Raw genomic sequence first — 42,669 nt, 5'->3', positions numbered from 1 at the left:
AGGTTATACTGCTTTAACAAGTTCGAGATCTGAAAAAAAAGATCCAAATAGTTTCGTATTCGACAGTGAAAATAACATTATTCCTGATAAAAAAATTTTTGATGGAGTCACACATATTCTTAGTTGCATACCTCCCGACAAAAATGGAAATGATCCAGTATTAAGAAGTCTTAAAAATAAACTAAAAAGTTTATCTCTTGAATGGGTTGGCTATTTATCTACAACAGGAGTTTATGGAAACACAAAGGGTGAGTGGGTTTCTGAAATTGATGAACCAAACCCTTTTCAAAAAAGAAGTCATAAGAGGTTAAATTGTGAAAAAGAATGGATTGAATCTGGTTTACCTGTACAAATTTTTAGGTTACCCGGTATTTATGGACCTGGAAGATCCACTTTTGAAGCAATAAAAAATAAAAAAATTCGCGTTATATCAAAAAAAAATCAGGTATTTTCGAGAATTCATGTTGCTGATATTGCAAATGCAATTATCTATCTATTACAAAACAAAAATTCCTTAAAGTTTTACCAAATTATTAATATTGCAGATGATGAACCCTGTTCTCAAATAGAAGTTATTCAATATTGCTACGATTTACTTGGTTTAACAATGCCAAAGCCAATATTATTTGAGGATGTAAAAGATGAATTATCACCTATCGCTCAATCTTTTTGGATGGAAAATAGAAGAGTTTCTAATAAACTTTTATGCGAAACACTTGGATATAAACTAATTTATAAAAACTATAAAATAGGCTTAAAAAATTGCTATCTGAATAGTTAAAAAATATATTAAAACTTTTTATGAATTTTCAAAATACAAATAAAATATTGAATATAGTATTAAGCGTCGGGGATGAGTCAGGTATTGGACCTGAAATAATCTTAAAAGCACTTTGTTCTAATCAGATACCAAAAAATATTGACTTTATATTAGTTGGATCAAAAAAAAATCTACAAAATACATATAAAAATCTTAGGTCATTAGGATTAGAAAACCTTGCAAATCCTAAAAATTTAAAGATACATGATCTCGAAATTTCTTCATCAGATAATGACCCTAAATCAAGTTACGGTAATTCAAGTTTCCAATATTTAACAAAAGCAATAGAAATTGTAAAACAATATCCCAATTCAGCACTTGTAACTGGACCAATTTGCAAGAAATCATGGTCTCTAGCAGGTCATTACTTCTCTGGTCAAACTGAAGTACTAGCAAAATCATGTGGAGTAAAAAACGTTGGAATGTTATTCACAGCAAAATCACCAATTACAGGTTGGAGATTTAATACTTTACTAGCTACAACCCACATAGCCCTTTCTGAGGTTCCCAAGAAATTAACTACAGAATTAATCCACTCTAAATTGGATCTTTTCAAAGATTTTTGTAATACCTATACTGATAAACCTACTTTAAAAGTAGCAGGATTAAACCCTCATGCCGGCGAAGAAGGTCTTTTAGGTCATGAAGAAAAGGATTGGCTCAATGATGCATTAATTGCGTGGAATGAGAAGAATAAAGATATTAGATTATTTGGCCCTTTATCACCAGATAGTTGCTGGAATTCTTCGGTAAAAGCATGGAATGACAAAAATGCTGAAAAGCATGATGGCATTCTTGCTATGTATCATGATCAAGGTTTAATACCAATGAAAGTGATAGCTCTTAATTACTCAGTCAATACCACAATCGGTTTACCTTTTATAAGAACATCTCCAGATCATGGAACGGGATTTGATATTGCTGGCAAAGGAATTGCTCAATCTCAGAGCATGATTGAGGCTATTAAGGCTGCCGTAGAAATGACTAACAATTCAAGACTGCTTAACACGCATTAAAACTTGACCAAATTCAACTGGTGTTCCATTTTCAACGAGAATCTCTACTATTTCAGCATTAAATTCAGATTCAATTTCATTCATTAACTTCATTGCTTCCAAAATACAAATAGTTTGACCGACCTTAACGTTATTTCCTACTTCGACGAATGGCTCCTCACCAGGCGCTGCAGCCCTATAAAATGTCCCAACCATAGGAGAAGTAATTTCAGTTAGGTCAGAACGTCCTGGGGGTGCCACCTGAGGTGCTTCAGGCTCATTAACAACTGGGATATTATCATTAATAGTTTTTTGATTAGCAATTGTCTGCTTATCAAATGAAGTATTAGAAACTAAATTATTAATAACTTGATTCTGATCAAATACATTCCTTTTTATTTCGAGTTTAAAATCTTCTCCCTCTAGCGAGAACTCTTGTATATCACTTGTAGAGATTTTCTCTATTAAGCGATTTAAGTCATCATGATCTAATTTCATAGCCATTAATTTTCACGTCCAAGATAACTGTCATTACGAGTATCAACTTTAATCATTTCTCCCACAGAAATAAATAAAGGAACCATAACTTGAGCACCTGTTTCTAGAATAGCTGGTTTCGTGCCCCCACTAGCAGTATCACCTTTAACTCCAGGATCAGTCTCTGTAACTTTCAAAGTAATAGATATTGGAAGTTCTACTTCTAAAACTTTACCATTATGAAAAATTACATTAACCTCCATTCCCTCTTTCAAATACTTTGCACCTTTACCGATTTGTTCAGAGGTGAGTCTTGTCTCTTCAAAACTTGTCATATCCATAAAAACATAATCACCAGACTCCACATAAGTATGCTGCAGGTTAGACTTCTCAAGGATAGCCTGCTGTACTGATTCTCCGGCTCGAAAAGTTTTTTCAACCACGTTGCCGCTTTGAACTGATTTTAATTTTGTTCGCACGAAAGCAGAACCCTTGCCAGGCTTGACATGTAGAAATTCTACAACACGCCAAACTTGTCCATCCAATTCGATGGTAGTACCTGTGCGAAAATCGTTACTGGAAATCATTCCTGTATTACATCCCCAAGGATCATAAACCTGCAAGAGTGCTATGCAAAAATTCTTATCAAATCAGAACAAACTTTTCTTAATTCTATCGATTGTAATTTTACAGGTTTTTCTCTTAAAACCTATTCAAGTATTAGCTGATTTACCTACTGGAAATGCAGTAAAAGACCCTAATGCAATCCTCAGAAACGCACTCCCTATCAAGCAAGTTGAGTTACAAGAAATTCAACACAAATTGGAAGAAACTAGTGACCTTGTAAGAGGAGGAAGATGGCCCGCTCTTACGAAAACTGTTACAAAATGTCAATCTTTACTAAAAAAATACCAGAGTAAAATTATTCAAGAATTACCAAACGATAAAAAGAAAATTGCTGAAAAAACATTTTTAGAGCTCAAAGAAAATTTTGATAGTCTTCAAGATTACTCTAAATCAAAGGATAAATACTCATTTATAGCGACCCGAAGAGATGCTTTAGATAAAATAGGTGGATTAGAAGAATATTTTCTACCAAATGAATTTCCATACTCTATTCCCCAGGAATTTGATAATTTACCAAGATTACTGGGCAGAGCAAAAGTCAATATAAAAACCTCCAAAGGAGATATGCAAGCAATTGTGGATGGATTTAACGCCCCACTTACAGCAGGAGCATTTATAGATTTATCTTCAAAAAACTTCTACAAAGATTTACCTATCAACAGAGCAGAAGAATTTTTTGTACTGCAAACAGGTGATCCAATTGGTGAAGATATTGGTTACATAGATCCTGAAACAAACGAAGAACGTCACGTTCCCTTAGAAATTAGAATTCCTGATGAAAAAGATACTTTTTATAATCAAACTTTTGAAGATTTAGGTCTTTACACAGAGACGCCAACATTACCTTTTGCAACACTTGGAACTCTAGGATGGTCCCATTCAAATACCGCAGTTGATGATGGCTCATCGCAATTTTTCTTCTTTTTATATGAAGCAGAATTAAATCCAGCAGGTCGCAATTTAATTGACGGGAGGAATGCTGCCTTTGGTTACGTTGTAGATGGATTTGATGTATTAGAAGAGCTAACTAAAGATGACACAATAATTTCAATTGATGTTTTAGAAGGGATTGAAAACCTCAAATTAAATGCATAAAGAAATATTAGAAGATATAGGGGAAAAAGAATTAATAAATAGGCTAGGAAAATTTATGCCTAAAAACCAAATTTCAGATGATTGCGCTTTAATCAAAACTAAAAATGAAAATTTACTTGTTAATACTGATTCTTTGGTAGAAAATGTTCATTTCAATGACATTACTATTTGTCCTAGGGACCTTGGGTGGAAAGCAGTTGTTAGCAACATCTCTGACTTATTATCCAGTGGAAGCAAGAAAACTATAGGTATTACAATAAGCCTAGTTCTACCTGCTAGAACTGAGTGGATTTGGGTTGAAGAAGTATACAAAGGAATAAATAAAGCATTAAAAGAATATGGCGGATTGATTCTAGGGGGAGATTGCTCAAAGGGGAATGAAAAAATCATTTCAATTACGGCCTTTGGAATTCAAGGTGAACTTGAATTACGAAGAAACGCATGTAAACCAGGAGATATAATCTTAACTACAGGAATTCATGGTCTTAGCAAACTGGGATTTTTGATACAAAATAAAATTAATTTCGATAATGAATTTTCTCTTAATGAAAGATTAATCATTAAGTCCATTGAACATTTTTGTCGCCCTAGAGTTTACCCAAATTTTCTAAATAATCTCCTCAAAACTCGCTCCAATAAAAATATAAGGAGAATAGGATGTACTGATAGCAGTGATGGTCTATTTCAAGCCTTACAAGATTTAGCAATAGCTAGCAACTGCAAAGCGATCATAAATTATGAAAAAATACCTAAAGATAAGGATTGGCCTAAAGGAGATAAATGGGACGAATATTATTTTTTTGGAGGTGAAGATTATGAATTAGTTTTCTCATTGCCAAAAAAATGGGCAAAGAATTTATCTAAACTTGATAAAGATATTAACGAGATTGGTTTTTTTGCTGATGGTGAACCATCAATAGAATTTAAAGATAATAAAAAAAACAAATTATTTAATAACACACCTTTCAAACACTTTTAATTACTCCCAATTTTTAGCAACAATCTCTGCTAAATCTACAACTCTCTGACTATAACCCCACTCATTGTCGTACCATGCAAGCACCTTTACAAGGTTATCTCCGATACACATAGTAAGGTCACTATCTACAATTGATGATTCATTGGTACCTGCATAATCGCTTGACACTAATGGTTCATCTCCATACTTAATAATGCCTTTCATTGAGCTTAGAGATGCTTCCTTGAGAGCATTATTGACTTCTTCAGCTGTGACAGATTTAGAAGATTCAAAAACAAAATCTACTGCTGAAACGTTAGGAGTTGGAACTCTCATTGCAATTCCTGTTAATTTGCCTTTCATTTCTGGGTATACCAGAGCTACTGCTTTTGCAGCTCCTGTAGAAGTAGGAACGATGTTTGTAGCAGCGGCTCTAGCCCTTCTTAGATCTCTATGACTATTATCTAAAATTCTTTGATCCCCTGTATAACTATGAATTGTAGTCATCAAACCTTTGTTAATCCCAAAAGTTTGGTCTAAAACTTTAACTACTGGAGCTAAACAGTTCGTTGTACAACTAGCATTACTCAAAATATCATAATCTTTATGTTTATATGTATCAGCATTGACTCCAACTACATAAGTACCAACGCCATCGCCTTTACCAGGAGCAGTTAAGATGACTTTTTTTGCTCCTACCTCTAAGTGCTTACTTGCACCTACGTCTGTATTAAATACTCCAGTAGATTCAATAACCAAATCTACACCCCAGTCTTTCCAAGGGAGATTCATTGGGTTTCTATCAGAGAAACATTTAATTGTCTTGTTATTAATTACAAAAGTATCATCAGTATATTGAATATCAACACCATCAAGTTGACCAAGGACTGAGTCATATTTTAATAAATGAGCATTAGTCTTAGGATCTGAGGTAACGTTAATTCCAACTACTTCAATATTGGTGTAAGCCCCTCTACTAAGCCAACAACGCATAAAGTTTCGACCAATTCTGCCAAAGCCGTTAATTGCAACACGCAAAGTCATAACTAATAATTTCTAAATGATTAACCTAAGTTGCTGATCATACTGAATTTTGTGCAATAACGTAAGGTTTTTTTGATTTATTAAGCAAATAAGTCTAGTTTTGTATTAATTCAAGAAAAAAAAACATTTTTTTTAAGAAAAAATAGCAAAATTTTACCTAGAAGTTATTTTGATTTAAGTAAAAGATAAACATTGGATAAAAAATTACTGTTGAAAAGTCATTTTCATTTTATTGGGATTGGAGGTATTGGGATGTCAGCATTAGCAATAGGTTTACTTAAAAAAGGTTGTTCAGTTTCAGGATCTGATTTAGTTAAAAACGATGAAACTAATAAATTAGAGAAATTAGGTGCAGTAATCTTTACTTCTCAAGTTCGACAAAATATTGAATTTGTTATTTCAAAATTTACCAACAAATTGATTAATTTTGTTGTAAGCTCCGCGATCAAGCCAGAAAATGAAGAATTTTCGTACTGCAGAGAAAAAAATTTATCAATAAAACATCGTTCAGAGATACTTGCAATGCTAATGCGCACTTATACTGCATTGGCGGTAGCAGGCAGCCACGGAAAAACATCAACTAGTACATTTCTTTCTACGATACTTGAGTTATGTACACGTAATTCTTCTTCAATAACTGGAGGAATAATTCCTATTTACAACTCTAATTGTCATTTAGAAAATACAAAATACTTAGTAGCTGAAGTTGATGAATCTGATGGGACTATTGACAAATATAAATCTGATATTGGAATAATCAATAACATTGATTTTGATCATTGCGATCACTTTTCTAATTTAAGTGAAGTCATATCTTCTTTTAAAAGTTTCGCTAAAAACTCTAAAAAATTACTACTTAATTTTGATTGTGAAACCTCAAGAAATAATTTTTATTCTAATTGTAAGTGGTCAAACACTACGGCTAAAAACGTAGCTTATGCAATAATTCCGACTGAAATTAATTCAAAGTATACAATTGGAAAATATTATGAAAATGGAAATTTTATTAGTAGTTTAAATATTCCAATTCCAGGATTACACAATCTATCTAATATCACCGCAGCAATAGCAGCTTCAAGAATGATAGGAGTAGATTTTATAGAAATTAAGAAAAATATAAAATATCTGAAACTGCCAAAAAAAAGATTTGAATTCAGAGGCCAAATAGATGAAAGAAGTTTATATGATGATTATGCACATCACCCAAACGAAATAAAAGAGACGATTAAATTAGGAAGATTATTGATTCAGCAAAAACATAATAATGAATGTCAAAAAAGTAGATTAATAGCTATATTTCAACCTCATAGATACTCTCGAGTAAAGCAATTTACTAAAGAATTCGCTGAAGAATTATCAAAAGCAGATGTTATTTATGTAACCAGTATTTATGGAGCAGGAGAAGGAAACGAAGATAAAATTACTTCGAAAATTATCACTGATCTGATTTATAAAAAAAATAAAAATGTTAGTTACATAAATAATTATTATGAAGTTACAAAGAATTTTTACGAATTAACTCAAAAAGGGGATTTAATTTTGAATATGGGAGCTGGTGATTGTCATAATTTCTGGTCAATTTTAAATGAAAAAAATAATTAAAATTAATAACTAATTTATGAATAAAAAAATTTTTTCTGAAAACTGTAATTTAAGTAGTTATACAACTATAAAAGTGGGAGGAGTAGCTGAATATTTTGCTGAGCCAAGAAGCATTGAAGAATTTTCATATCTAATAAAATGGGCTAATTTAAATAAACAAAGATGTCAAATAATTGGCGCAGGTTCAAATCTTTTAATAAATAATATTTTCATAAAAGGCTTAGTTGTTTGTACAAAAAAATTGAAATCATTAAAGATAGAGCCATATTCAGGAATTGTTGAAGCGGAAGCAGGTGTAATGCTCCCAACATTATCTAATTCTCTTGCTAAAAATGGATTACAAGGAGGGGAATGGGCTGTCGGAATTCCAGGAACATTAGGAGGAGCAATTTATATGAATGCTGGCACAGGTAATTTATCGCTAGCAAAAAATCTTATTTCCGTAAAAGTTATTAATAATAAAACTCTTGAAAAACTTGAAATTGAAAAAAAAGATATCAATTTTGAGTATAGATTTAGCTCTTTTCAAAGAAATGATTTAACAATTATTAGTGCAAGATTACATTTTGAACCTAATGGAAATCTAGAACAATTAATTCAAACAACCAAAAATAACCTTAAATTAAAAACAGAAACACAACCATATCATCAACCAAGTTTTGGTAGTGTTTTTAAAAATCCTGAAAATAATTATGCAGCAAAATTAATTGATGATATGGGTTTAAAGGGATTTAAAATTGGCGGTGCTGAAATTTCTACAATGCATTCAAATTTTATAATTAACACTTCTTCAGCAAGTTCAAAAGATATTTATGAATTAATAACAGTAATTCAACAAAAAGTACTACAAAACAAAGGGATTTATTTGCAACCGGAAGTAAGAATGATTGGTTTTGACTATCCTAACTAAAGAAACGTTTTTACAAAATGGCGGGTTTTGGACTTCCTAACTTTGGACAACTTACAGAAGCTTTTAAAAAAGCTAAACAAATTCAGCAAGATGCTCAAAAATTACAAGATGAACTTGAAAATATGGAGATTGAAGGCAAAAGTGATGATGAAATGATAAAAGTTTGGATAAGTGGAAACCAACTTCCTTTAAAGGTAGAAGTACAAGAAAATATCTTAAATGCAAATAAAGAACAAATAGAGCAAAACATTCTACAAGCTATTCAAAAAGCTCATGAATTATCAACTACAACTATGAAAGAAAGGATGAATGATTTGACTGGTGGATTAAATCTTAATCTTCCTGGTTTTGATAATAGTGACTCTTAGAAGACTCAATCATTTCTTTATAAAAAGAATATCTTTCGAAGGATTTATTTAAATTACATCCCTCATCGTTTAAATGTAAGCAGTTACGAAATTTACACTTAATTCCTTCTTCGATTACCTGTTTATATATTTCTGAATAAAGATTTGGTAACAACTTAATATCAACCTCTAGAGGTTGCATATTAAAACCAGGAGTATCCACAATGTAACTTTGATTCGATATAGAAAATAACTCAACATTTCGAGTAGTATTTTTTCCTCTCTTAATTTTATTGGAAACTGGAGCAGTACTATTTTGAAGACCTGGAATAATCATATTTAGCAAAGTAGTTTTGCCAACTCCGGATGGACCCATAAAAATTGAACATTCTTTTTGCTTTAACTCAGCTAATAAATTTTTAAAACAATCAGATTTCTGTAAATTTAAAGTTATTACTTGGTAACCCCATTTCTCAAATTTATCAAGTAGATATGATCTTCTTTTATCAGAAATTAAATCACACTTTGTCAAAACTAATGAGACTTCAACTCCCATTGATTCTGCTGATATCAAAAACCTATTAACTTGAGATAAATTTAACTCTGGTTCTTCAACGGAAAAAGTAACGTATATGTTAGAAATATTTGCAACTGAGGGTCTAACTAAAAGATTTTTTCTTTTTTTTAGACTTGTTATTACTGCGCGTTTACTTTTAAAATCAATTTTTTCAATCGCTACTTCGTCTCCAACATAAATTAATTGATCCTTGAAATTTATAGACTTCTTAACCTTACATAAAAATTTCTCGCTATTTCCAGAGTTTTCTTGATTTTTTAAATCAACTAAAAAAAAATCATTAAATTTTTTCGTAACTAAACCTAAATATTTACTATTAGTTTTCATTCAATATTTTTATTTTTATAAATTTTTCATTTTCTTTGATTTGTTTAAACAAACATCCCATCTCTTTTAAATTGTTTAATACCATTTCTTCTGGTTCACCTTTATCTAGTTCAACAATAAGTTGTTCATTTTTAGATAACTTCTCCAAAGCCAATTTAATTTTGACAACATTTAAAGGACATGGAACAGATTTAAGATCCAAATGCTTTAAGGAAGTCATTAAGATTCTTTACCAAATAATTTACTAAAAAGTCCACTACTGGAATTAATATTTTTATCTGAATATTGAGAAGCTAAACCCTCTAAAAGCTCTCGTTCTGCGTCGGTTATACGAGTTGGTAATTTTACTTTTACTAAGACTTCATGATTTCCTCTCGCAACCGGATTACCAAGTCTAGGTACCCCTTTATTCTCAAGTGAAAGAGTTGTATTTGGCTGCGTACCACTTGGAATTTTTAAATTAACATCTCCATCAACTGTAGTGATTTTTACAGTGTCACCTAAAATAGCCTGTAAATAACTCACTGCTATTTCTGAGTAAATAGTTACACCATCTCTTTTAAGTTTTGAATCATTCTTAACCTTTATAAAAACATAAAGATCTCCAGGTGGACCCCCTTTCAAACCAACATTTCCCTCGCCGGAAACTCTTAATTTAGTGCCAGTATCAACTCCTGCAGGAATATTAATTCTTAATTTTTTTCTGACTTGCTTTACTCCATTACCACCGCAACTTGTACATGGATCTGAGATTATTTGACCAGTTCCATTACATGAAGGACATTCAGCTACTTGTGTGAAATTGCCAAATGGTGTTCTCGTAGCTCTTCTAACTTGTCCACTTCCTCCACAAGTTGTGCAAGTTTTTGGTCCGGTTCCTGGTTTGGCACCTGTTCCCCTACAGACTTCACATGTCTCAAGATGAGGAATTGTAATTTCTCTTTGTTGGCCAAATATTGCATCTTTAAAATCAACATTAAGGTCATATCTTAAATCATCTCCTTGTTGAGGACCTCTTCTTTGAGTTCTTCCTCCCTGTGGATTTTGTCCACCGAAGCCACCATTAAAAAAGGTTTCAAATAAATCTGCAAAGCCACCCATATCGCCCATATCAGGCATTCCAGCTGCACCTCCAAGACCAGCCTCTCCAAACTGATCATATCTAGCTCTAGTTTCAGGATCAGCTAATGCTTCATAAGCCTTGCCAATTTCTTTAAATTTATCTTCAGCACCAGGTTCTTTATTAACATCAGGATGATATTGTCTTGCTAATTTTCTATAAGCCCTTTTTAAGGTGTCAGCATCAGCATCTCTTGAAACTCCAAGTATTTGGTAAAAATCAGCCATTAGATAATGCTCAAATAAGAATTTGGAATTTATACATCTTCAGAAGTATTTACCTCTGAATCAATATCCCCTTCAACTGTATCCTTTTCTACTTCCTGTTGTGAATTTTGTTTGCCAGGTCCCATAGAAACCTTAACCAATGCATGTCTCAAAACCTTACCTTCTAGATGATATCCTCGCTGCAATTCTTCAATAATAAAATCCTCTTCAAACTCTTCACTAGGTTCTCTTAATACAGCTTCATGCAAGTTTGGATCAAATTGCTGACCAACAACTCTCATGGGTGAAACTCCCTGTTGTTTTAAAACTTCTACTAGTTGTTTATACAATCCTTGATAACTTCTATGAAGAGCTTGAGCTTCTTCACTTTCTGGTTTAAGTTGTTGTCTTGCTCTCTCAAAATTATCAACAATAGGAAGTATTGCAGTTAAAGTCTTTGAAACAAGTTGGATTTTTAAATCGTCCTGATCCCTAGACTGCCTTTTTCTGAAATTATCAAAATCTGCTGAAATCCTTACATATTGATTTTTTAATGTTTCATGCTCTTTTTCTAATTGTTCTAATCTTGCATCATTATTTGAAATAGTATTTTTTAATTCTTCAGTATTTATTTCTTCTGTTTTTTGAGAAGATAATTCATCATTTTCGGTAGTTGAATTTTGGGTAGATGATATATCCTCAGGAACATTATCCTGATTAGAAACATCATTTTCTTTAATATCAATATTGTCTGATTGATTTTCAATCATTTTTCTAAAAATTTAATAAAACTATTTTCCAATAAAGTGATGCACAAAACAAGTTGCGGAAGGCCGCACAAATATTTAGTCAGGAACAAACCTTAATGCTAATCCATTGTTGCAGTATCTTTTGCCAGTGGGAAGTGGCCCATCATTGAAGACATGTCCTTGATGACCTCCGCATCTAGAGCAATGATATTCGGTTCTAGGGACAATTAACTTGAAATCAACTTTTGTTTCTACTGATCCTTGAATTGAATCCCAAAAACTTGGCCATCCTGTACCACTATCAAACTTTTTATCTGAGGAAAAAAGCGGCAAATCGCATCCTGCACAGTGAAAAATCCCTTTTCTTTTCTCATTATTTAATTGGCTGCTAAAAGCTCTTTCAGTCCCTTCCTCCCTCAAAATATAATAAGATTCTGGACTAAGCCTAGATTTCCATTCATCTTTTGATAAATTCCACTCTTCTTTAGAAGCAAGTGAAGATGCTAATACTTGCATAGGCTTAAAGATTATTTTTAAGATTGACATAGTAGGAATTAGAATAAAAGTTCTTCTTGATAGAAATTGATTCATATATTTAAATCACAAAAAAGTAATGAATTTCATTCAGCCTAATTCTATTAAAAATATTCATAAATTAAGTATTGCTCCAATGATGGATTGTACTGATAAACATTTCAGAATGATAATGAGAAAAATAAGTTCTGAAGCTCTCTTGTATACGGAAATGATTGTGGCCCAGAGTTTAGTTTATACGAATAAAAAAGAAAATTTTCTAGATTTTAATGATGAAGAACACCCGATATCAATTCAGTTTGGAGGGGACGATCCTAAAATCCTTAAAGAGGCAGCCCAAATGGCACAGGATTGGGGTTATGACGAAATAAACTTTAATGTTGGTTGTCCTAGTCCAAGGGTCTGTTCTGGAAATTTTGGCGCTTCACTTATGAAAGAACCTGAAAAAGTAGCAAAATGTATAGAATCCTTAAAAAATAATTGCAACTTACCGGTTACGATCAAACACAGAATCGGTGTAGACAATGATGATAGTTTCGTTAATTTGAATAATTTCGTAAGAATTATCGCAAATGCTGGTGCAGACAGATTTACAGTTCATGCAAGGAAAGCCATATTAAAAGGTCTAAATCCAAAACAAAATAGGACCATACCTCCACTAAATTATGATGTAGTAAAAAAATTGAAAAAATCAAATCCAGAATTATTAATAGAAATCAATGGGGGTTTAACAAATATCGATGAATCATTAAAAGCCTTGAATGATTTTGATGGGGTCATGATTGGACGGTCAATTTATAAACATCCCTTGAGATGGTCTGAAATTGATCAAAAGATTTATGGAATTAATAAAAAACCCAAATCTGCTTCAAATATTATATTCTCCTTAATTCCATACATAGAAGCGCATTTAAGTAATGGAGGAAAATCTTGGGATATTTGTAAACATCTTATAAATTTAGTTGAAGGTATACCAAAAGCTAAAATTTGGAGAAATCAAATTTCAAATAAATCTATAAAAAAAGAATTAAATATTGAATATCTATTTAAATTAACGACAGCGCTTGAAGAAATGGGTTACTAATTTGTCTCGTTTGAAGCATTGCTCTCATTGGACACTCCCCTTTTTCTTCTGCTCCTACCATTTTCATATTCAGAGTTATCAGAAGAATTTCCATAACTTCTGTCTTCCCAACCTTCTGCTCCAGAAGATTTATTAGCGTTAGAGCTATTAGATCCATTTTTCCCCGCACCGTAGCCGCCGTTGTTGCCACCGCCACCATAGCCGCCTCTTCCTCCTCTACGAGATCCACCAGAACCTCTTGGCTCAGCTTTATTAATTCTTAATGGTCTACCCATAAGTTCCGTGCCTTGCAAACCATCAATAGCTGTTGACTCAATCGCTTCATCTGCCATTTCAATAAATGCGAATCCTCTTTTCCTTCCAGTATCTCTCTCCAAGGGAAGAGAACAATTTAAAACTTCACCAAAAGGGGCAAACAACTGTATAACATCTTCACGCTCTGCGCGGAACGGCAAATTGCCAACAAAAATACTCACTTTAAACTCAACAAAAAATTTACCTTAAAAAAAACTACACTAAGTAGTCTCAATAATATTGCTCTACTATTCTACTTCAAAGCATACCCTTGTTGTAGAAAAATAATTGAGATTCAAAGTAACAATCTTTTTTGCCAATTATTTACCTCTTTTTCTACCTGAACAAAACCTGTACCACCTTCGCTATTTCTTGATTTAACGACATTAAGAGGTTTAAGATCCACAAAAACATCCTCATCAAATTCGGGATGAAATTTTTTAAATTCTTCAATTTTGAGATTTTTAAATAACATTTTTCTCTCCAGGCAATATTTAACCATTTGACCAACAACTTGATAGGCGGTCCTAAAAGGAACATCTTTACCAACTAAGTAATCTGCCAAATCAGTAGCATTAGAAAAGTCATTTTCTACAGAATCAGATAAATTTTTAATATTAAATTCAATGCCCTCATTAATTAAAATAGTCATTGCTTTAATACAAGAAGATATTGTTTCTGCAGTATCAAATATTGGCTCTTTATCCTCTTGAAAATCCTTATTGTATGAAAGTGGTACCCCTTTGACCATCGTTAACAATGCCTGAAGATGTCCATACACTCTTCCTGTCTTACCTCTTATCAATTCTGGAACGTCAGGATTTTTTTTCTGCGGCATTAAGCTACTTCCTGTGGCACATTTATCTGTTAATTTTGCAAAAGAAAATTCATCAGTTACCCATAAAATTATTTCCTCTGAAATTTTACTTAAATGAGACATCAACAAAGCAGATGCAGAAACAAACTCTATACAAAAATCTCTATCACTTACTGCATCAATACTATTTTTATAAATCTTTTCAAAACCCAATTCTGCAGCTGTAAAGTGCCTATCTATTTTTATTTTTGTTCCAGCTAATGCTGCAGCTCCTAACGGAGAAATATTAACTCTTGAGCGTACTTCTTTATACCTTTCACGGTCTCTTTGGAGCATTTCTATGTAAGCCAATAAATGATGAGCCAAAGATAATGGTTGAGCTCTTTGCATGTGGGTATATCCAGGAATTAAGGTATAAATATTGGATTTCGCAAGATTTAAGAAGGATTTTTGCAAATCGGTTATTAAAATTTCAATATTGTCAATCTCTTTTCTTAGCCACAATCTTATATCTGTACCAACTTGATCATTTCTACTTCTACCTGTGTGTAATTTTTTTCCAGTTTCACCAATTAAACTTATCAGCTTTTCTTCTATGCAATAGTGAATATCTTCAGAAGGTGGACTAGGAGAAAATTTACCCTCCAAATACTCAACTTTTATTAACTCTAAACCATTAATAATTTGCAAAGCTTCAGAAGAAGATAAAACTTTTGTTTTGCCAAGCATTTTCGCATGAGCAATCGAGCAATCTAAATCTTCTAAAATAAGCTTTCTATCAAAACCAATTGAGGCATTAAACTTTTCAATAAAAGGGTCAAGTGCATTATCAAACCTTTTACTCCAAACTTTTGCCATATCAATTAGTAACTTTAAGTATCTCTAATAAAGCATTTTTTTATATAAGTGACAAAAAATATCTATTTCAATTGAAAAATAACCATCGAGGCATCATCTTCAAGATGTCTATTTTGCCCTGTAAAATCATCTAACTTTTTAAATATTTTATTTAAAATTTCTTGGGATGTATAAGATTGCTTGCATAATTTTGTAAGGGTTTTAATTAATCTTTCCTCATCAAATCTTTGTCCTAAAGAGTTAGAAGTATCAATTACTCCATCTGTGTAATAAAGAACTAAATCATTTTGATTAAGCTTGATTTCACCACAATGATATTCAGCATCTTTTTGTAGTCCAAGTACAAATCCTTCTGCATCTAATTTAATAATTTTCTGATCTGAACTTTTCCAAAGCAGAGGAGGATTATGTGCTGCATTAGCGAATCTCAATTTTCTAGTTCTAGGATCATAATCTGAGTAAAATAATGTCACAAATCTATGCGATTGATCTAAATCATTTATTGCTAGTTGATTCAAATCATGCAAAATTCTATCTGGAGGCAGACCTGTAAGAACCTCTGCACGTAGCATTCCTCTTAACATAGTCATTAAAAGACCGGCTGGAATCCCTTTACCCATGACATCACCTATTACAAAGGCCCATCTTGATTTTTCTTTCCTTTTTTCAGAGATATTCGTCTTTAAGCACATAAAATCATAGTAATCTCCACCGAGCTGAAGAGCTGGTCTACAATGTGCAGCCAGGTCTATACCATGGATAATTGGACAATAATCCGGGAGTAATTGAGATTGAATTTCAGCACCAGTAGAAATTTCTCTATCTACATTTTCATGCTTTTTCTTTGTTTTTATTAAGTAGTGATTTTCTAATCCAACAGCTAGACAATTTTCAATAAAATTAAAATTACTATCTTCAGTAATCGACTGTCTAGAAATATCTTCGCTAAAAATATAAATAAATCCTCTACATTTGCCTCTGGATATTATTTTTTTTGCTTCAATTTTATGCTCTTTAAATTTATTTTTTAAAGCATTTTCAAAAGTTAGAATTTCTTTTATTTTAAAATTTTTTGAAAAATGAAATTGATTCAAAAAACTATTAATTTCTTCTCGTAATGCTAAATTTTCATCATTAGAAGAAATTTTTATATTTTCATTCCATATCTCCCCCTCATAATTTAAAGGAATAATTAAAATTATATTCTCAGAAAAAATATGTTTAAAAATTAAGCATACATAATCCAGTAATTTATTTATATTGGAAAATGATTTTAAATAATATGCTAATGAAGATGCAATTTCAGCAAATTTATATTTATTTTTTAGAGTTACTTTAGAATCATTTTCTAAAAAATTTTGGATAAATTTATTCGAAAATATTTTTTCTTTTTGATTATTTGTCAAAACAAATCTAATAGATAAATATGTTTTAACATTAAATTTAAGTTTTTAAAAAAAATTAATTAAATATTTATTTATCTGCAAGCATAGCCTCTACAAATTCATAACTATTAAATGGTCTCAAATCTTTTATACCTTCTCCAGCTCCAATAAACCTTATAGGCAAATTTACTTCTTCAGATACAGCTAAAGAGACTCCTCCTCTAGAAGTGCCATCTAATTTAGTAATAATTGCTCCACTTAAATCTGCTGATTTAGCGAAACTTTTTGCTTGTTTTAAGCCATTTTGTCCCTGACTTGCATCTAAAACTAATAATGATTCAACAATTGCATCTGGGACCTTTTTATCAATAATTTTTTTTATTTTTGCTAATTCATCCATCAAATTATTTTTTGTTTGCAATCTACCAGCTGTATCAACAAGTAATAAATCAACATTTCTTTTTTTTGCAGAATTAATTGCATCAAAAACTACAGCAGCTGGATCAGCATTTTTTGATTGATTAGATATAACGTCAACATTACTTCTATCTCCCCATACTTTAAGTTGTTCTACTGCAGCCGCTCTAAAAGTATCAGCAGCAGCAATCAAAGTTTTATAATTACTTTTTGATGACAAATATGCTAATTTTCCTAATGTAGTAGTTTTACCAACACCATTAACTCCTACTAATAACCAGACATTTAACTTACCCTTTTGGGGAACTAAAAGATCAGAGCCCGAATTTTTTATTGGTTTATCGATAATTAATTTTAATTCCTTCTTCAAGAATTTTATTCCTGCTTCTCCACCCACGACTTCCTCGTTTAATTTTGTTCTAAGAGAACTTATAACTTTATCGGTTGAATCAATCCCTACATCAGCTCTTATTAATAAAGTCTCTAAATCATCAAGAGATTCAGGAGTAAGAGGATCATCTCCCAATTTATCCAATAATTCAGTAACAAATCCTTTTCGGGTTTCTTCTAATCCTCTCCGTAATTTAGTTAACCAATCAATTTCATCAATCGATATTTGATTTATTTTTTTTCCTTGAGCAGCTAATACCATTGCAGACTTTTGCTCTTCCTGTTTCTCTAATTCTTGCTTTTGCTCTTCCTGTTTCTCTAATTCTTGCTTTTGCTCTTCCTGTTTCTCTAATTCTTGCTTTTGCTCTTCCTGTCGTTTTTTTAAAAGTGCATAAGCTTGTGCAGCCCATTCACGAGAATTATCAGAATCAGTATTAGTCATTATTATCTATAGTTCGTAATTAAAATTTTTCTAAATACTATTTATTTATATCAAATAATTATGACAATTAAATTGTTTGTAATCTCCTTAAAACTCCATTAATAAATTTTCTTCCTTGCAAATCACTATATTTATTAGCTAAATTAACAGCCTCATCACAAGCAACAGCGACAGGTGTATTCAAAAAATTGATATCCACGTAAGCTAGACGCAGAATATCCCTATCAATTCTTGGTAATCTTTTTAATCTCCAGCCATCCATTACTTGATCAATATCAGAATCAATACTTTTAAGATTATTAATTATATTACAAATCCTTTGATTTACATCCTCTCTAATATCTATTTGACCGCTAGAAACAATTAATTTTGGAAAGTCTAGAGTGACAGAGAGTGTATTCATTACGGTTTCAATTTTTGTCAGAGATTTTTTTAACTCATCTCGAACATTTGAATAAGAGGAATCAACACCTTCTTGCAATTCACTATCTAATATTTTTTGTGAAGCATTTTCTAACTCTGACTCGCAATTATCTAATTCCTCTCTGCAATGGTTTATTAGAGAATCCAAAGCAGATTCAAAAATTTCTTCTATCTGAAATTTATTTAATTTAAAATCACCTTTATCTTTTATAAGGCCAAGAGAAATTAAAGATAATTCTCTAGAAAGGGATCTATTATGCATCAATTAAGAAGAAGTATTAGTGGAAGCTCGTAATTGAGAAAACAATTTTGAAAATGTTGGATTTGTGGTGTTATTTTTCTCATCTGGATTAACTATCCCAGCCGAAATTATTGTTCTAAAAGCATCTTCAACAGAAATATCCAAATCCTTAACAGAAGACTCAGGAACGAGTGTATACCAACCAGTAGTTGGGTTTGGTGCTGTAGGGATGAAAACACTAAGTAACTTTTCTTCCAATTCTGGCTGTAGAGAAGGTCCTACGTCTCCAGTTACAAAGCCTACACTATATAGTCCCTCACGAGGATATTCAACTAAAACAACTCTTCTAAATCTATTAGATTTATTACTTAAAAAAGTTTCTAGCAATTGTTTAAGAGTTTTATAAACCGCTCCAGCTACTGGAATTTTTGATAAAGTACCCTCTCCAAATTCTAATAACCATCTTCCTACAAAATTTCTCGCCATCAAGCCTATAAGCAAAATAGCTAATAAAGGAACAGTTAAACCTAAAGTAAGATTAATTAAATCTTGTAATAAAGGATTTAAAGTAATAAAAGGATTTAGTTGCTTTGGAACTGAAGTAACTAATGTTAAAACAAATTTACTAACTAATGATGACAGCCAGATTGTTGTTGCTAAGGGTATTACAACTAACAACCCAGCAATAAGATCATTTTTGAGATCTTGTTGAAGCCTAGATCCTAAATTCGAATCTTGATTTTGATTAGATTCAACCAAAATAACGTTTTAACTATATTAACTTTACTAATAATTTAACTGTTTTTACTAAGTTAGGATATATTTTTCTTAAATATATCTATTTTATTTATAAGTTTATTCTCCAAAAATAACTTTTAAAAGAAATGCTATAAAGAAAAAGAAATGATTGATACGATTCAAGACAAAAAAGAAATAAGTAAAAAATTAAAAGAAAGAGCTATTTTTGAAGGTTTTACAGTTGCCGGAATAGCTTCAATACCAGGTAGTTCGCGCGTAAAATTAAGAACTAATGCATTAGAAAGATGGTTATCAAATAACCACCATGCTGAAATGAAATGGATGGAAGCAGAAAAAAGAAAAAATATAGGCTCACTTTTTGAAGATGCAAAAAGTGTTTTAAGCGTTGGATTTACTTACATTAATTCACAAAACAACAACAACAATTTCCTCAAGGTAGCTAAATTTAGCCAAGGTGAGGATTATCATAAAGTGATTCACAAAAAATTAAAGAATATTGGTAAATGGATCAACCTAGAAATCCCTGATTGCAAATGGAAAATATGTGTTGATACCTCTCCGCTTCTTGAAAAAGCATGGGCAGAGGAGGCAGGGATTGGTTGGATAGGTAAAAATAGTAATTTAATCAGCAAAAAAAATGGTTCTTGGTTTACTTTGGGTTTTATGATTCTCACAAAAGATTTAATGCCAGATAAACCTCATCAATCACTTTGTGGAAAATGTGATATTTGTATTGAACATTGTCCCACAAAGGCAATAGTAGAACCCTTTGTAATACAATCAGATCTATGCATTGCGTATCACACAATAGAGAGCAGAGATAAAACTATTCCAAAGAAAATAGAAAAAAATTTAGGTGGATGGGTTGCAGGATGTGATATTTGTCAAGATGTTTGTCCATGGAATAAATCAGTGCCATACAACAATAATTATGAAACTACACCGAAAGAATGGATTAAAAATCTTAATATTGAGTCCCTCAATTGGGACGATAAAACGTGGCAAGAAAATCTTAAAGGAACTACTTTAAAAAGAATTAAACCATGGATGTGGAAAAGAAACATACAAGCAAATATAAATAATAAAAAAATTAAAATATGAAGAAGTTTTTAAAAAAAACAATCTGGATCTTCTTGATCTCTTTTTACTTTTTTCAAATAGAAATAGTTCGAGCAATAGTTCCCTATTATTATTTCCCAACAATAAAAAATTTACAAAAGCAAAGTTTATATATTGGCAAAAATGCATATCAACTACTTTATTTTGGTCAATATGAAGACAGTCTTAACTTAGCCAAATTAGCTGTAAAAATAAATGCAAAAGATGAAAAACTATGGTTGATTTTGGCTGAAGCACAAATAGCTAACAAAAAATACAAAAACGCATTAAATTCTCTAAATAAAGCAGAACAGATCAATTCAAATATTAGCGAAATATATTTTGCTAAAAGTAATGTTTACTTAAAAATTTCCCAACAAACAAAAGCAAAGAGTGCTTTAGAAAAAGGAATAAAGATTGAGCCTAATAACCACAAAGCTATTTTTCAATTAGGAAATATTTTATTAATGGAAAAAAATTATTTGGGAGCTATCAAATTGTTTGATAAATCTATAAAAATTAAACCTGATTTCTGGCAAGCAATAAATAATCAAGGTTTAGCTTATTTCGAAAAAAACAAAGTGAATCTCGCAATCAAACTTTTTGAAAGTGCAATCTCAATCGAGGAGAATGCTGAACCATTACTAGGCCTAGCCTCATGTATAAATATCCAAGATAATAAATTAGCAATTCAGCTAGCAAAAAAAGCTTTGGCTAAAGATCCCAAATATGTCAATTATGATTATAGAAAAGAACAGTTATGGGGAGAAAAATTACAAGCCTCTACAGAAATTCTTTTACAAAATGAACAACTAAAAAAAGATGTAATACTGGCAAAATCCAAAATAATTGAATCATCTTAATGTTCAATACTGGTAAATATTGTTTTACCTATTAGTCTTAATTTAGTTAATTAATAATTATTCAATTTTGCGCTCTAATGGATAAGAAAAACTTCACTTCCATCTCGCTTCAAGAAGAAATGCAACGTTCTTATTTGGAGTATGCAATGAGCGTCATAGTTGGACGTGCGTTGCCTGATGCAAGAGATGGTCTTAAGCCTGTACAAAGAAGAATCATATTTGCAATGTACGAATTAGGTTTAACTCCTGATAAACCATTCAGGAAGTGTGCAAGAGTTGTTGGAGATGTACTTGGAAAATACCATCCTCATGGAGATCAAGCAGTTTACGATGCATTGGTAAAGCTGGTACAAAATTTCTCAACTAAATATCCTACTCTTGACGGGCATGGGAATTTTGGATCTGTGGATAATGATCCGCCGGCAGCAATGAGATATACTGAGACCAGATTAGCTCCAATAGCTCATAAAGGATTTCTTGAAGAAATTGGATCAGAAACAGTAAACTTTTCAAATAACTTTGACGGTTCTCAAAAAGAACCAGATGTTCTTCCAGCCCAACTTCCATTTTTATTGTTGAACGGCTCATCAGGTATTGCTGTTGGCATGGCAACAAATATTCCGCCTCATAACCTAGGCGAAATTGTAGATGGTTTAGTTGCCTTAGTTAAAAATAAAGATATTAGTGATAAAAAACTTTCTAACATTATCAAAGGACCTGATTTTCCTACAGGCGGAGAATTAATTTATAGTCATGCAATAGAAGAACTTTATCAAACTGGAAAAGGATCTATAACGATAAGAGGAGTTGTAAATACGGAAGAGGTAAATTTAGGCAAAGGGAAACATAAAAAGAATGCAATAATCATTACTGAACTTCCTTACCAAATTAATAAAGCAGGTTGGATTGAAAAACTCGCAGAACTTGTTAATTCAGGCAAGATTATTGGGATTTCTGATATTAGGGATGAGAGCGACAGAGATGGAATGAGAATTGTAATAGAACTAAAAAAAGATTCTAATTCTGAACTTGTTATTTCTAATTTATATAAAAAAACAACTCTCCAAACAAACTTTGGCGCAATATTCTTAGCTTTAATTAAAGGCAAACCTGTACAACTAAATCTGAAAAAATATCTCAACTATTTTCTTGAATTTAGAGAAGAAACAATTAGAAAAAGAACTTTTTATTTTCTAAAAAACACTCTTGATAAACTAGAAATATCAGAAGGTTTATCTAAAGCTACAAAAAACATAAAAAAAGTTATCGCAATTATTGAAGAATCAGAAAATTCTGTGCAAGCTAGATCAAAATTAGTAGAAAATTTTTTCTTAAGTGAAAAACAGGCAAATTCAGTTTTGGATATGCCACTAAAAAAATTAACAAATCTAGAAAAAAATCAAATTGATAACGATATAAAAAATTTAGAAGAAAAAAAGAATTATTTTCAAAAATTGTTGAACGAAAGAGAATTATTACTTGAATTACTTATAGAAGAATTATTAATATTAAAGAAAAAATACAATGTTATACGTAAAACAAAAATAATTAAAAATATAAATCAAAATGAAGAATTAGAAACGCTTAATAATCAGATATTAGAAGACTTTATAAATAAAAAAACAAAATTATACATAGACAATAGACTTTATTTAAAAAGGATGATTTTAGGTAATTACAAGAAATCATTTGAGGTTGTAAATAAAATTATAGATAATAAAAATATTCAAAAATTTATATGTAATATTGAAAAAAATATAAAATTAATTGGAATCACAAATACAGGAAAAGTATTTAACATTGATTGGGAATCAAGTATTAATAAAGACTATAAATTAGATAATAAAATTCTTGGAAATATTCATCCTAGTGAAATAATAAATTTTCATTCAATTAAAAAAGAAATTAAAAATTATTTATGCATATTAAATTCAGATGGAAGATTTAAAAAAGTTTTATTTGATGAAGATATGATTAAAAGTAATAGATCTTTCACTATTACAAAATTAAAAAATAATTTAAAAACAATTGATTCTTTTATTTCTAATGAAAGCAAAGATTTAATAATATTAACCTCGATAGGAAGAATTTTTAAATTTAATTTATCAAATAAATTTTTAACGCCAACTTCTAAACAATCCCAAGGATTAATAATTGCAAAACTTTTACCAACTGAAAAAATCGTTTCTTGTTGTACATTTAATGATGGAGAAAATATTTTTTTAATATCTAAACAAGGAAAAATCTTTTGCATAAATAGTAATGAAATTTACTGCTCAAATGAATACAGTTTGGGATATTTGAATGAAAAAACCCAACTTAAAAACGATTACTTCCTCAAAATAATGGCAAGTAACCATTACCTTGATATTGAAACTAATAAAAATAAATCTGCAAGATTAGACCTAAATAAATTAAATTTCAAATCCAATAAATCAAACTTTTTAATTGATTTTTTAAAATTAGATAATGATGAATACCTTGAAAATTGTTTCCGACTTGAAAACTTTCTCGACTAAGATTTATATTCATTTTCAACCCAATTTAAGTATTCTTGATTTACTGTTCCAGTTACATAATCACCAGTAAAACAACTCATCTCTAAACCTTTAATAGGAGAATCACCAATTATAGATTTACGCAAACTTTCAACACTTTGATAAACAAGGTTATCAATTTCAAGTTTATCGGCGATTTCACTTATTGTCCTATTATGAGCTATTAATTCATCTCTATTAGGCATATTAATTCCATAAACGTGAGGATAACGAACAGGAGGAGCTGCTGATGTAAAAAAAACTTTATTTGCTCCTGCATCTTTAGCCATCTGGACAATTTCTTTTGAAGTAGTACCTCTTACTATCGAGTCATCAACAATTAATACATTTTTATTTTTAAACTCTGCACTCATGGCATTTAATTTTTGCCTTACAGATTTCTTACGTTTCTGCTGACCAGGCATTATGAATGTTCTGCCAACATATCTATTTTTAAAAAAACCTTCCCTATATTCTATCCCTAACTGTCTTGCAACTTGCATTGCCGCGGGTCGAGAAGAATCAGGAATAGGCATAACTACATCAATATCTCCAGAATTGATTGTTTCTTTTATTGTTTCTGCTAAATAATCTCCCATCTTTAAACGAGCTTTATAAACTGAAATTCCATTCATAATTGAATCTGGCCTAGCTAAGTAAACATATTCAAAAGCACAGGGAAATAACATTGGATTTTCAGAACATTGCTTAGAGAAAAACTCCCCATCAAGATTTATAAAAACAGCTTCTCCTGGATCTACATCTCTCACTACTTCATAATCATTATTCTCAAGTACTAAAGATTCGCTTGCAACCATCCATTCTTCTTTTTTTGTGGTTAATGAAAGTCTTTTTCCTATGACTAAAGGCCTAATACCAAAAGGATCTCTAAATGCTAATAAACCATGTCCTGAAATTAACGCAATTGAAGCATATGACCCCTGAATTCTTTTATGTAAAGATTTGACCGCATTAAAAATAATATCAGGTTCTAATTCTTGATTATGAATTTGTTCTTGTAATTCTGTCGCAAATACATTTAACAACATTTCAGTATCACTTGAAGAATTTGTATGCCGCTTGTCGACATTAAATAACTGTTTTTCTAAATCTCTGGTATTAGTCAAATTTCCATTATGTATCAAAACAATTCCATAAGGAGCATTAACATAAAAAGGCTGTGCTTCTTCTACACTTTCTGCTGATCCCTTTGTTGCATACCTAACATGACCCAATCCAATTTTGCCAATTAAATTCCTCATATCTCTAGTTCTATAAGCAGTATTAACCTGACCTTTAACCTTATGTATATGAAAAACAGTATTTTCCATTGTTGCTATACCTGTTGAGTCTTGACCTCTATGCTGCAAAAGCAAAAGACTATCGTAAATTTGTTGATTTACATCATTTGAAGAAACGATTCCAACTATTCCGCACATAACTTAATATCTTAAAATGATTAATAGTTGAGAAATGTTTTTCATATTTAAAAGTAATCTGAAATACTATTATTAAATTTTTCGGTTAATTCCTCAACCCTAATATTGCAAATATTTTTTTCGTTGATTTTTATCTTCAGCGTGTCACTAGATACGTATCCTATTTTTTTTACATAAACACTTGATGGAAAATTTATTTGATTTTGTTTTAAATAATTAAGCCATTCATTTTGTTTCATTTTACTAATTGAAAAAATAATTCTTGACCCCCCTTCGGCAAACAATAAATTATCAACTCTATTTAAATCTTTCTCTAATTCTATAGTTGCACCCCTTGCGGACAAAATACAAGACTCTGCTAAAGCTATAGCTAAACCTCCGTCGCTTATATCGTGAGAAGAAACTACAAGACTTTTTAAAATCGCATTTCTTAAAAAACTCTGGCAAAACTTTTCATCCAACAAATCTATTTTTGGAGGCCGACCTGTAATTTCTCCATGAAAATATTCCAGATAAGAACTAGCTGCAATTTTTATTTCTGATTTGGAAGAACCAATTAACCAGATTTCATCTTCAATATTTTTCCATTCACTACTTATAGCTTTTTCGACATTATCTATCTTTCCAACCATTCCAATAACAGGAGTAGGATTGATAGGAGTAATTAGATTATCTTTATTTTTAGATTCATTATATAAAGATACATTACCTCCTGTAACAGGAGTTTCTAAAGCTTTACAGGCTTCAGCAATTCCATTACATGAAGATGAAAGTTGCCAATATCCTATTTCATTCTCAGGGGAAGAAAAATTTAAATTATTTGTAATTGCTACTGGTTCAGCACCAACACAACTAACATTTCTAGCAGACTCTGCAACGGCAGCGATAGATCCTCTAAAAGGATCAAGCGCAACCCATCTACTATTGCAATCAACTGAAGCAGCGACACCAGAAAATACTTTACTTTTATTTTTTTTATTTTGTTCCCTTAGTCTTACTACGGCTGCATCTGATTTTCCAGGTTTAAAAACTGTATTTGCCTGAACTTGAGAGTCATATTGTTTATAAATCCATCGTTTAGAAGCTATTGATGGATTAGAGAGTAGTTTTAAAATGATTTCTGAAAAAGAAAAATTCTTATTTTCCTTCAATGAAAATATTTTTTGCTCATGAATTTCTGGTAAATCATTTTCTTTCCATTCCCATTTATTTAAAAGATCATCGGGTGGATTATTAATCACATTGTGAAAATTTACAGGAGTATCATCAGATAAGGCAGAAGTAGGTATTTGGGCCACAATTTTACCTTTATGAGAAATAATTACCTCATTAGTTCCTATCACTTCACCAATAACACTGGCATATAATCCCCATTTATTAAATTTTTCAATAAGATCATTAATTTTTTCTTCTTTAACGACAAACAACATTCTTTCTTGCGATTCAGATAATAAATATTGGTATGAGGACATATCATCTTCTCTAGAAGGGACCAAATCTAAATCAATAGATATCCCTAAATTTCCATTTGCGGCCATTTCTGCGCTACTGCATGTTAAACCTGCAGCACCCATATCTTGAGCTGCAATTACATCCCCTGTCTTGAAAGCATCCAAACAAGCTTCAATAAGACTTTTCTCAATAAATGGATCACCTACCTGAACTGCAGGTCTATCATCCAATGAAGTTGTAGTTAATTCTGAACTAGCAAAACTAGCACCACCAACACCATCTCTGCCAGTTGTATTACCAACATATAACACTGGTGATCCTACATTTTTAGCTCCAGAACAAACGATTTCCTCAGTCTCTAAAAGTCCTAAAGCCATAACATTCACTAGAGGATTTCCAGAGTAACTATCATCGAAGTCAATTTCACCTCCAACAGTCGGCACACCTACACAATTTCCATAATGTGCAATACCGGATACAACTCCTCGTAGTAAATCAACATTTGATGATTTATCAAGGTTGCCGAATCTCAATGAATTCAATACTGCGATTGGCCTTGCACCCATTGTAAATATATCTCTTAAAATTCCTCCTACACCTGTTGCTGCGCCTTGAAAAGGTTCAATAGCAGAAGGATGATTATGACTTTCTATTTTAAAAACAAGTTTTTGATTATTTCCAACATCAATAACGCCAGCATTTTCTCCAGGTCCAACTAAAACATTTTTACCTTTAGTGGGAAACTTAGATAGTAAAGGTTTTGAATTTCTATAACAACAATGTTCAGACCACATAACGCCAAACATGCCTAATTCCGTTCTATTAGGTTTTCTCTTTAATCTTTTGCAAATTTCTTCGTAATCATTAAGTGTTAAATTTTCAACTTGTAGTGCTTCATTAAGATCATATAGATCATTATTTTCTTGATTTATCATTATTTATATCCAAGGGTCATCTTCTTTTTTTTCACTAGACGGTATAGATGTTCTGTCATTATTATAAAAACTTTTTTGTTTAAAATCTAAGTTTTGGCTAATATCTTCATCTTCTTCAAGCCATTCCTCTAATCTATTAGAAGCAATATTTTTCATATCATCAAATCTATCAAAAATTTTTTTCCCTTTTTGCATAAATTCATTTTTAATACTTGATTTTATTAAAGATAAATCATCTAAAGAATTACTTTCACAAAATACCAATCCCGGTTGTTGGTCATTGATATTATCAATAGTTAATTTCCATCTACTAGAACCTGGAATCTTAGGATTAGATCTAGAAACTAAGTAATATTTAATTTTTCCCGTTTTCATTTCAAATAAAAAATCTGCAATGACTCCTATTTTTGATCCATTTATATTTATAAGATTAGCTTCTATTAAAGTTGGGAACCTATTTAAAGTTGCTAAATCCGAAATAGCTGGATCGCCTTTGACATAAATTTCATTATCTATTATTTGAGTAATTTGATTTAATCGCCAAACATTTCTTTTTAAATCAAAATTTGAAGGACGAGAGTACCATCCTAGAATCCGGTGAACTGGAGGGTGCATCCAAACATTTTCACCATTTCCATAATTAAGGACCATATTACCCTTAACACTATAATTTAGTAATTCACTTAATAAAATTTCTTTAGGTAATTTCAAATTAAGAACGAACCTGCACAGGCATAACTAAATAAGTAAAAGAATTAAGATTATCTTCTGGTACAAAAACAGCTGGAGTAGTTGCAATATTACACTTTAAAAGTACATTTTCAGAAGCAATAACTTTTAAACCTTCTAACAGATATCTTACGTTAAATGCAATATCAAAATTTTCTCCAGAATAAGAAACAGGTATTGATTCATTTGCATTTCCAATATCTTGAGCATCTGCGCTGATTGAAGCTAAATCTGTATCATCTAATTTAATCTTTACAACACTACTTTGCTGATCAGCTAAAACAGCAATTCTTTCTAATGCATCAATTAATTTTTTTGTATTAAAATTTAGAATTTTAGAAAAAGAATCAGGAATTAATTGTGAATAATTAGGATAAGTACCTTCTAAAGTTCTTGTAGTAATTATTTGATTAGAAGATATAAATACTACTTGACCTTTGTCATAGAAAAGCTTAATTGAATTTTCTGAGCTTCTCAAAGATACTAGTTTTTCAATTTCTCTTAATGATCTAGTTGGGATAGTTACCGATAAATCATCAACATTTGAAGATAAGTTTTCTTTATTTTCAATATGTTCTTCATTACCAATTAAAGCAACAGCCAATCTATGACCATCTGTAGAAGCAGACTCTAAATAATTTGGTTTGAAAGTAAAATTGACACCTGTGAGTAGTTGCTTTGAATCATCATTACTACTGGCAAAAATGGTAGATTTTAAAGCCTTTAAAAAAGAACTAGGATCAATATTCAAAGAAGTACCGCTTTCAACAAATGGTAAATTAGGATATTCATCAGAGGGAATCCCTTTTAGATTAAAAGAACCTCTGTCACTTTTTATTAGGATATTATCTGAATTCTCGTCTACTTCTAGAGAAACAGGAGTTTCATTAGGTAGTTTGTTTACTATTTCGGATAAAAGTTTTGAAGGTATAGTAATAGCTCCACTATTTTTAACAGTTCCATCAAAAGAAGTTTGAATTCCTAAATTTAAGTCAAATCCTGTGACGCTAATTTTATTAGTTCCTTCGTCAGCTGTTAAAAGTATGTTTGCAAGAATTGGATGCGTTGGCCTTGAAGCAACTGCCTTGCTTACTAGTTGTATAGCATTATTTAATTCATTTTGATTACAAATAATTTCCATCAGAATTTGGAACTTTTTACAAATACAATATACTTTTTTCGTAAATTAAATTCAATAAATTTATTTTTACTCTTTTTCTAATATAAAAATAAATAATAAAATAAAAAATTTAGTAGTAGTAGTTCTTGTGGGAACTGTGGAATTCTTAAATAAAACAGCTTGTCTATTTAGTTTACGAAGAAAAGAATATGTGTAAAAAATTTTTTATTTGTTGAATATTTTTTACTTTTTTCGAAAATTTTAAATTTATTCAACAAATAGAATTTCTTATTATGTACTTTTCAACAAATGAGGTTTGTTTTTAATTGATTTCCACAGACACTATTTTTTTTGGATTTTAATATCCTAAGATTTTAGTTATATTTTTTAATGAAGGTTCAATATTTTTCCTAAAAATAGCATCGTTGTTTTTTATAGCGCAATCAGGATCTTTCAATCCATTTCCAGTCAGAACACAAACAATAGTCGATTCTTTCTGAATTCTATTTTTATTTTTAATCAGTCCAGCAACTGATGCTGCACTGGCAGGTTCACAAAATACTCCCTCTTTGGCAAGAATTTTATAAGCATTGATTATTTCTTCATCTGTAACTGACTGAAAGTCTCCTTTACTCTCTTTCCTTACTTTTTTTGCTTTTTCTCTATTTACAGGATTTCCAATTCTTATTGCAGTTGCAATTGTTTCTGGATCTTTAACTATTATATTTTTTACTAATGGAGCAGAGCCTTCGGATTGAAAACCCATCATTATTGGTAATTTTAAATTTCTTTTTATTTTTGAATATTCTTTAAATCCCATCCAATAAGCAGTTATATTTCCTGCATTACCCATTGGAATACAAAGCCAATCAGGAGCATGACCTAAGTCATCAACTATTTCAAAAGCTGCTGTCTTTTGTCCTTGTATTCGATATGGATTAACAGAATTAACAAGTTCTATAGGATGTTCTGAGGATAAATCTCTAACAATTTCAAGAGCCTTATCAAAGTTTCCATTAATAGATATTATCTCAGCGCCATACATTAATGCTTGCGCAAGCTTTCCTTGTGCAACAAATCCTTCTGGGATTAAAACATAAGGTTTTAATCCTCCTCTCGAAGCATATGCAGCAGCAGCAGCAGAGGTGTTTCCAGTACTTGCACAAATTACTGCTTCACGGCCTTCTTCTTTTGCTTTGCTAATTGCCATAGTCATACCACGATCTTTAAAAGATCCTGTTGGATTAAGGCCATCATATTTTAAAAAAACTTTTGTTCCATTTCCAATTAAGTTGCTAATTGACTCGCTTAGAATTAGTGGTGTATTTCCTTCATTGAGGGAAATAATAGGAGTTTTCTTTGTAACTGGGAGATATTGTTTATAAGCTTCTATTAGACCTGGCCATCTTTTTTTTCTGTAATTAATACGCAGTTTATTTTTGATTTTATTTAATAACACCATGGTTGTTTAATTTGTTTTGATTTTTTCTAGAGGAGAATTGGTGAAAAAGGTTAATAATTCTGAAATCGATTCTACTTTATTCATAACTTTGCTCAAAGCGCTGACATCTAAAATTACAGTTTTAGTTGGATATCCTTCAAAAAAATTTATTAGATTTATTTTTCCATTTCCTATGTTAATTCCTTGAATTACGCTTGCTCTAAGGGCCAACATACCTGTTCTTTCATCAGTTGCTCTGGGTGGGTGGATAATAGATGAAAGTCTTGTTAAAAAAACATTTCCTATTTCAGAATATACTAATTTGCTTGCAATGGTAATAGGAACTTCAAAATCTTTATTTAAAACTGTTCTAATTTCTTTATCGGGAGACCCGGTTGCTTTCAAAATTCTTTTTAATTGTCTTGTAGATTTACCTTCTTTAGCAAAAGTTTTTAAAGAATTTACTTTAATTGTTCTAGAAAATATGCTGTATGTGATTTTAATTTCTTCAGCAGTATTAGCTTTTGGAACATTTAAAAATAATGGAGAAATTACTAAAATAAAAAATATTTTAAATATTAAAATTTTACTAAGCTTCATTTAGATATTTGCACCAGCAGCAATCTTAACAAGTCTTACTACTCCTTTTTCAGTTACTTTTTTTGCAATTTTTATACCCATTTCTTTTGTATAGGGCTCATTTATAAGTCTTGGAACCCTTTTTAGAAAAATGTCAATTGAATACCCGGGTACTTTTTGTAAAATTTCTAAAAAGTTTCTCAATGGCTCTACATACATTATAAGGTCATTCAAGTTGTTATTTTCGTTAATAGTATTTAATTTAATTGATTGTGGAAGATAGTTATTCAAACTTTTCAATATTTTTAGACTAAGTAAATCTATCTGATTTGTTAAACCTTCAACTATCTCATTTCTAAGAAATCCTCCATTTGGAGAAAAGAGAAGATTTATAACTTCGTCTAAAAGTTTTTCTAAATCGAGATTTGTTTGCTTTGCAGCGTTAGAAAGCAGATCTTCTAAACGGTCCCATTTAAATTTTTTATTATCAAAAAGCATTTCTTTAAGGCTTTCCCTTAATTGTGGATCAGGGTCTTCCATCAATCTTCTTGCAAAATATGGATAAGCTGCGCCTAATATTTTGAAGTTTGGATCTACGCTTAAAGCTATTCCTTCTAATGTAAGTAATGACCTAATTATAAGTGCATAATATGGAGGTAGTCTGAAAGGGAATTTATACATAACACCAGACATATCGTCTGTAACGCTTTTAAAATCCATTTTTGAAACTCCTTGTTCAACGGCGTTAATGAAAACATCTTGAAATGCTGGAACAATGGGTTCTAGATTAACTTCCTCTGATAAAAATCCTAATTTTACGAAATCTTGAGATAATTTATCGAAGTTTTTATTTACTAAATGTACTACTGCTTGAATTAATCCTGATCTAGATTCTCTGGAAACCTCGCTCATCATTCCAAAATCTAGATAACATAATCTTCCATCTTCTAAGGCTAATAAATTACCTGGATGTGGGTCTGCATGAAAAAAACCATGTTCTAAAAGCTGTTCTAAACTGCATTGCACCCCTATATCAATCATTTCATCAGGATTAATTCCTAATTTTTTTACGTCTTCTAAATTTGTTAATTTTGTACCGTCTATCCATTCCATTGCTAAAACTCTTCTTGAAGTTATTTCTTTATAAATTTTTGGTACGGCAATCATTTTGTTATGTTTATGCATATCTCTAAATTTTTCTGCATTTGCAGCTTCGTTTAGATAATCCATCTCTTCAAAAACTCTCTTGCCTAATTCATCAATCAAAGCAACTAGATCACTTCTTATTAATCCGATATTGTTTTTTAGCCAATAAGCAATATTTCTCACTATGTAAAGATCTAAGGTTATTTGTTCTCTTAAACCTGGCCGTTGTACTTTTATTGCAACGATCTCTTCATTTTTTAATTTAGCTTTATGCACTTGCCCTAAAGAAGCAGCGGAAATTGGCTCTTTATCAATTTCTAAAAAAATCTCATTTATTTTGTATCCTAAATCTTCTTCTATTAACTCCATAGCTTTATTGCCATCAAACCCAGGGAGTTGATCTTGCAATTCAGATAATTCTTCTAGAAGAATCCCTGGGATTATATCTGGTCTTGTTGATAAAGCTTGGCCTGCTTTAACAAATGCAGGTCCAAGTTCTACTAACAAATTTGTTAATTCTCTTGCTCTAAATCTTGCTTGCTGTTCATTTTTCAGTCTTCCAGTTAATTTATCCCATCCAACGGAAAAGATGTAAGCAAAAATAGGTATGAGTGTTTGCCAAAGTCTTTTTAAAAGTCTTTTAGGATTTTTTTTGTAAATTTTAGAAATTGTATCTGGATCATAATTTAAGAGTCCAGATACCTCAATAAAATCAGTAAAATCTTCTTTCATAACTTTATATATTTAAAACCTTTATTTTTTTAAAAAAGAAGTTAATTTTTTTATATGGAAGATTTATCATGTTAATACAACTAAAAATAGAAAATATTGCCTTAATAGAAATTATAGAAATTAATTTCGAAAAAGGTTTGAATATCATAACTGGGGATTCAGGTTCAGGAAAATCATTAATTTTGGATTCCCTAAATGCTTTATTTGGTGGAACTAATATACCTCTAAAACATTTAATACGTCCAGGAAAAGATTTTTGCGTTATTGAGGCGATATTTTCTTCTTCTTTTCAAATTAATAATTGGTTAATTAGTAATGGTTTTGAAATAACTTCTTCAGAACTACAAATTAAAAGAAAATCTTATAAAAAAAATAATAAAATCTTATCCAAATATAGCCTTAATGATTTACCAATTAATAGACAATCATTAGAAAAACTTGGAGGATTTTTAATAGATTTTGCAGGTCAATCTGACACTTTTATCTTTGATTCTTTAGATAAGAGAAGATTAATTATTGATGACTTATGTTCCCAAGAATCAAGAGATACTAGCGAAAGGATTAAAAGTATATGGGGAGAAACTAAAGTTTTAAAAGGATTAATGGATGAAAAAATAGAATTTTCTAGGAATCAAGAAGAAAAAAACTTGGCAATTAAACACATGTTGAAGAGTTTAGAAGAAGCTGATTTAAATTCCAGTGAAGAAATTTTAGAATTAGAGTTATTAGAAAATAAACTTGTAAATAATCTTGAAATTAATAATTCAATTAAATCATCATTAGAAAACTTAAATAATTTCAGTCATGATGAACCGTCAGTAACTTCTTTGATAAATCAATCAATAAAGATTTTAAATAAAACAGCAGATTTCGATTTAAAGATTCAAAAATTTAGAGAGAAGTTATTAAATATTCATGCTGATGTTGAAGATTTAATTTTTGATTTAAAATCATATTTGCAAGAAATAGAAAATTATGAATCTAATCTTCCAGAAATACAAAAAAGATTATTCTTTTTAAAAAACTTAGAGAGAACTTTTTCATTGGATTTAACTCAATTAATTGAAAAGCGCGATCAATTAAAGACGTATTTTCAACAAAATGATCAAGGTAATGAGATTTGCAGGATTAAAGCTCAAATTGAGAATTTACAAAGTAATTTAAATTCTTTATTTGTTATTCAATCTACTGAAAGAAAAAAAATTGCTAAACAGTTACAAAATTCAGTAATGTCGATTTTAAGCAATCTAGGTTTAGAAAATGCAAATTTTTCAATTCAATTTTCTGAATGTAAGCCTTCTGGCGATGGAATTGACGATATAAATTTTTTGTTTTCGGCTAATCCTGATCAGAAGCTTGCTCCATTATCAAATGTTATTTCTGGTGGAGAAATGTCAAGATTCTTGTTAGCTATTAAATCTAGTATTTCTAAAAAACCCAATACTTTCTTTTTAGATGAAATTGATAGTGGTTTAAGTGGTAAATCTCTATTTTCTTTGGTTGAGCTTATAAAAGAAATTTCTAAAAATCAACAAGTCTTATGTATTACACATCAGCCATTCCTAGCTGCTAGGGGATCAGCTCATTTTAAAGTTAATAAAAACGTAATTAATGGAATAACTTATACTTCAATTGCAAAACTAACTACAAAAAATCAAAGAAAAAATGAACTAATAGAACTTATAGGTGGAGGTTCATGCGAAGTAAACGAATATGCTTCTAGACTTCTTGATCGCTCAGCTGCGTAAAATAGAAAAAATTCTACTATAATAATCTTTTTAAATCATAATTTAGATTTAAACATGGTTAATAAAGTTGATAGTAGTTTTGGAGAAGATAACTCAATTAATATTAGGGGAGCTCGTCAGCATAATTTAAAAAATATTGATCTTTCTCTACCTAGGAATAAATTTATAGTTTTTACAGGTGTGAGTGGAAGTGGTAAAAGTTCTCTGGCCTTTGATACTATTTTTGCTGAAGGTCAAAGAAGATATGTTGAGAGTCTTTCTGCATACGCAAGGCAATTTTTGGGTCAAGTAGATAAACCAGATGTTGACAATATTGAAGGTTTATCACCTGCTATTTCAATTGATCAAAAATCTACAAGTCATAATCCTCGATCAACAGTTGGAACAGTAACAGAGATACAAGATTATTTAAGATTATTGTTTGGTCGTGCTGGTGAGCCGCATTGTCACCACTGCGGGATTCCAATTGCGCCTCAAACAATTGATGAAATGGTGGATCAAATTCTTCTTTTACCAGAAGGAACAAGGTACCAATTGTTGGCTCCTGTTGTAAGAGGTAAGAAAGGAACACATACAAAATTAATAAGTGGACTAGCTGCTGAAGGATTTGCTAGGGTAAGAATCAATGGAGAGGTAAGAGAACTTGCTGATAGTATTGAATTAGATAAAAATCAAATTCATAATATTGAGGTAGTAGTTGATAGATTAATTGCAAGAGAAGGAATACAAGAAAGATTAAATGATTCTCTACAAACTTGTCTCAAAAGAGGCGATGGCTTAGCAATAGTAGAAGTTGTTCCAAAAAAAGGAGAAAACTTACCTTCTAACTTAGAGAGAGAAAAACTTTACTCAGAAAATTATGCATGTCCTGTACATGGCTCTATTGTTGAAGAACTTTCTCCTAGATTATTTTCTTTTAATAGCCCATATGGGGCCTGTCCAGATTGTCATGGGATTGGTTATTTAAAAAAATTTACTGCGGATAGAGTTATACCTGATAAAACATTACCTGTTTATGCTGCAATAGCTCCTTGGAGTGAAAAAGATAATACTTATTACTTCTCTTTACTTTATTCTGTAGGACAAGCTTATGGTTTTGAATTAAAAACTCCTTGGAAAGATTTAAGTGATTTGCAAAAAAAAGTTCTACTTTTGGGATCAGATAAACCAATATTAATTCAAGCTGATAGTCGTTTTAAAACTTCTAGTGGTTTTGAAAGACCTTTTGAGGGGATTTTGCCAATATTAGAAAGGCAATTGAATGAAGCCAATGGAGAATCAGTTAAACAAAAATTAGAAAAGTATCTAGAATTAGTTCCCTGTAAGACATGTTCTGGAAAAAGATTAAGACCTGAGGCTTTGGCAGTTAAACTTGGTCCATACAACATTACTGATTTAACTTCTATAAGCGTTTCTGAAACCCTAAATCACGTAGAGCGCATCATGGGTTTAGGTAAGACAAAGAAAGAAAATATATCTTTATCAGAAAAACAAAAGCAGATAGGTGAATTGGTTTTAAAAGAGATTCGTTTACGTTTGAAGTTTTTAATTAATGTAGGTTTAGATTATTTGACTTTAGATAGACCAGCTATGACTTTGTCTGGTGGTGAGGCTCAGCGTATTAGATTGGCTACACAAATAGGTGCAGGTCTTACTGGCGTTTTATATGTATTAGATGAACCAAGTATTGGTTTGCATCAGAGAGACAATGACAGATTATTAGAAACATTAAAAAGCTTAAGAGACTTGGGAAATACTTTGGTTGTCGTTGAACATGATGAAGATACTATGAAATCCGCAGATTATTTAGTAGATATTGGTCCAGGGGCAGGTGTTTATGGTGGGGAAATTATTGCTAAAGGATCTTATCAAGATGTCTTAAATTCAGAAAAGTCATTAACTGGAGCTTATCTCAGTGGTAGGAAGTCGATTCCTACTCCAAAAGAACGTAGATCATCTGTAAAAAAAAGTTTAATTTTAAATAATTGCTCTAAAAATAATTTAAAAAATATTTCTGTGGAATTTCCTTTAGGAAGGTTAGTTTCTGTAACTGGTGTAAGTGGAAGTGGAAAGAGCACTTTGATAAATGAATTACTTCATCCTGCATTGTGTCATTCTCTAGGATTAAAAGTTCCTTTTCCTCAAGGTGTAAAAGAGTTAAAGGGTATAAAGGCAATTGATAAAGTTATCGTTATTGATCAATCTCCAATAGGAAGAACTCCAAGATCAAATCCTGCTACATATACTGGTGCTTTTGATCCTATAAGGCAGATATTTACTGCCACAGTAGAAGCAAAAGCAAGAGGTTATCAGGCTGGTCAATTTAGCTTTAATGTGAAAGGAGGAAGATGCGAAGCTTGTAAAGGTCAGGGAGTCAATGTAATTGAAATGAATTTTTTACCTGATGTGTATGTTCAATGTGAAGTATGTAAAGGAGCTCGTTTTAATAGGGAAACTCTTCAGGTGAAATATAAAGGTTTCAATATATCTGATGTTTTAGAGATGACTGTTGAACAAGCTGCAGAAACTTTTTCTGCTATACCTCAAGCTGCTGATAGATTATCTACATTGGTTGATGTTGGCTTAGGATATGTCAAATTAGGCCAGCCAGCTCCTACATTATCTGGTGGAGAGGCTCAAAGAGTTAAGTTAGCCACGGAATTGTCAAAAAGGGCTACTGGAAAAACTTTATATTTGATTGATGAACCAACTACAGGGTTAAGTTTTTATGATGTTCATAAATTAATGGATGTGATACAACGTTTGGTAGATAAAGGTAATTCAGTAATTGTTATTGAACATAATTTAGATGTTATTAGATGTTCAGATTGGATTATCGATTTAGGACCTGATGGAGGGGATAAAGGAGGAGAAATCATTGCAGAAGGTATTCCTGAGGATGTAGCTAAAAATCCTACAAGTCATACAGCAAAATATCTTAAAAAGGTTCTGAAATAAGAAAATCCTTGTTGTATTTCTTTTTATTTTAATTATTTCAGCAATACGAAATTCTTTTTTAAAGGGGCATAAAGCTATTCTGTAACTGCTTTTTGAAAACTTTCATCTTAAAAAAATTTCAAATCATAATGCTTTCTTAATATTTCCTTAGAAAATTCAGCTTATTTGTATTAAAGGCCGTTGATCGGAGGATTTGCTGAATGAGGTTGAAATTTTTACATTTACATTTACATGGTCTTATACGTTCTAAAAATCTTGAGTTAGGCAGGGATGCAGATACAGGAGGGCAAACACAATACGTTTTAGAGTTAATTAAAAGTTTGGCTAATACTTCAGAAGTTGATCAAGTGGATTTAGTTACTCGTTTAATAAAAGACCCTAAAGTAGATGATGAATATTCTCAAGAAGAAGAATTTGTAGAACCTGGAGTTAGAATTTTAAGATTCAAATTTGGACCTAATAAATATTTAAGAAAGGAATTGCTTTGGCCTTATTTAGATCATTTAACTGAAAGACTAATTTCTTACTATAAAAAAAACAAAAAGCCTAATTTCATTCATGCACATTATGCAGATGCTGGATATGTAGGAGTTAAACTAAGTAAATCCTTAAACGTTCCTCTTATTTTTACTGGTCATTCTTTAGGAAGAGAGAAAAAAAGGAAATTGCTTGATACTGGTTTAAAAACTAATCAAATAGAAAAGCTTTATTCTATAAGTAAAAGAATTGAGGCAGAAGAAAAAGCATTGAAGTCTGCAGATATTGTTGTTACAAGCACTAAACAAGAGTCAGTTTATCAATATTCCCAATATTCTTCTTTTTCACCTCACAAAGCTAAAGTTATTCCTCCTGGTGTTGATCATAATAAATTTCACCATATTCACTCCACAAGCGAGACAGCCGAAATTGATAACATGATGAAACCTTTTCTAAAGGATTCTACTAAACCTCCATTTTTGACTATTTCTAGAGCTGTACGAAGAAAAAATATTCCATCTTTGATTGAAGCATATGGAAGATCTGAAAAATTAAAAAGAAAAACTAATTTAATTTTGATTTTGGGTTGTAGAGATAGTACTTCAAAACTTGACCCTCAACAAAAAGATGTTTTCAATAATATTTTTGAAACAATTGATAAATATAATTTGTATGGAAAGGTAGCTTATCCAAAAAAACATCTTCCAAGTCAGATTCCTGCTTTATATAGGTGGGCTGCTAGCAGAGGGGGTGTATTTGTAAATCCAGCTTTAACAGAGCCTTTTGGTTTAACTCTTCTTGAAGCTTCTTCATGTGGATTACCAATAATATCAACAAATGATGGAGGGCCAAAAGAAATTCGTTCAAAATGTGAAAATGGACTTCTAGTAGATGTTACTGATATTAATGAGTTGAAAGTTATTCTTGAAAAAGGAATATCAAATAATAATCAGTGGAAAATATGGAGCAGAAATGGAATTGAGGGTGTTAACAGGCACTTTAGTTGGAACACTCATGTACGCAATTATTTATCAGTACTTACTGAAGAATTTTCAAGTTCAAATAGTTATTCTTCATCTGACATTAAACAAAGTTGTTTAAAAGGGACTTCCTCACTTATAAAACCCCATTGATCAAAAACCTCAGGATCAGGGTGAAGAATTAGTTGATTATTTTGAGTTTTCTTTAGTTTAAAGCCTTTCTTAGAAAGTTTTTTCATTAAGTTAGCAGTTTCTTCAAATCTTGATGCCATTGCATCAAGACTTGAGCAGTCACTTGTTAATCCATTATCTTTCCATGTAAAAAAATTCATAACAAATTTTTCAAAGATTGATTTTTAAAACTATACCTAAAATTACAAGTAAAATGTTGATTTTCCAAAAATTTTCAACTATTTTTTGTTCCTTAACTCCTTTAAGTTCAAAATGGTGGTGTAGTGGAGCCATTAAAAATATGCGTTTACCTCTATGAAATAATTTTTTTGTAATTTTAAAAAACCCTACTTGAATCATTACTGATAACGATTCAATAATAAATATTCCTGAGAAAATAGATAAGGTAAAAACGCTATTGGTTAATAACGCTATAGAACCCAGAATTGCTCCAATACTTAGAGATCCTGTGTCACCCATAAATATTTTTGCAGGATAACTATTATACTTGAGAAATCCTAAGCATATGCCGGACATCGAAAAACATAAGATGCTAAAAACAAAAAGTTCTTGCTGTTCTTTCATTAATATTTCTGTTCCTAATCCATAAAAGACAATCCCACTGCATCCAGCTGCTAATCCATCTAGTCCATCAGTCAAATTTACTGAATTACTTATGCCCACAAGTACTAAAAAAGAAACTGGCAATATGAAAATATTCATATTTATTCCCCAGGAGTCAGAAATTGTTATTAATGGACTGATTAAATTTTTTTCATAGGCTAACAATATAAAAATTATTGAGATGACACTTTGTAAGATAAATTTCTCTTTTGTTTTTAAACCTGTGTTCTCTTTTTTTTTAATGCTTAAATAATCATCTAAAAATCCTGTAATAAAGAAACCAAAAATAGTAAGTAATAAAAGAAATAATTTTAGAGAACCTAAATTGATAGTTATTATCAAAAGCAAAATTAAAAAAGGGATTATCATAAAAATCCCACCCATTGTTGGAGTATCACTTTTTTTAAAGTGATTAGCTGGGCCTTCATTCCTAATATTTTGAAGTAAATTAAATTTTTTGATAATCTTTAGACCATTTTTCGTTGTAAAAATAGAAATAAAGAAGAATAATATGTAAACTCCTGTAAAAATAAAATTATTAAAAAAATAGGAGGTAACTATTAAAGCAAAAGTATTTAATATAAATAAAGATTTAAAGTTAAACTTTTTAATCTTCCCAATCATCTTCTAATGAAGGATCTTCTTCAGTTTTATAATCTTCCTTTTCTCCCATAAGTGCTGAAAGTTCTTCTTCTTCTATTGTACTAATCTCTTGTGAATCTCCATCTTTTTCTGCAACAAGTCTACCTGTATTTTCGAGCCAAGATAGAAGGTCAGGTTCCTCTCTTAATGGCAACACAGGAGCTGGATCATCTCTGTGGTAGCAAGTTAAAGCAGGATTGACTTCAGAAATATCGTCTAATCTAAGTTTTAATTTATTTGAATCCATTAAAGGTTTTGTTCTATATATAAGATAATACATAATGATGCACACGAAAAACTTTGTTTGATAAAGCAAATTTAAAATACTTTTTTATCTGGCTAATTTCATTGTTGCTGTCTGGATTATTAAAACTTATTGGATATTTGAATCCCAATGTTTTAATAATTAATAACTTTCTTCTCTTATTACTAGTTTTTGGTCCAGCTCTTTTAGTTACAATAGTATTAGTCTTTAATAAGTTTTCAAATTCTTAATTACGTCAAAAAATTTAAATTTATGGAGCAAATTTAGATGCAGCAGGTAAAAAAAGTTGTACTAGCTTATTCTGGTGGCGTAGATACGAGCGTTTGTATTCCATATTTAAAGAATGAATATGGAATTTCAGAAGTGGTTACTTTTGTAGCAGATCTTGGACAAGGCGAGGATTTAGAACTTATTAGGCAAAAAGCTTTAAATTCTGGTGCATCTAAATCAATCGTTGGCAATTTAGTTAATAGTTTTGTTGAGAGATACGCTTTTCCAGCCATTAGAGCAAACGCATTATATTTAGATAAATATCCTTTATCTACTGCTCTTGCTAGGCCTTTAATTGCTGAAAATCTCGTGAATATTGCTAGAGAGATTAATGCCGATGCAGTAGCTCATGGATGCACTGGTAAAGGGAATGATCAAGTTCGGTTCGATTTAGCAATTAACGCTTTAGGTCCTGATTTAAAAATAATTACTCCTGCAAGGGAGTGGAATATGAGTAGAGAAGAGGCAATAGTGTATGGAGAAAAATTTGGTATTCCTGCACCAGTATCAAAAAAATCACCATATTCAATAGACGTTAACTTACTTGGTAGGAGTATTGAAGCAGGCATATTAGAAGACCCAATGCAAGAAGCACCTGAAGATATATTTGCGATGACATCATCAATTGATAATTCACCTGATTCTCCTCAAGATATAGAAATTGTTTTTAAAAATGGGTTTCCAGTTGGAATTAATGATGAATTTTTAACTCCAGTAGAGATTATTCAAAAAGCAAATGATCTTTCAGGTATGCATGGTTTTGGAAGAATAGATATGATTGAAGATCGAGTAGTAGGAATTAAAAGTAGAGAGATTTACGAAACACCTGGCCTCTTACTTTTAATCAAAGCTCACAAAGAATTAGAGAGCATTACATTAAACCCAGATGTTGTCGACTTTAAAGGAATAGTGGAAAAAAAATGGGGTCAATTAGTCTATCAAGGTTTTTGGTTTGGTCCTCTTAA

At 30.9% G+C, this 42,669-nt stretch carries 39 protein-coding genes; 15 read left to right on the top strand and 24 right to left on the bottom strand.

Annotated features, from left to right (window positions below; all coding sequences use genetic code 11):
- Both MK115_RS00625 and pdxA read left to right on the top strand, forming a co-directional pair.
- On the top strand, positions 1 to 781 hold a 781-nt coding region (locus MK115_RS00625), incomplete at its 5' end, for an NAD-dependent epimerase/dehydratase family protein (RefSeq protein WP_287608181.1).
- Positions 782 to 801: 20 nt separating this feature from the next.
- Positions 802 to 1,836 carry a 4-hydroxythreonine-4-phosphate dehydrogenase PdxA gene (gene pdxA / locus MK115_RS00620; protein WP_287608180.1) on the top strand — a complete coding sequence of 345 codons (1,035 nt, stop codon included), beginning with the start codon at positions 802 to 804 and terminating at the stop codon, positions 1,834 to 1,836.
- Here pdxA and accB read toward each other — a convergent pair.
- Both accB and efp read right to left on the bottom strand, forming a co-directional pair.
- Positions 1,813 to 2,319, bottom strand: a complete 507-nt coding sequence (accB, locus tag MK115_RS00615) for an acetyl-CoA carboxylase biotin carboxyl carrier protein (protein WP_287608179.1) — start codon at positions 2,317 to 2,319, stop codon at positions 1,813 to 1,815. The two genes, pdxA and accB, sit on opposite strands and share 24 nt — an antisense overlap.
- On the bottom strand, positions 2,319 to 2,879 hold the full coding sequence (gene efp / locus MK115_RS00610; RefSeq protein WP_025965121.1) for an elongation factor P: 561 nt from the start codon (positions 2,877 to 2,879) through the stop codon (positions 2,319 to 2,321). The genes accB and efp overlap by 1 nt, the downstream gene beginning before the upstream one ends.
- Positions 2,880 to 2,922: 43 nt before the next feature.
- On the opposite strand from efp, the gene MK115_RS00605 reads away from it, so the two are divergent.
- Positions 2,923 to 4,014 (top strand): peptidylprolyl isomerase, encoded by a 1,092-nt coding sequence (locus tag MK115_RS00605; RefSeq protein ID WP_287608178.1) that lies wholly within the window; start codon positions 2,923 to 2,925, stop codon positions 4,012 to 4,014.
- Complete coding sequence (gene thiL, locus MK115_RS00600; protein ID WP_287608177.1) at positions 4,007 to 4,993, top strand: thiamine-phosphate kinase; 987 nt, start codon at positions 4,007 to 4,009, stop codon at positions 4,991 to 4,993. Before MK115_RS00605 ends, thiL begins: the two co-directional genes overlap by 8 nt.
- On the opposite strand, the gene gap is transcribed toward thiL, so the two are convergent.
- Positions 4,994 to 6,016 carry a type I glyceraldehyde-3-phosphate dehydrogenase gene (gap, locus tag MK115_RS00595; RefSeq protein WP_025941106.1) on the bottom strand — a complete coding sequence of 341 codons (1,023 nt, stop codon included), beginning with the start codon at positions 6,014 to 6,016 and terminating at the stop codon, positions 4,994 to 4,996.
- Between the two features lie 192 nt (positions 6,017 to 6,208).
- Between gap and murC the strand changes: the two genes are divergently transcribed.
- From murC to MK115_RS00580, 3 genes are read left to right on the top strand one after another with little or no spacing between them, the layout of a single operon-like run.
- On the top strand, positions 6,209 to 7,618 hold the full coding sequence (murC, locus tag MK115_RS00590) for a UDP-N-acetylmuramate--L-alanine ligase (protein ID WP_287608176.1): 1,410 nt from the start codon (positions 6,209 to 6,211) through the stop codon (positions 7,616 to 7,618).
- Positions 7,619 to 7,634: 16 nt separating this feature from the next.
- On the top strand, positions 7,635 to 8,528 hold the full coding sequence (gene murB, locus MK115_RS00585) for a UDP-N-acetylmuramate dehydrogenase (protein ID WP_287608175.1): 894 nt from the start codon (positions 7,635 to 7,637) through the stop codon (positions 8,526 to 8,528).
- Positions 8,529 to 8,545: 17 nt separating this feature from the next.
- A complete protein-coding gene (locus MK115_RS00580; RefSeq protein ID WP_025880009.1) occupies positions 8,546 to 8,896 on the top strand; it encodes a YbaB/EbfC family nucleoid-associated protein in 351 nt (116 codons plus the stop codon).
- Here MK115_RS00580 and rsgA read toward each other — a convergent pair.
- The 5 genes from rsgA to msrB all read right to left on the bottom strand — a co-directional run bounded on the left by rsgA (position 8,862) and on the right by msrB (position 12,445).
- Positions 8,862 to 9,779, bottom strand: a complete 918-nt coding sequence (rsgA, locus tag MK115_RS00575; RefSeq protein WP_287608174.1) for a ribosome small subunit-dependent GTPase A — start codon at positions 9,777 to 9,779, stop codon at positions 8,862 to 8,864. The genes MK115_RS00580 and rsgA overlap by 35 nt on opposite strands.
- The gene (locus MK115_RS00570; RefSeq protein ID WP_025879998.1) at positions 9,769 to 9,999 is read right to left on the bottom strand and encodes a sulfurtransferase TusA family protein; all 231 of its coding nucleotides are present in this window, start codon (positions 9,997 to 9,999) and stop codon (positions 9,769 to 9,771) included. Before MK115_RS00570 ends, rsgA begins: the two co-directional genes overlap by 11 nt.
- Entirely contained in the window at positions 9,999 to 11,126 is a 1,128-nt protein-coding gene (gene dnaJ, locus MK115_RS00565; protein ID WP_287608173.1) for a molecular chaperone DnaJ, read from the bottom strand. Before dnaJ ends, MK115_RS00570 begins: the two co-directional genes overlap by 1 nt.
- 29 nt (positions 11,127 to 11,155) lie before the next feature.
- Positions 11,156 to 11,875, bottom strand: a complete 720-nt coding sequence (gene grpE / locus MK115_RS00560; RefSeq protein WP_287608172.1) for a nucleotide exchange factor GrpE — start codon at positions 11,873 to 11,875, stop codon at positions 11,156 to 11,158.
- Between the two features lie 75 nt (positions 11,876 to 11,950).
- Positions 11,951 to 12,445 carry a peptide-methionine (R)-S-oxide reductase MsrB gene (gene msrB, locus MK115_RS00555; protein ID WP_287608171.1) on the bottom strand — a complete coding sequence of 165 codons (495 nt, stop codon included), beginning with the start codon at positions 12,443 to 12,445 and terminating at the stop codon, positions 11,951 to 11,953.
- 22 nt (positions 12,446 to 12,467) lie between these two features.
- Between msrB and dusA the strand changes: the two genes are divergently transcribed.
- Entirely contained in the window at positions 12,468 to 13,472 is a 1,005-nt protein-coding gene (gene dusA, locus MK115_RS00550; protein ID WP_287608170.1) for a tRNA dihydrouridine(20/20a) synthase DusA, read from the top strand.
- Here dusA and MK115_RS00545 read toward each other — a convergent pair.
- The 6 genes from MK115_RS00545 to MK115_RS00520 form a co-directional block, all read right to left on the bottom strand.
- On the bottom strand, positions 13,469 to 13,948 hold the full coding sequence (locus tag MK115_RS00545; RefSeq protein ID WP_287608169.1) for an RNA recognition motif domain-containing protein: 480 nt from the start codon (positions 13,946 to 13,948) through the stop codon (positions 13,469 to 13,471). The two genes, dusA and MK115_RS00545, sit on opposite strands and share 4 nt — an antisense overlap.
- A 113-nt stretch (positions 13,949 to 14,061) precedes the next feature.
- A complete protein-coding gene (gene argH, locus MK115_RS00540) occupies positions 14,062 to 15,441 on the bottom strand; it encodes an argininosuccinate lyase (RefSeq protein WP_287608168.1) in 1,380 nt (459 codons plus the stop codon).
- Between the two features lie 62 nt (positions 15,442 to 15,503).
- Entirely contained in the window at positions 15,504 to 16,847 is a 1,344-nt protein-coding gene (locus tag MK115_RS00535; protein WP_287608167.1) for a PP2C family protein-serine/threonine phosphatase, read from the bottom strand.
- 67 nt (positions 16,848 to 16,914) lie between these two features.
- Entirely contained in the window at positions 16,915 to 18,075 is a 1,161-nt protein-coding gene (gene ftsY, locus MK115_RS00530; protein WP_287608166.1) for a signal recognition particle-docking protein FtsY, read from the bottom strand.
- 67 nt (positions 18,076 to 18,142) lie between these two features.
- Complete coding sequence (nusB, locus tag MK115_RS00525) at positions 18,143 to 18,760, bottom strand: transcription antitermination factor NusB (RefSeq protein WP_287608165.1); 618 nt, start codon at positions 18,758 to 18,760, stop codon at positions 18,143 to 18,145.
- A 3-nt stretch (positions 18,761 to 18,763) separates the two neighbouring features.
- On the bottom strand, positions 18,764 to 19,498 hold the full coding sequence (locus MK115_RS00520; protein WP_011817485.1) for a DUF502 domain-containing protein: 735 nt from the start codon (positions 19,496 to 19,498) through the stop codon (positions 18,764 to 18,766).
- A 144-nt stretch (positions 19,499 to 19,642) separates the two neighbouring features.
- Here MK115_RS00520 and queG point away from each other — a divergent pair, with 144 nt between their 5' ends.
- From queG to MK115_RS00505, 3 genes are all read left to right on the top strand, one after another.
- A complete protein-coding gene (queG, locus tag MK115_RS00515) occupies positions 19,643 to 20,599 on the top strand; it encodes a tRNA epoxyqueuosine(34) reductase QueG (RefSeq protein WP_287608164.1) in 957 nt (318 codons plus the stop codon).
- Positions 20,596 to 21,459 carry a tetratricopeptide repeat protein gene (locus MK115_RS00510; protein WP_287608163.1) on the top strand — a complete coding sequence of 288 codons (864 nt, stop codon included), beginning with the start codon at positions 20,596 to 20,598 and terminating at the stop codon, positions 21,457 to 21,459. The genes queG and MK115_RS00510 overlap by 4 nt, the downstream gene beginning before the upstream one ends.
- A gap of 77 nt (positions 21,460 to 21,536) precedes the next feature.
- Entirely contained in the window at positions 21,537 to 23,978 is a 2,442-nt protein-coding gene (locus MK115_RS00505; protein WP_287608162.1) for a DNA gyrase/topoisomerase IV subunit A, read from the top strand.
- Here the strand turns inward: MK115_RS00505 and purF are convergent.
- From purF to MK115_RS00470, 7 genes are all read right to left on the bottom strand, one after another.
- Positions 23,975 to 25,435 carry an amidophosphoribosyltransferase gene (purF, locus tag MK115_RS00500; protein WP_287608161.1) on the bottom strand — a complete coding sequence of 487 codons (1,461 nt, stop codon included), beginning with the start codon at positions 25,433 to 25,435 and terminating at the stop codon, positions 23,975 to 23,977. The genes MK115_RS00505 and purF overlap by 4 nt on opposite strands.
- 47 nt (positions 25,436 to 25,482) lie before the next feature.
- Entirely contained in the window at positions 25,483 to 27,822 is a 2,340-nt protein-coding gene (gene purL, locus MK115_RS00495) for a phosphoribosylformylglycinamidine synthase subunit PurL (protein WP_287608160.1), read from the bottom strand.
- A 3-nt stretch (positions 27,823 to 27,825) separates the two neighbouring features.
- A complete protein-coding gene (locus tag MK115_RS00490; protein ID WP_287608159.1) occupies positions 27,826 to 28,533 on the bottom strand; it encodes a PRC-barrel domain-containing protein in 708 nt (235 codons plus the stop codon).
- Position 28,534: 1 nt separating this feature from the next.
- Positions 28,535 to 29,692: a DNA polymerase III subunit beta gene (dnaN, locus tag MK115_RS00485; protein ID WP_287608158.1), complete on the bottom strand. Its 1,158-nt coding sequence runs from the start codon at positions 29,690 to 29,692 to the stop codon at positions 28,535 to 28,537.
- A 337-nt stretch (positions 29,693 to 30,029) separates the two neighbouring features.
- Positions 30,030 to 31,133 carry a threonine synthase gene (gene thrC, locus MK115_RS00480; protein ID WP_287608157.1) on the bottom strand — a complete coding sequence of 368 codons (1,104 nt, stop codon included), beginning with the start codon at positions 31,131 to 31,133 and terminating at the stop codon, positions 30,030 to 30,032.
- Between the two features lie 6 nt (positions 31,134 to 31,139).
- Complete coding sequence (locus tag MK115_RS00475) at positions 31,140 to 31,712, bottom strand: alpha/beta hydrolase (protein ID WP_287608156.1); 573 nt, start codon at positions 31,710 to 31,712, stop codon at positions 31,140 to 31,142.
- Entirely contained in the window at positions 31,713 to 33,569 is a 1,857-nt protein-coding gene (locus MK115_RS00470; RefSeq protein WP_287608155.1) for an ABC1 kinase family protein, read from the bottom strand. It abuts the gene before it with no gap.
- 68 nt (positions 33,570 to 33,637) lie between these two features.
- Here MK115_RS00470 and MK115_RS00465 point away from each other — a divergent pair, with 68 nt between their 5' ends.
- The 3 genes from MK115_RS00465 to MK115_RS00455 all read left to right on the top strand — a co-directional run bounded on the left by MK115_RS00465 (position 33,638) and on the right by MK115_RS00455 (position 39,885).
- Entirely contained in the window at positions 33,638 to 35,317 is a 1,680-nt protein-coding gene (locus tag MK115_RS00465; protein ID WP_287608154.1) for an AAA family ATPase, read from the top strand.
- Positions 35,318 to 35,371: 54 nt separating this feature from the next.
- Positions 35,372 to 38,275: an excinuclease ABC subunit UvrA gene (gene uvrA, locus MK115_RS00460; RefSeq protein ID WP_287608153.1), complete on the top strand. Its 2,904-nt coding sequence runs from the start codon at positions 35,372 to 35,374 to the stop codon at positions 38,273 to 38,275.
- Between the two features lie 200 nt (positions 38,276 to 38,475).
- Positions 38,476 to 39,885, top strand: coding sequence for a glycosyltransferase (locus tag MK115_RS00455; RefSeq protein ID WP_287608152.1), 1,410 nt, complete (start codon positions 38,476 to 38,478; stop codon positions 39,883 to 39,885).
- Here the strand turns inward: MK115_RS00455 and MK115_RS00450 are convergent.
- Genes MK115_RS00450 through MK115_RS00440 form a run of 3 tightly spaced genes read right to left on the bottom strand, consistent with a single transcriptional unit; the run spans position 39,819 to position 41,416 of the window.
- Positions 39,819 to 40,064, bottom strand: a complete 246-nt coding sequence (locus tag MK115_RS00450; RefSeq protein WP_025882542.1) for a hypothetical protein — start codon at positions 40,062 to 40,064, stop codon at positions 39,819 to 39,821. The genes MK115_RS00455 and MK115_RS00450 overlap by 67 nt on opposite strands.
- 10 nt (positions 40,065 to 40,074) lie before the next feature.
- A complete protein-coding gene (gene mraY, locus MK115_RS00445; RefSeq protein WP_287608151.1) occupies positions 40,075 to 41,151 on the bottom strand; it encodes a phospho-N-acetylmuramoyl-pentapeptide-transferase in 1,077 nt (358 codons plus the stop codon).
- The gene (locus MK115_RS00440) at positions 41,135 to 41,416 is read right to left on the bottom strand and encodes a DUF3134 family protein (protein ID WP_025923746.1); all 282 of its coding nucleotides are present in this window, start codon (positions 41,414 to 41,416) and stop codon (positions 41,135 to 41,137) included. Before MK115_RS00440 ends, mraY begins: the two co-directional genes overlap by 17 nt.
- A 285-nt stretch (positions 41,417 to 41,701) precedes the next feature.
- Here MK115_RS00440 and MK115_RS00435 point away from each other — a divergent pair.
- Positions 41,702 to 42,669, top strand: a 968-nt coding sequence (locus tag MK115_RS00435) for an argininosuccinate synthase (RefSeq protein ID WP_287608150.1), incomplete at its 3' end; no start/stop codon positions are given.

Source organism: Prochlorococcus sp. ALOHA_ZT_50, from assembly GCF_022447305.1.
GTDB lineage: Bacteria > Cyanobacteriota > Cyanobacteriia > PCC-6307 > Cyanobiaceae > Prochlorococcus_A.
This window is presented reverse-complemented; position numbering and strand designations above follow the sequence as displayed.

What these genes read in the sequence shown, in the direction of transcription:
- pdxA (WP_287608180.1), top strand. Translation starts at nt 802, where the DNA reads ATGAATTTTCAAAATACAAATAAAATATTGAATATAGTATTAAGCGTC.
- accB (WP_287608179.1), bottom strand. Translation starts at nt 2,319, where the DNA reads ATGGCTATGAAATTAGATCATGATGACTTAAATCGCTTAATAGAGAAA.
- efp (WP_025965121.1), bottom strand. Translation starts at nt 2,879, where the DNA reads ATGATTTCCAGTAACGATTTTCGCACAGGTACTACCATCGAATTGGAT.
- MK115_RS00605 (WP_287608178.1), top strand. Translation starts at nt 2,923, where the DNA reads ATGCAAAAATTCTTATCAAATCAGAACAAACTTTTCTTAATTCTATCG.
- thiL (WP_287608177.1), top strand. Translation starts at nt 4,007, where the DNA reads ATGCATAAAGAAATATTAGAAGATATAGGGGAAAAAGAATTAATAAAT.
- gap (WP_025941106.1), bottom strand. Translation starts at nt 6,016, where the DNA reads ATGACTTTGCGTGTTGCAATTAACGGCTTTGGCAGAATTGGTCGAAAC.
- murB (WP_287608175.1), top strand. Translation starts at nt 7,635, where the DNA reads ATGAATAAAAAAATTTTTTCTGAAAACTGTAATTTAAGTAGTTATACA.
- MK115_RS00580 (WP_025880009.1), top strand. Translation starts at nt 8,546, where the DNA reads ATGGCGGGTTTTGGACTTCCTAACTTTGGACAACTTACAGAAGCTTTT.
- rsgA (WP_287608174.1), bottom strand. Translation starts at nt 9,779, where the DNA reads ATGAAAACTAATAGTAAATATTTAGGTTTAGTTACGAAAAAATTTAAT.
- MK115_RS00570 (WP_025879998.1), bottom strand. Translation starts at nt 9,999, where the DNA reads ATGACTTCCTTAAAGCATTTGGATCTTAAATCTGTTCCATGTCCTTTA.
- dnaJ (WP_287608173.1), bottom strand. Translation starts at nt 11,126, where the DNA reads ATGGCTGATTTTTACCAAATACTTGGAGTTTCAAGAGATGCTGATGCT.
- grpE (WP_287608172.1), bottom strand. Translation starts at nt 11,875, where the DNA reads ATGATTGAAAATCAATCAGACAATATTGATATTAAAGAAAATGATGTT.
- msrB (WP_287608171.1), bottom strand. Translation starts at nt 12,445, where the DNA reads ATGAATCAATTTCTATCAAGAAGAACTTTTATTCTAATTCCTACTATG.
- dusA (WP_287608170.1), top strand. Translation starts at nt 12,468, where the DNA reads ATGAATTTCATTCAGCCTAATTCTATTAAAAATATTCATAAATTAAGT.
- argH (WP_287608168.1), bottom strand. Translation starts at nt 15,441, where the DNA reads ATGGCAAAAGTTTGGAGTAAAAGGTTTGATAATGCACTTGACCCTTTT.
- ftsY (WP_287608166.1), bottom strand. Translation starts at nt 18,075, where the DNA reads ATGACTAATACTGATTCTGATAATTCTCGTGAATGGGCTGCACAAGCT.
- nusB (WP_287608165.1), bottom strand. Translation starts at nt 18,760, where the DNA reads ATGCATAATAGATCCCTTTCTAGAGAATTATCTTTAATTTCTCTTGGC.
- queG (WP_287608164.1), top strand. Translation starts at nt 19,643, where the DNA reads ATGATTGATACGATTCAAGACAAAAAAGAAATAAGTAAAAAATTAAAA.
- MK115_RS00510 (WP_287608163.1), top strand. Translation starts at nt 20,596, where the DNA reads ATGAAGAAGTTTTTAAAAAAAACAATCTGGATCTTCTTGATCTCTTTT.
- MK115_RS00505 (WP_287608162.1), top strand. Translation starts at nt 21,537, where the DNA reads ATGGATAAGAAAAACTTCACTTCCATCTCGCTTCAAGAAGAAATGCAA.
- purF (WP_287608161.1), bottom strand. Translation starts at nt 25,435, where the DNA reads ATGTGCGGAATAGTTGGAATCGTTTCTTCAAATGATGTAAATCAACAA.
- purL (WP_287608160.1), bottom strand. Translation starts at nt 27,822, where the DNA reads ATGATAAATCAAGAAAATAATGATCTATATGATCTTAATGAAGCACTA.
- dnaN (WP_287608158.1), bottom strand. Translation starts at nt 29,692, where the DNA reads ATGGAAATTATTTGTAATCAAAATGAATTAAATAATGCTATACAACTA.
- thrC (WP_287608157.1), bottom strand. Translation starts at nt 31,133, where the DNA reads ATGGTGTTATTAAATAAAATCAAAAATAAACTGCGTATTAATTACAGA.
- MK115_RS00475 (WP_287608156.1), bottom strand. Translation starts at nt 31,712, where the DNA reads ATGAAGCTTAGTAAAATTTTAATATTTAAAATATTTTTTATTTTAGTA.
- MK115_RS00470 (WP_287608155.1), bottom strand. Translation starts at nt 33,569, where the DNA reads ATGAAAGAAGATTTTACTGATTTTATTGAGGTATCTGGACTCTTAAAT.
- MK115_RS00465 (WP_287608154.1), top strand. Translation starts at nt 33,638, where the DNA reads ATGTTAATACAACTAAAAATAGAAAATATTGCCTTAATAGAAATTATA.
- uvrA (WP_287608153.1), top strand. Translation starts at nt 35,372, where the DNA reads ATGGTTAATAAAGTTGATAGTAGTTTTGGAGAAGATAACTCAATTAAT.
- MK115_RS00455 (WP_287608152.1), top strand. Translation starts at nt 38,476, where the DNA reads ATGAGGTTGAAATTTTTACATTTACATTTACATGGTCTTATACGTTCT.
- MK115_RS00450 (WP_025882542.1), bottom strand. Translation starts at nt 40,064, where the DNA reads ATGAATTTTTTTACATGGAAAGATAATGGATTAACAAGTGACTGCTCA.
- mraY (WP_287608151.1), bottom strand. Translation starts at nt 41,151, where the DNA reads ATGATTGGGAAGATTAAAAAGTTTAACTTTAAATCTTTATTTATATTA.
- MK115_RS00440 (WP_025923746.1), bottom strand. Translation starts at nt 41,416, where the DNA reads ATGGATTCAAATAAATTAAAACTTAGATTAGACGATATTTCTGAAGTC.